The sequence below is a fragment of the Psychrobacillus sp. OK032 genome (genome assembly GCF_900111345.1).
Taxonomy (GTDB): domain Bacteria; phylum Bacillota; class Bacilli; order Bacillales_A; family Planococcaceae; genus Psychrobacillus.
Genome location: NZ_FOGY01000001.1, coordinates 634384 through 692054, shown reverse-complemented (window position 1 = coordinate 692054; position 57671 = coordinate 634384). Strand labels below are relative to the sequence as shown.

Sequence of the window (57671 nt, the reverse complement as noted above, 5' to 3'; positions counted from 1 at the left end):
CAATCCAGCATCACTTAACAGCAATGGCAGGAGAAACAGCTGCAGCATATGCGACTCTAGCTGCAACGAGTGCGGCTTATAAGACGGAAGCGGCAAAAGAACAAATCGCTATGGCTAAGATTGAAGTTTCGACGAATGTGAATGTTGTTGCGAAGGCAGCACACCAGTTACATGCTGGAATCGGTATGACTTATGAACATGAGTTACATCATTTCACAAGACGGCTATGGGCGTGGCGTGAAGAAGGTGGAAATGAGACGTATTGGTCTGATCAGTTAGCGAAAATATATGTAACAAGGAAAGAGAGCATTTGGGAATGGATTACTAATGTAAAAGGAGCGCAAGCACATGCCGGATCTACTATTTGAAGTAAATAATAGAATTGCAACGATTACATTGAATCGTCCAGAAGCATTGAATGCATTTAGTGGAGAGATGTTAGATTTATGGATTGATTCACTTGTAACCGTACGAGATTCAGAGGAGATTTCTGTATTGATAGTCCAAGGGGCAGGGAAAGGCTTTTGTTCTGGTGGAGATATTAAAGAAATGATTTCCGGAAAGGGATTTTATAAATCGGAAGAAGACCATGTATCTAAGGGAATTAATCGAAAAAACTCGCTTTGGAAGAAAGTACAGCGAATCCCACTTTTATTAGAAGAAATTGATAAACCAGTCATTGCAAAATTACACGGCGTCGCTTTTGGAGCAGGACTTGATATGGCACTTATGTGTGATATACGTTTTGTGGCTGAGTCAGCAAGACTTTCTGAAAGTTATATTAAAGTCGGATTAGTGCCGGGAGATGGAGGAGCTTACTTCTTACCACGCCTCGTTGGTCGAGATATGGCGTTGCATATGTTATGGACAGGGGAAGTGCTGTCAGCAGAGGCAGCTAAAGCACGGGGACTAGTTACATTTGTTGTTCCAGATGAAGAACTAGATAAAGCAGTTGTTAATTATGCTGTTCGATTGGCAAGTGGTCCACAGCTTGCAACACAACTTATTAAGCGTGCTGTATATCAAAACAGTGAAATGTCCCTTCGCTCATCGCTCGATTATATTTCATCGAAAATGGCTCTCGTTATGGAAGAAGACGACCATAAAGAAGGGGTAAGGGCTGTTATGGAGAAGAGAAAACCAATATACGGGATAACAGACAGTCAAAGAACTGATAAGAGGTGAGGTAGAATGATTCAGCCATTACATGACATTCGAGTTTTAGATTTATCTCGCGTCTATGCAGCCCCTGCTGGTGCAATGAAATTGGGTGACCTGGGAGCGGATGTGATTCGAGTCGAACCACCTGGAGGTTCGGATAGCATGAGAGATTGGGGTCCATTTATAAGTGGAGAGAGTACGTACTATCTAAGCGCAAATAGAAATAAAAGATCCATCACTCTCAACTTAAAGTCAGCAGAAGGGAAGAAGCTCTTCCTAGATTTAGTTGAAAAATCAGATGTGGTGATTGAGAATTTTAAAGCGGGGACAATGAAAAAGTTAGGACTGGACTATGATGTGTTGAAGGTGAAAAATCCAGGAATCATTGTTTGTTCAGTTACTGGTTTTGGGCAAACTGGCCCCCTTGGTTTATTACCAGGATTTGACCCTGTCATTCAAGCGATGAGCGGGTTAATGGACGTAACAGGTGACCCTAATGGTGAAGCAACGAAAGTCGGAATACCAATAGCAGACATAATCACATCGGTTTATGTTGCACTTAGCGTGGTTGCTGCTATTCGTCAGAGAGACATATCAGGAGAAGGTCAGTATATTGACCTCTCCCTGCTAGATGTTCAAGTTGCAAGTATGGCAAATGTCGCTAGTGCGTATTTAAATACAGGAATGATCTCAGTACGAAAAGGAAACCAACATAATAATGTTACACCTTATCAAGTTTTCCAGACCGGTGATTATCCGATTATGATTTGTGCAGGGAACGACAATTTATTTGGAAAGTTTGTTACCTCGCTCGGGCAACCCGAATGGAAAAATGATGAGCGTTTTGTGTCCAATAACGACCGAAAGCAATATGAAGATGAGTTGGTTCGAATGATTGAAGATGTTTTAAAAACGAAAACTTCAACTGAATGGATAAGAATTCTTTCAGAAGCTAAAGTTCCAGTTGGGCAAGTGAACACTATTCAACAAGCATTAGAACAAGAGCAAATTACAGCCCGTGGTGGTATTGAAAGATTAATACATCCGGTAGGTGAAGTGAAAATGCTTGCCAGTCCTTTAAAGCATAGTGGTTTAAATGTGAAGTCAAGACTAAGTCCGCCTACATTAGGTCAGCATACAGAGGAAGTATTTCAAGAACTACTTGGTATGAATAAAGAGGACATTACAATATTGGCTGAAAATAGGGTACTATAAAGAGAAAAGACATATTTCTTGGCTGCTTGTTGTGTGTATAAGCGTTGCTTTATTTATAGCACAATTTATGATAATTTGCGTCCATACATGCTTAATGCTTAGAATGGTCATAATTATTGGCTACCATGATTCGGAACGTCTAGATATTGAAGTGTTTAATTAAGTTCTACCCTATTTTTGAAATTATGTGAGGCATATAAATCATTCGTCACAGTTGTAACAAACTCTATATCTCAAAATACATCGGAGCTTTTTGGGCGATTTTGCTGTATTTCTGCAGCTAATACTTTTTCACCGGCAATAGGGGTGAAAAAAAGGAGTAAACTTTATAAGAAGCTGGAGATAAAAGCCTAATGGAAAAGGTAAAAACAAATAAAATGAACATAAAAAGGCAGCCCAAATTGCATTTACGGCTGCTTTTTTATGTTCATTTTAAACAAAGAATCCCATGACCTAGCACGATATAGCATTCTATGAACCTAATATTACGTTTAAAATAATCTGTATTTTCTGACACCAGCTGATAGTCTCAAACAGTTTTATCAACATTCCATGTCGTTGATAGCGCTTACATTAAATCGTATAGTTTAAACAAATGTATGGCCTACATTATCATAAAACGAAATGGAGTGGTTTTCATGCTTACTGGTCAATCTTATCTTGAAAGCTTAAATGATGGCCGAGTTGTATATCTCAATGGAGAGAAAATTGACGATGTCACAAAGCATCCGGCTTACCGTAATTCCGCCCAATCTTATGCACGTATGTACGATGCTTTGCATGATCCGGATAAACAGGATGTGCTTACAACGATAAATGAGTATGGAGATCGCACACATAAATTTTTTAAAACTCCTCGTTCGGTTGATGATTTAGTAGGTGCACGAGATGCCATAGTAGAATGGTCCAAAATGAACTTTGGATTTATGGGAAGAACTCCCGATTATAAAGCGTCGTTTCTAGGACATCTCGATGGATATTCCGATTATTATGTAGGGTTTGAAGATAATGCAAAAGCGTGGTATCGCAAGGCTTCGAAAGAGTTGCCATTTGTTAATCATACGGTTATAAATCCTCAGATGGATCGTTCAAAATCTTTGCATGAAAACAAAGATGTATTTGTACGAGCTGTTAAGGAGCGAGATGACGGAATTATTGTAAATGGAGCGAAAATGGTTGGTACAGCAGCTGCATTAACCAATTATAATTTTGTTGCTAATTACGGTCCAAAGGAATTAGGAAATGGCGATGTAAGCCATGCGTTAATATTCCTCGTTCCTATGAATGCGCCGGGAGTAAAAATGATTAGTAGACAGTCATACGAACTCCAAGCGAAGACAAATGGGTCACCGTTTGATTATCCACTATCTAGTCGCTTTGACGAGAATGATGCGGTAATCATTTTGGATAATGTATTTATTCCTTGGGAAAACGTTCTTGCATACAAAAACGTAGATATTTCAAATGGTTTCGTTGCAGAAACGCATTTTGTTAATCGCTTTAGCTTTCATGGATGTGCTCGCTTAGGCGTTAAGCTAGATTTTATGACTGGGCTATTGATGAAAGCTACAGAATCATCAGGAACTCATCAGTTCCGAGGTGTTCAAGCGAATATTGGTGAAGTTGTAGCGCTGCGCAATATGATTTGGAGTTTGTCTACAGCCATGGCAACAAACCCGGATATTGGTCGAAATGGTGTGCTTGTACCTGGTGGAGAAGCAGCCAATGCATATCGAGTACTAGCACCAAATGTTTGGGTACGCATAAAAAATATTTTTGAACAAGTAGTTGCAGGAGGCTTAATCCAACTGCCATCTAGTGCCAAAGATTTCTTAAATCCTGAAATTAGACCATATTTGGATCAATATTATAAGGGAACTGGCGTTACAGCGGAAGAGCGCGTGAAACTTCTGAAAATGGTATGGGATTCTATCGGTTCTGAATTTGGCGGACGCCATGAGTTATACGAAGTTAACTATGCAGGGAATCATGAGAACATTCGATTAGAAGCGATGTACCATTCGATAGGCAGTGGTAATGCAGATATATTTAAAGGTTTCGTAGATCAAGCTTTAGCGGATTATGATTTGAACGGTTGGACCAATGAAACATGGAAAGAAAAAGTTGCACTTACTTAAGGAGTGATAAAAATGGATAGTCGTGAATTTCGTAATGCTATGGGCAAATTTGCCACTGGGGTAACGGTGATTTCAACAGAAGTCGATGGAATTTATCATGGAATGACTGCAAACGGTTTTATGTCTATTTCCTTAGAGCCGACTTTAGTTGCTATTTCTATCGGTGAACGTGCACAAACACTTAAGTTGATACAAGAAAGTAAACGATTCGGAGTTAGTATTTTAGAAAAAGATCAACTGGATATTTCCAAGAGATTTGCAGGGCAAATACCAAGTGATGAAGCGTTCCAGTTTGATACTTCGAATGGCTTTCCTTTAGTGAAAGATGCTTTAGTACAAATTGTCTGTCGCGTAGAACAAGAAATAGTAGCTGGTGACCACACTATTTTTCTAGGAAGACCAGAACAATTACATGTAAAAGATGGAGAACCTTTATTATTTGCGAATGGTCAGTATGCTACTTTGAATCAGCAATATGCCACATTATAAAACGAAACTGGGGGAATTATCAATGACAAAATTACACAAAGAACCAATTTTTGACGTAGCGCAAATTGCACACGTAGAAATGTTATCGAATACGCCTAAAGAGACCATTGCTTTTTTTACAGATATGTTAGGAATGGAAGTAGTGGAAACTATTAATAACCAAACTTATTTAAGAGCTTACGAGGATAATTATAAATACTCGCTTATTATTACAGAGTCTGAAGAACCAGGATTAGGACATGTAGCATGGCGAACAACTTCTCCTCAAGCGCTTGAACGCCGAGTAAAAGCTGTAGAAGCAAGTGGTTACGGTATCGGTTGGTCAAATGATCAGCATGGGCATGGCCCTGCGTATCAATTCACAACGCCGGACGGTCATAAAATGGAAATTCTTTGGGAAGTGGACTATTTTGACTGTCCAGTTGAAGCTCAATCAAAGCTACTTTCGAGAAGCCAAAAACGACCACTTAAAGGGGTTCCTGTTCGACGCTTAGATCATATTAATTTGATGTCTTCTAATCCTGCTGCCGATTCGGGCTTTTTGATCGATGTATTAGGATTCAAGCTGCGTGAGCAAATCGTTGACAATGATCATGTAATTGGTACATGGATTAGCGTTTCTAATCTAGTACATGAAATAGCATTTATGCAGGAGCCTACGGGTGCTAAAGGAAAACTTCATCATGTTTGCTATTGGTATGGGGTTCCTCAAAATTTATATGATGCAGCTGATGTATTAAAGGATCATGGTCATTTTATTGAAATACCGCCAAACAAACACGGGGTAAGCCAAGCATTTTGTATGTACGCATATGAGCCAAGTGGAAACCGTGTAGAACTTTTCGGAGATGCAGGATATCTCATTTTTGATCCAGATTGGAAACCGATTACTTGGCAGATGAAAGATGTACCTGGTAATGGAGATACATGGATTGGTGCCGTATTCCCAGAGTCGTTTTGGACGTATGGAACACCAGTTACAGCTCCAGTACCTTTAGAAGCTGTCGCAGAATAAGAGGAGGTTTCCAAATGGAGAAGATCAAAGTTGCCATTCTAGGTTCCGGAAATATTGGAACGGATTTAATGTATAAATTATTAAAAACGCAAACGTCGATGGAACTTGCTTTAATGGCTGGAATCGACCCTGATTCCGAAGGTTTAAAGCGTGCAAAGGATCTTCAAATCCCGATTACCGCAGAAGGTATAGACGGTATTTTGAAGGAAAAAGACATACGCATTGTATTTGATGCGACAAGCGCTAAAGCACATATTGCGCATGCACCTCGTTTAAAAGAAGCGAATATCATTGCTATTGATTTGACACCTGCTGCAATTGGTCCATACGTCGTGCCAGCTATTAATCTAGTGGAGCATTTAGAGGAAATGAATGTGAATATGATTTCTTGTAGTGGTCAAGCAACGACTCCGCTTGTGTATGCGGTTAACTGCGTCGCTGCTGTCAAATATAGTGAAATTATCGCAACTATTTCGAGTGTTTCTGTAGGACCAGGAACGAGACAAAATCTAGATGAGTTTACAATTACGACTGCAAATGCTTGTCAGAACATTGGTGGTGCTAAAAATGCGCGTGCTATACCTGTTATAAACTCGGCAGAGCCTCCAATTATGATGAATAACACGGTATATGCCGTATTAGAAGAAACAGCGGATGAAGAAGCAGTCATTCAATCAATTGAACAGATTGTGAAAGAAGTGCAAAAATATGTACCAGGCTACCGTTTAAAGCGGAAACCTTATATCGATATTCGCCATACGCCTTGGGGTGATTTGCCAACAGTTATTATCCTAAATGAAGTAGAAGGAGCGGGAGATTTCTTCCCTACTTATGCTGGTAATTTAGATATTATGACGGCTGCAGCTAAGCGAGTTGGAGAGCAATTTGCTGCGCATTTATTGCAAAAGAAGGGGGTCAGTGTATGAAAAAGCCAATAGTGACAGATACAACACTTCGAGATGGGTCTCATGCAGTTAGTCACTCTTTTTCACCCTCTTTTGTAGGGGAAGTAGTGAGCAAATTAGCTTCAGCAAGTGTACCTGTAATAGAAGTAAGTCATGGATCTGGGCTCGGTGGTTCAACGATTCAACAAGGTTTCTCTAAGTTTGACGAATGGAAATTAATCGAGAGCGCTGTTGCAAATAAAAAACAATCTAAAATTGCATCCCTTTTTGTACCAGGAATTGGAACTATCCCAGAACTAAACACTGCTGCAGATATTGGAATTGATGTACTACGTATCGCTGTCCATTGTACAGAGGCGGATGTAACGCAACAATATTTTGAACAGGCTAAAAAAAGAGGCTTGGAAACAGTAGGATTTTTGATGATGAGCCATACACAGCCAGCATCGGTGTTAGCTGAACAGGCAAAACTCATGGAGAATTACGGGGCTGACTGCGTCTATGTTGTCGATTCGGCTGGGGCACTTGTTCCGGATGGTGTAAGAGATCGTGTAGCAAAACTCAAAGAATCATTATCAATTAATGTAGGGTTTCACGCGCATAACAATTTAGGACTCGCTATTGGTAATACAGTGGCTGCTTTAGAAGCGGGTGCTGACCAAATTGATGGAACGCTACGCGGATTAGGTGCTGGAGCTGGAAATGCTCCGACGGAAGTGTTGGTTGCAGTGCTAAACAAAATGGAAATCGTCACTGGAATTGATTTGACGATATTAATGGATGCGGCTGAAGAAATCATTGCACCGGTTTTTCAATATCCATTAGTTATTGATCGTGATAATCTAGCTGCCGGTTATGCAGGTGTTTATAATAGCTTTTTGTTACATGTGCGAGAAGCAGCTGTAAAATTCGACATTAGTCCTGTTGCTATTATGGAAGAATTAGGTCGCCGCCATGCAGTAGCTGGTCAGGAAGACTGGATTCTGGATGTGGCACTGGAACTGGCACAAAAGCAATTGGTGAAATAATACAAGGAATGCCGTTAGGGAGAAGTCCATTAGCGGCTTTTACCTACATAGAAAGGAATGATCAAATGGTTTCTATTGCAAAACTAGCGAATGAACTAATCGAAGCAGAATATTCCAAGGTTCCTATTGCTCCATTAACCGAGCGCTATCCAGAAATAACATTATCAGATGCTTATCATATTCAATTGCAATATGTGGAGAAAAAAATAGAACGAGGCGCACGCATCGTAGGAAAAAAAATCGGTGCGACAAGCAAAGCCATTCAAACGATGTTCGGAGTCGAGCAACCGGATTATGGGCATTTATTTGACACTATGGTGTACATGGACGGCGACAAAGTACCACTTCAAGATCTATTGCAGCCAAAAGTAGAATGTGAGATTGCATTCGTCTTAAAGAAAGATTTGATCGGACCAAATGTAACACCCCTTGATGTAATAGAAGCTACCGATTACATCGTCCCAGCAATCGAAATTATTGATAGTCGAATTGAAGACTGGAAGATTAAGTTTGAAGATACTGTATCCGACAATGGTTCTTCTGCACTAGTTGTGATTGGAAGTAAACCAACTAAATTAGAAGGTTTAGATTTAACTAGTTTAGGAATGAATGTGTTGAAAAACGGAGAATATGTGGAGTCTGCTACTGGAGCAGCAGTGTTAGGTAATCCAATTCATGCAATTGCATGGCTGGCGAATGCACTATCTACGTATGATGTAAAACTTTTAGCAGGAGAAATTGTCTTATCTGGTGCATTTACAGCTGCTCTAGAAGTGCAAACTGGTGATACATTTACCGCTGAATTTGCGCATCTGGGTACTGTTACAGCTACCTTTGATTGAAAATGGGAGGGAAAGTTAATGGAAACGATCACAATGGAGAGCGTTGTACAGGATTTATTTGAAGCAGAAAAAGATGTAAAGACACTGCCGCAATTCGCAAATGAGTATCCAGGGATGGATGAGAATACAGCTTATGATATCCAAGAAAAGCTGGTTCAGAAAAAGTGTGAAGAAGAAAACACGACCGTTTCAGGATGGAAATTAGGATTGACTAGTAAAGCGAAGCAACAAATGATGGGCGTGCATGAACCTTCTTATGGTGTGTTACTAAAAAACATGAGTTTAAATGAAGGTGAGTCACACTCTCTAACTCCTTTTATTCATGCTAAATTAGAGCCCGAACTTGCCTTTGTTTTTAAGAAAGATGTACAAGGAAGCTTTATTACTCCGGCGCAAATAATGGATGCTACAGATTACGTCGTACCAGCTTTCGAAGTAATTGATAGCCGTTTTGAAGCATTTAAGTTTACGTTGCATGATGCGATAGCAGACAATTCATCTTCATCTCGTTACATTTTAGGCAATCAGTTTATATCACCAGAGAAAATAGATTTACAGTTGACAGGAATTGTTTTTAGAAAAAACGGAGAGGTTGTTGCCACGAGTACATTGGCGGCAGTCATGGGGAATCCAGCTGTAGCTATTGCGTGGATGGCAAATAAAATCGCCAAAAGAAATCAATTCATTCGAAAAGGGCAAGTTGTTTTAAGTGGAGCTATTACGCAAGCAGTGCATATTTCGCCAGGGGATCACTTCACTGCTACATTTGATGGACTTGGAATGATAAATACTAGTTTTAGATTAGGAGAGTGAAGATAAATTATGCCATTCATTCAAATTACGATTGCTGAAGGAAGAGATCCTGAAAAGAAAGAAAAGTTAATTTATGAAATAACAGAAACCGTCTCTGCTGTAATAGATGCTCCTAAAGAAAGTATACGCGTATTACTTACAGAAGTTCCAACTACGCACTGGGGAATTGCTGGTCAATCCATTTCAAAAAGAAAAGAGGAATCTGTATGACATCTGTAGAAGTAAAGGTTAGAAGAGTACTTCATTTTATTAATGGGAAATATGAAAATTCTTCCGATGAACAAACATTTGAAGTGAAGAATCCAGCAACACAAGAAGTGATAGCAGTTGTTTCAGAAGCTACTGAGGAAGATGTAAATAAAGTTAGTGAAGCTGCAAGAAATGCATTTGATCATGGTCCATGGAGAACAATGACTCTTGCAGATCGTTGCGATAAAATTCGTCGTATGGCAGAAATTATTCTAGAACGTAGAGAAGAGATTGCTCGACTTGAAGCCCTAGATGTTGGAAAACCATATAGTCATGCATTTACTGGAGAAATTCCTCGTGCTGCCCATAATTTAAAGTTTTTTGCTGACTTTATGGAAAAACAAGGTGGAGAAGTTTATCCGATGGAAGAGGCTTTTCTCAATTATACTCGCTATGAACCAGTAGGTGTTGCAGGCTTAATCACTCCATGGAATGCACCATTTATGCTGACTACTTGGAAACTTGGCCCATGCTTGGCTGCAGGAAATACAGCAGTTATTAAACCTGCAGAAATGACACCGTTATCCGTTTCCCTTTTAGGAGAAATAGCAAAAGAGGCAGGAATTCCTGACGGAGTTGTCAATATCATACACGGTAAGGGAAGTGTAGTAGGGACAGCAATTACAGAAAACAAAGATATCGATGTCATTTCGTTTACAGGTTCGACTGCAACTGGCAAAGCTATTATGCGTAATGGTGCTAACACGCTTAAAAAGTTCTCTTTTGAATTAGGTGGTAAAGCTGCCAATATCGTTTTTGAAGATGCAGATTTAGATAAAGCAATCCCTGTATCCATTCAAGCGGCGTTCTTGAACTCCGGGCAAGTATGTTTAGCAGGTTCACGCATCTTGGTGCAACGAACAATCTTGGATTCATTTATCGAGAAATTTAAACATGCTGCTGAGACTCTAGTTGTTGGCGATCCACAAGACGCGACAACGAAAATGGGCCCACTTGTAAGTGAAGAGCATTTTAATAAGGTAAAACGTTACTTAGACATTGCGATAGAAGAAGGGGCAACACTTATTACTGGTGGCGGTGTTCCAGTACTTGCACCTCATCTAGAGAGCGGTTATTACTTAGAGCCGACTGTTTATTACCATGAAGATCATAAAGCAAGAATTTGCCAAGAAGAAATTTTCGGTCCGATTGTAACGATCATTCCATTTGACACGGAAGAAGAGGCTTTAGCGATTGCGAATGATACGGAATATGGATTGAATGGTGTAATTTGGACGGAGAACCTAAAACGTGCACACCGAATCGCTCATGGCGTTCGTGCAGGAACAATTTGGGTCAACTGTTGGTTTGTTCGTGATTTACGTGCCCCATTTGGAGGATTTAAAAAGAGTGGTATCGGACGAGAAGGAGGACAGCACAGCCTAGAGTTTTTCTCAGAAGCTAAAAATATTTGTATTGCCTTGAACTGACAAGTGGAGGGAATAATATGAAACAATGGTTGTCAACTAATTTAGATACTAAGTCTAACTCAGAAAACCAGGAATATATAGCTTTGAAAAATCCTCAAAAACTCCTTTTTCCAAAGGAGTCTTTTTCTACGTGGAAGCAACAATCAGATATTGGTGAACACTTTAAAACATATAAAGAGTTAGAAGAAGAACGAAACCAACTGCAAAGAGTAATTGATATTCAAAATGCCCTTACAGATGAATTAATTCGTTCGAATCTTTTAACTAATATTTTGAGTATATTAAAAGAACATATTACACTCCCAATTATTATTGAAAATCATAAAGAAAAAATTACCGATTATGAAAATATTGATTTAGAAGAAGCGAAAGAATTCCAATGCTCCTTTCATAAAAAATTAAAAAAGTGGCACCTTAAAAAGACTGAATTTTTAGAACTAGATAATCATTGTCGTCTTGTTACGCCTATTTTTTTACAAAATCAGATTTTGGGCTATTGTTCTTTTATTTATGATTCTAATAGTCCAAAATCGGATGATTTCGATCGAATGATTTTGGAAAGATTAACATCGATCAGTACATTAATCTATTTGAACAATAAAAACATTATGGAAGCTAACGCTAGAACAAAAGGAATTCTTTTTGAGAAAATATTGGCAGACGAATTTGAATCGAAGGAACAAATTTATCGTGAACTAAATTTATTAAATATCGATGTAACTGGTAAATATCATATAGCTTTTTTATCGTTAAAGTACGATAGTTTAGCTAAAGTAGATAACTTATCTATTTTCACAAGTGTTTACGAAGAAGTTATTCAATTTTTTCAAGAAAAGGATTATGAAATACTTCAAGTTCAACGTGCTAATGGAATATTATGCTTTATACCAGAAGATGGCGATCATACAACGATGCGGAATGGACCGACAAAATTTTATAATAGAATCAAGAAAAGTTACCCTAAAATCCAATGTCACGTCGGTGTCAGCTCAACAAGTAATGACTTGCAAAATGTAAATAGTCTAATGAAAGAAGCAATGACAGCTGCTAGGTTTACAGTAGCTCACCAACCTACAATGTATTTTAAAGAGTTAGGAATATTGGGCATTTTAGTTCACACTCAAGAAGAGAGTGCTATTCAAAAAATAGCCGAGATGGAACTAGGTGCAATATATGGCCAAACGGAACAGCACAAAGAATATATGCTTACACTATACGAGTATTTAATAAATGGAGGCAACCTCGAACAAACTTCAGCAAAGCTGAAATTATCCATTAGCGGATTGCGCTATCGCATCACTAAAATTCGTGAAATACTTCAAAAAGATTTGAAGGACTCACAAAAACAGTTTGATCTTTTGTTAGCGTTAAAAGCGTTGAAGGTTATTGGTGAGTTTTAGTGCTTGCCTTTTTTAGAAAAGAAAGAAGCAATGGGAAATCCATGTCTATTAAATAAGTAGCGAGTCTTTCCTCGATTTTATCGAGAAAAGGCTCGCTATTTTGTTTTTTCGGGCATTCTAAACTTAGTATTTATGTTATTTCAGTGTTAAATGCTTTTAGTTGGAAAAAAGACCAGTTTAGTTGGAAAACGGAGTTAACGGAGGAATTTTCGCTTCTGTATTGGTGGCTATTTCAAAGATCTTATCGAAACCTCAAGTTTTGACCCAATAGACACATGAATATCTATAAAAGGGGAAAGCTAGATTCAAGGTGTTAAAGGAGTGATTAATTTGAGAGGTGAAAGTACTGTTTATTATCCAGAGAACCCAGTTTCTCGATTCTTATTTAGTGATACTCGTTCCGCGGTTATTTGGTTAATTATTCGACTTTATGTTGGTTATACATGGTTGAAAGCTAGTTGGGGAAAATTTCACAATGATGCTTGGACAGGAGAAAATGCTGGAGCCGCACTCACTGGCTTTGTGAATGGTGCACTTGCAAAATCAAAAGAAGGCACAGATGTAGCTGGATGGTATGCAACTTTTCTTGAAAATACTGTGCTACCACATGCAAAGTTGTTTTCGTTCGTAGTAGCAACTGGAGAATTATTAGTAGGATTGGGCTTAGTGTTCGGCTTACTTACTGGAATCGCAGCTTTTTTCGGTGCTTTCATGAACGTCAGTTTTCTGTTTGCTGGAACGCTTGGGGCTAATCCATTGCTATTCATCTTAGCCATTTTGTTAGTACTTGCTTGGAAAGTAGCAGGATGGTACGGATTGGATCGCTGGGCTCTGCCGATATTAGGTACCCCTTGGGATAGAAGAAAGAATAGAGCGCCTAAATAAAGTAACAACATACAACGCCAGAAGAAAAATACTGTATTTTTCTTCTAGCGTTTTTAATTATTTTGCCACATCTCTGGCTTGATTTCATATTTAACTTCCGCATAATTTTTAATTAGTAGCTCTTCTTTTATATAGTTTCCTGTTCTTTTATCCACTGTTTTTCTCCAAATTTCATTTTGTCTATAGTTCTTTTCATTTTGCTTAGAAAATGAATGATTTCGTTCCTCTAGATGATAAGAATAGCGCATTTCCTCATTCGTATAAATGGCTCCCTTTAGATGTTGATCGGTTAACCAAACGCGAATCTGGAAGGACTGTTCCGTTGTATTACGAAATCGTAAATCTACATAATTGTAAAATACACTTGCACCACTGCCAAATGGAAGAACCCTTCCTTCGTCCGGGAACGGATCAAAGCTGTGATGGTGCCTTTCTAAAATGGTCAAAGGAGTGTGTAAGGCCATCCAATAAAGGAGATTAGCTAGCTGACAGATTCCACCACCAAAACCAGTTCTCACTTCTCCCCTCGAGAGCTGCATACCTTCTATATATCCTTTTGCCTTAGTTGTTTTACCTACTAATTCCCAAAATGAAAAAATTTCACCAGGTGAAATGACAATTCCATCGATTTTCCTTGCTGCAATGGAAAGATTCACTATCTTATTTTCTTGGAGCTGTGGATCGCTATCACCTAAACGTCTCCGTAGAAGGGATTGGTGCTTTTTACACGTATAAGGATATGACGTTTTTATCCGATGCTTGGCAAATTTTTTTCTGTCTCTTACGTTCTGTATAAAACGAAACATCCATTTTTGTTTTATCCTTATGTGGTAAAACAATGGATGGATTTCGGTTAATCTCACATTTTTCTCCCCCTGTTATCCAAACGATGTAAACATTATATGCATTACATTCTTTGTTCACGCATTGGGCCGCGTCCCTATAACTAGCAGTCGAATGACATATTCGGCTGCTAGTTTAATGGTCTGATAGTGCCGTTTTTTCATTTTTACAAGGGTTATCAAAAGGTTTGTCGAATCATGGAAGAGGGGATAGAAAACTGTAGATTCTGAAACTAATAGGGATAAACCTGCTTTTGTGGGAATGGAGGTTGTTGGATGATTGAACTTCGTGATGTACGTAAGTATTATCGTTCGGGGAATAGGAAGGCAGAGATTTTGCGTGGTGTGAATTTGCAAGTGGAGCCTGGCGAGTATGTAGCCATTATGGGGAAGTCGGGGTCCGGTAAAAGCACGATGTTGAATTTGCTTGGTGCATTGGATAATTTGGATTCGGGTACATACGAGTTGGCTGGGAAGTCGGTACATCGCATGAGTCGGGGGCGTCGTGCAAAACTACGAAATGAAGAAATCGGTTTTGTTTTTCAGCATTTTCAATTGATACCCAACTTGTCGGTCTATCAAAATGTGTTGCTTCCATTAACATACGGTCGAAAACGTTTGAGAAGAAAGAAGTCTCGTGTTCTGGCACTTTTGGATGAAATGGGAATTTCCAATAAGAAAAATCAAAAACCGGATCGCTTGTCCGGTGGAGAAAAGCAACGAGTGGCAATTGCAAGAGCGCTCGTAAATGAGCCAAGCCTAATACTCGCAGACGAGCCAACAGGAAGTTTGGATGAGGAAACTACGGAAAGCATATTAAATTTGTTTGACCGTGTACATAAAAATGGAGCGACAATCGTTGTAATTACGCATGACATAGAAGTAGCAGAGCGGGCGGAACGCATTCTACACTTGCAGAATGGAGTACTCGTATGAAATTATTTACAGTATTTAAACTGGCTTGCTTCGGGTTGTGGTCGAATCGCCTTCGTGTATTATCCGCAATGATGGGCGTAGTGATTGGCATGTTTGCAGTCATTGTTTTGACGGCGATTGCCATAGGTGTAAAGGATACACTGATGAAGCAAATGGGTAGTCTTGGAGCCGAGCAAATCTTAGTATTGCCTGGAAGGGTATTAGATACAGCAAATGGCCAAAAGGATTTATTGAGTGGGCTGACGAATGTGCCGAGTACACTGACGTATGATGATGCGAAAGCAATTGAAGGTGTGCCGAATGTAAAATCAGTGACTCCGCATTTAGAGACGATAACTATTGCTCAATACGATGAAAAAAATGTGCAGTCTGTGTTAGTCGGAACAAGTGATCAATATAGCCGGGTCCAGCATGCAAATCTTTCCGAAGGACGTTTTTTTACGAAAGAAGAACAGGCGGAAGAAGCAAAAGTGATTGTGCTTGGTAATAATATTCACGAGGCACTACTTGGTAATCAGGAAGTGCCGGTGGAAAATGAGGAAAGTTCCAATGAAGCTGTACAAACGAAGCCAATATGGAAAAAAGTACTGGATAAGTTGCTAGGAGAAAGTGCTTCAGCTGAAGAAGAGGCGTCTTTAGTCGGAAAACAAGTGACGATTAATGACGAGTCGTTTGAAGTGATCGGTGTGCTTGCACCAAATGCAACGCTTGGTTCGAGTACGGACAATAATATTATGCTGCCAATTGAAACTGCACTAGCAACGACGGATATGAAAAATTTAACGAAAATGATTGTGGAGGCTGCAAGCATTCAATCAGTAGATGAAGTGGATGGAGCCGTGTTTAATGCTATAAAGACGCAGCATTCTGAAATAGATTTTAGTGTAGTAAAGCAAGATCAAATGCTTGGCGCATTAGGCAAGGTGACTTCTATTTTGCAGGTGATGCTGTTCGGCATAACCGTTACCGCATTATTGATCAGCGGAACTGGAATTATGAATGTAATGGTCATGTCGGTCCGAGAGCGCACGCGCGAAATTGGCATTCGTAAAGCGCTCGGTGCCACAACGTCGGAAATAATGGGACAATTTTTCTTTGAGACATTACTTCTTTGTTGCATTGGCGGAGCGGTCGGAATCGGGCTCGGCTATGCATTTATTGAAGTATGGAATAGTAATATCGAGATATTTGCTTTAGTGCTACCGATGTGGGCAGTGAAGCTTGCATTGTATACAACGTTTGGAATTGGTAGCTTGTTTGGGATTTATCCAGCTCTGAAAGCGGCGAGGATGAAACCTAGTCGGGCTTTGCGGTTTGAATGAAGTGAGTGTGTTCCGGCTAGTGCGCGTCCCTGTGTCAGCCACAATTTGAGGAACAATTGAGTCTGACACAGGGACGGTAGAAACAAAAAGATGATGCCAGTCATAAGGGCATCCTCTTTTTTGTCGTGGTCACATGTCTGTTTGTCGCTTTCAAGGGAGTTTTGTCGCGTTCACTGGCTAGTTTGTCGTGTTCGACAGGGTTTATCTCTCGCTAAGGATTATTTATCCATTTTATTCTCTTTTAATTTACAGAATAATGAATTTAAAAAGGGCGTATTGGAATTTGTCTGATATATTATATAGTAGAGTTATTTTATAGAAGAGGGACTAACATATGAATAAATTTATATCCTACACAGCAGTTATTTTATGGATGGCATTAATTTTTTATTTTTCACATCAACCGGCTAATAAGTCTAACGAGCTGAGCACAGGGATAACGGAGGTTATTGTAACGGCGGTAGAAAAAGTTGCTCCTCATTCTGATTTTATTTTTGAAAACTTAAATCATCTTGTTCGAAAAAATGCTCACTTTTTGATCTATTTGGTGTTAGGTGTGCTTCTTATACATTCTTTGCGGCTAAGAGGGGTAGGCAGGTTTAAAGGGATGGGACTGGCATTATTTATTTGCGTATTGTATGCCATTTCGGATGAAGTACATCAGCTATTTGTTCCCGGCAGAGGGGCACAGGTGAGGGATGTGCTCATTGATAGTGCAGGTGCATTTGTTGGAATTGGGGTTTATGGGGCTATCTTGTTTCGAACTCGTATGGATGGGTAGGTTATTGACAGGGATGGAAGCAAATGCGAAGAAAGGATGATTCCACATGAAATATCCTCTACTTACTATTTTGTGGAGTGCTTGGATACTAGTTGCGACAACTACTTCAGATGCATATATCTTTTTGTATGACCAAATTGTCCAGTTTAGCTTTGAACCATCTCCCAATTACTTGGATTTACTCATCACGAGTGATATTGAGTTATCAAGCCAATTTTATATCTTACAAAAAACTGGTCATATGCTGACGTTTGCTCTGTTGTATACATTATATTTTCGGTGGTGGAAGCGGGTGGGTTTTGCTCTCTTCGTAACTAGTGGATTCGCAGTTTTTACGGAGATTCTTCAGTTGTACTTCAATCGAAACGGCAGGTTTGTTGATGTTGGAATAGATTTTTTGGGGATTATGATTGCTTATTTTGTTAGTGTCATGGTTGTGAAGCGTAGTGGACTAAGAAGGAGTATGTTTTTGGGAAGGTAATAGTGTTTTGTGTTCTTTTACTTTTTAAACGAGCGGCTGACCGATCCGTAGCTCCTTTTTGGCAAAAAAGCACTATTTTCCTTTCGAAACATTTATACTTAAAGAGTTATGTGTTAAAGAAAGAAGGGGATAAATTGAATTCGATTAATGAACAACTTTATGAATACCTAATTGACAATTCAAGAAATATTACGGAACGATGGTTCGCTGAGAAAGATAATTTTACTGGCGCTTTTTATTCCAATAATTCGAACCCACAAATAGATGATATTCTATTAGAACAACATGCTTTAACAATAAAGACCGTTGCCTCTGCATTTATAGAGGACAAGGGTTCCTTCGAGGAACAACAAGTGTTATGGGCGGAGACAGTGGCTAAAAGTAAGATTGAAAATAATACTCCGATCCATGAGGTAATAGAGGATTTGAATAAAACACGTGAAACAATATGGGGGTATGTTGGTCTTTTTACAAAAGAACACGATGAGCTAGTGACTAAAACAAATATTATAAAATGGAGTGTAATATTTAATACGGCTTATGATCAACTTGTGTATCTGTTTTCAGAAAGATATTACGAGTTGTCCAACAATCGGATGACTGCCCAACAATTTTTGATAAATGAATTAAGTACACCAGTTATTCCAATTTTAGAAAGTGTAGGCGTGCTACCAATTGTAGGTGACATCGATACGAACCGCGCACAATCGTTGCTACAAGAAGTACCGCAAAAATGTTCGGTTCTTGGAATAGAGCAGCTTTTTATTGATATTTCCGCTGTCTCTATTATGGACACGATGGTAGCCAATGAAATGTTTCAATTGATAGAAATCCTTAATTTACTCGGCATCAAAACCTATATGTCAGGTATTCGTCCAGAAATAGCCCAAACTTCCATTCAGTTAGGACTTGATTTTAGTAGTATTAGTACATTCAGTTCGTTAAAACAGGCGCTGTTCATGACTGGTGTTTATAAAAATATTTAGTAAAATTATAAACTGCTCTCATTTGTTAGTTTGTCTAATAGAGTGGCAGTTTTTTCATGCCTGTGTAAGAAACTCTTCAGTCTTGATTCTCACACAGGGATGTTTTTAGTAATTCCGCAAATTTATGTGCGGGTAGTGGTTTAGAGAACAAGTACCCTTGAATTGTGTTGCAGTTGTATTTTTGTAACACTTGGAGTTGTTCCGTAGTTTCAACTCCCTCCGCAATCACATTCATCTTCAACTGGTGTGACAATTGGATAATCATATTTACAATAAAATTGGAGTCTTCTTCATGTGAACTACTTAAATCACGAATAAAAGAACGGTCAATTTTCAGGATATCTATTTTTCCTTTAAATCTGTTTAGATAAGAAAGGGAGGAGTAACCTGTACCAAAATCGTCTAAAGCAATTTTAATCCCTAAATCTCTTAGTTCATCTAATACGGAAAAAACTATTTCCTCATTTTCTAAAAGAGACGTCTCTGTTATTTCGATTTCCAAGTATTGAGGCTCGAGTTTCGTATCTTTCAACGTCCGGATAATATTGCAGATTAAATCTCTTTCTAAAAAGCGAGAAGCAGACAAATTAATAGAAATGGGGATCATTGGAAGTTCCGCTTCTTGCCAAGTTTTATTTTGTGCACAAGCTGTGTATTTCACCCATTTTCCTATTTCATTTATTAACCCCGTTTTCTCTGCTAAAGGAATAAATTCATTTGGTGAAATAATTCCCCATTTAGGGTGATTCCATCTTATAAGGGCTTCGGCTCCTATAATTTGATTGGTTTTAGCATTAATTTTTGGTTGGTAATACAATTCTAATTGGTTTTGCTCAATTGCATATGGAAGACTAGACTCTAGAGAAAATGATTTATTTAGTTGGTGGGAATGAATGATATTTGAGCTATGTCGAAACAGTGAAGGATTAAATTGATGAAGATTTGCTTTAGATTCCATAGTCTTTTCTCCTCGTATGTTTAGTATGTGAGCTTTTTCCAATAGAATTTCCAGTTGAGCTAAGCTCTTAGGGTAGATCAACTGGATGATTTCTATAAGTGGGAAATATTTTTTTCTTGAACTATTAGAAAAATCTAATAGAATTAATGAATGAAAGGTAGATCTAAAGTAGTGATTGGACCCTTTACTTTTGGTTGAGCAGTCTCATTACCTATATTTGTGTATAATACTACCGATAAAACAAATAGAACAACTAATACTTTTTTAAATTTTTTCATCTTTTTTTACCTTCCTTTTCATAATAATATGAGGTGATTTTTTTGGAAATGAAATACTTAGGCTTAGAAATTAGTAAGCTTAGAGCTGAACTAGGCATGTCCCAAAATGAACTTGCCAAAAATATTTGTACACAGTCGACGATCAGTCGAATTGAAGCAGGAGAAGTTTATCCAGCAATAGATACATTATTAAAAATCGCTTTAAAGTTACAAGTACCTATCGAATATTTTATCGAAATGTTATTTCATAAAAATGTTTTAGAGAGTGAAACACTAATAAAAAATATAGAGTCCCACATCAAAGAGCATAATTATAAAAAGGTTATTTCAATCATTAATAAAAATGAAATAGCTAAAGAAAATATTTGGTTGAATTTTTATTTGGAATACATGTTACATATCGCTCAATACTCTTTAAAAATCATATCTCCAGATGCTTGTATATCAAACTTAAAGAAAATATTAAACTATTCCAATCAAACTACCATTCAGTTCCGTTTTTTACATATTAAAATTAACAATAGCATAGCAAATGTTTACGGAGAAAACGGAGAGAGTGAAAAATGTTTATACCACTATAATAAAATCTTAAAAGAACATATGCATAAAAATTATAACGACCATAAAATATTTGAAACCCTGATTACCGTATTATTCAACAAATGTAAAATACTTTATGAATTACAGGATTATGAAGCAGCTCTAGAAACTGCAAATCAAGGTATACAAAAATCAAAAGAGTCATCTTTTTTCTTTTTGGTTGGCCAATTTTTATACTATAAAGGCCAATGCTTAGAAAAAACCAATGCTGCCTTTGTAGAAATCAAAGAAGTATATAAGCAAGCTCTTTTTTTCTTCGAATTCCTAGAACTTCCATTTTATATTCGTGCTATTAAACAAAACAAAAAACAATACTTAGACTAAATAGGATGACTTGTGTTGCGATCCCTACTATGCTTTCTACTGATAGGATAGATAGTTTCTCCAAACTAATATTAAGAAGTTGTATTCCCTGAAATAAAAGCAATATGAATAAATGAGTGTTTGCAAGGAGGTACAAAATACTTAATAATTCCCGTATAAAATATCTTTTACATTTCAAATATACTAGATTTGATTAAAAAAATCTGTAGGTTATGCATAAATGGATATTTTCCTTATTGAACTTGCACTTTGTGTCGAACTTTGTCCCTGTGTATGATTTTGTTTGTTTTTTAGGCTATGTTAAAGGTAAAGGTTGATTTAAAATACAGATAAAAAATGAGCCTGAAAATGTATCTCCAGGCTCGTTGCATTTTGATGATTGCTTTTTTGCTAAAGCACCCGTTAGTAAAAAAAGAACGTTTCTTCAAATTAAAGAAACGAATTTATTTTTTCCTTTTCCATTTTCCGAATAAACCTATTGCAACAGCCGTGCCAATACCGACGGCAAACCAAGTAGCTAAACTCAATACACTCACCTCCATTTAGACTAAAATGGTTTCATATTGTATTTTATGAATTAAGAATCCTAAAAGTTTCACTAACCGTTAGGAATACGCCTTAATTTTGTCGGTCATATGGATTAAATCATCAACTTCTTTTTGGAGAAAACGTAAATTATTGATTTGTCGCTTCCACCAAGATGTTTAGGTATATAATGGTGGCAGTATACGTTTTGTTCTTGTAGGAATACGCCAGTTATTTCACATTTTCCTTTTTTCATACTGTATCTACTAATCCGACTATCCATATATTCGACACTTCGTTTCGGTATTTTTGATTCCATTAGCAATACTTACAAAATAATATTTGGAAACCCATTCTGCGCATTCATTAATGATTAATCAACCTTGTCCTTTAACAGAGCCATTTTAAAAAAGATGTTTAAATGATTTTGAGCGGGGTATATAAATAGTACAAGGCGGAACTACCGTAGGAAGGGACTGGTAAACATGTGTTTACAAGAGACTCCAAAGGATGATTTGCACAGCCTTGGCGGAAAATTTGCTTTACTGGCGAAGGGCACTCTCGTCGGGAACCGATATATTTAGGTTTCGATTGAAAAGAGTATTACATGCAAGTGAAAGAAAAGTTTTTTGTGGAAGTGCACCTTGATGTCTGATGCTACATTGTCAGACAAAGTGAACTGCACTGACGAGATGAATGTTAAAATTGTCAGTAACGGTTTAACTAAGTAACATTAACAAATTTTCCGAGTGCATCCCCTTTAAGGGGAAAGAAGAAAGCGTCGTTCTAATAGGATGGCGCTTTTTTCTTTTCTTGTGTAAAAATTGAACTGCATTGGGTAATCTATAGTTACGGATTGATTAGTTTGGAGGATTGGTGATGAATGTTTTAATCGAATGGAGTTATAGGACTCCAAAAGGTGTGGAAACTACCTTTCGTTCGGAAGAGATGCCGGCAACTCAAGCTTTACTAGTGGCGGAGGACTTGGAGAAAACCGGTCGCGCGAAGAGTGTGATATTCATTGATCGTTTTGATAGTTCGTGGACGATTAAAGAATTGAAAGGCTATTTGAAAGGAATTGAAACAGAACCGCATAATGTCACCGTTTATTTTGACGGTGGTTTTGACAGAGCTACTAGCAGCTCTGGTTTGGGTTGCGTTATTTATTATGAACAAAGCGGAAAGTCGTACAGATTAAGGAAAAACTCATTTGCTACTGAACTTATATCAAATAATGAGGCAGAATATGCAGCGTTCCATCTAAGTTTGCAAGAGCTTGAAATTCTAGGGGTTCATCATCTACCAGTCCGGTTCATTGGAGATTCACAGGTCGTGATTAACCATTTAAGTGAAGAATGGCCAGTAATTGAGAAGGATCTATCTAGTTGGGCAGACCGTATTGAAGCGAAGATGAAAGACTTAGGCATTCAGCCAGAGTACGAATTGGTGCCAAGAAAAGCGAATGCCGAAGCCGATAGACTGGCTACACAGGCATTGAATGGAATTGAGATTACCGGGACTAGTGAAATGGATAATGATAAGTGAATGGAAAACCTTTGAAAATTATAAAATAAAGTAACGTTTAAGTCTTCCAAACGGAGTATACAACGTACGCGTGAGCTCTGGTGATGGCTTATCGCACACCCCGCGGAAAGCGTCCGCCCGAAACGGAAATCAGCAGTATTATGGAATTGAAGATCCTTTCTCAGTTGAAGAAATACTGTGAAAGGATTTTTTACTCTATTTACTCCTTGTAATACTTAGGTTGAAAATGACCTAATACATACTAGTGAATACTAAACTCTAGCCAATTCTATACTACAAAAAAGTTGTATCTCTTAAAAGGAAAAGTTACTATTAGAATAAATTGTATTTTATTCTGATAATTGATATGGATACTCTTGCATAATATAGAATGGATGAAGGGGGTATTAAATAGTGAAGAAAGTTTTAACTTTTGTATTAGTCGCAACACTTGCTATTTCTAGCGTGTGGACTCCTGCGGCGCAGGCAGAGAGCAAGAAGATCGATTATGTGGCCTTGGGAGATTCATTAGCAGCCGGTCATACACCTTATGGGGTAAAGGTTGGTAGAGGTTTCACGGATATTATTAGTGAAGAGCTTGCTAAGAAAGATATGTTAGCATCATTTAATAAAGAATTTGCGATGACGGGCGAAACTAGTGTCGGTTTGTTGGAAACTTTAAAGCGTACAGAGGTGCAGCAAGCTTTAAAAGAAGCAGAGCTTGTTACGATCATTAGTGGTGCCAACGATTTTATAGATGAAATGTATAACCCAGCCGATGAAAGTATTAATGCAGATCTTGCGAAAGCGACGGCATTGTATAATAAAGTAGCTAGTAATTTGACTTCTGCCATTCAGCAGGTGAAAGCACTCAACTCGGAAGCGGATATTTATTTGTTTGGTTATTATTTTCCGTTACCCCATGTAGCAGATGAGAAGGTCAAACAACAGCTAAAACTGGCTTTTAATTTTGTGAATGGTAGAATGGCTGAAATTGCGAAAAGAGAAGATGTTCATTTTGTTGAGATAGCAACTGCTTTCGATCTACATGGTACTTCATTTTTGGAAAACCCAAAGGATATTCATCCGAATGAAGCGGGTTATCAAGTATTAGCGGATCAATTTTTACAGAATTATTTGATGCCTGTACAGGTTCCAACTCACGTTCCGAAAGTAATGTGGGGGAAAACAGAGCTTAAACTTGGTCAAATCGGTAAAATAACGGTTCTTCGAGATACTTATCTTATGAAAATTGAAAAAGATGGCTCTCTATCTACTATTCGGACTTTGAAAAAGGGGGAAGAGTATCGAGTTTACAGCTATAAAGGACAACAGAATGGTCTTTACGGTTTAGGGGGAAGTAGCTTCGTTCAGAAAAACGAAGCAATTCGGTATGAAACTCCATCTAAAGCGAAGCTAGCATTGTTACAAAAGGAGAATTGAATAAGAAAAGCGACTGAAGTATGTTCTCACTTCAGTCGCTTTTTCTAATTTTACACACTATGATTCGTATTTTCTTGTTTTGCCGGCGAATGGTTATTCGCATCGGATAATGATTCTTCCGATTTAGGAAGCTTTTTTTGTTGAGATTTTGGAAAGGCATTTTTTGCTGCCGACTTGGAATCTGGTTCTTGGACTTTTTCATTATAATATTGAACGCTTGTCATGGACCCTTCTTCTACCATGCGATTGTCATCTGGATCATCAGGATCTGAGAAACCGGCTTTTGTCATTTGCGTTGGTTTATGCTTTTTTGCGTCCGCATAAGAATTGATTTTCGTTTTTGTATTTTTTAACGTTGTCATTGCCTGTTCTCTATCTAATTTAGTGTAGTACGCATATGCTAATGCGGCAATTCCTCCAATTAATAAGGCACTTCTAGTTTTATTCATCTTAATCCCTCCCTAAATGTATTGTTGTTATATGATACCCAGTTTAAATATCCGTCAAACATTCATAAACGGCTATTTCGTATGAGGAGTTTTTTATCAAATGGATACTACTAGACTATTTAGTCACTTGGAAAAATAGTGTAAAATAGATACTTGACTTATGTATAGAAGGAGAATAAAAAGCATGACAGGAAAGACACACATCATTGGCGGTATTACAGCAAGTCTTGCTTTTGCACAAGTTTCAAATTATGATACTGTCCTTTTAGTTGGCGCTGGGGTCGTCGGTGCTTTGATACCAGATATTTGTCACGGAGGTAGTAAAATCGGGAGAACATTGCCTTTACTATCTAAAATTATTAGTTCCATCTTTGGGCACCGTTCATTTACGCATAGTTTATTGTTTTTGTTTCTCATGGGGATTCTTTTGAATTCATTCGTGACAAATGAATCAATTGTTGTGGGAATATTAGTAGGAATGGCGAGCCACTACATTTTAGATATGGCAACGAAAAATGGGATCAAATTGTTGTACCCGATAAAAGTAACAGTGCGTTTTCCGATTACAACGAAAACTGGAGGAGCGGTGGAAGATGTAGTGTTCGCCGCTTTGTCACTGTTAACGGTGTATTTTGGGTATGGAGTTTTTGTAGAATATTTTTGAAAGATGTAATAAGAGAAGTGTTACGGGTGCCTGACGCCAGTAACACTTCTTTTTATTGTAAATGCATGTAAACGATAATTTACACGTATTTAACAATATTCACATTGTACTTAATATTTGAATTCTCTATTCTTAAGTAGTTATCGTTATATTCAATTACATTAAACTTTTTTTAGTAGATTAGTAGTTCATAAATATCAGTAGGAGGAAAATCATGAAAAAAAATACAGTAAAAAAGTCAGTAATGGCTACAGTACTTGCGACCTCTTTATTTTCATCAACGGGCGTTGGCTTTGCAAATAGCTCATTACAAGATATGGTGGATCAAGCGCGCAAAGATATGAAAGAGGCATCTTATGCGTATGTAGTTCCAGCACAAAAAGGGAAAATTACGACGAGTAAAGAACTTTATCCTGCGCTAAATACAGCAAAGGAAAGCTATCAAAAAGCTAAAGCAGCAATTGAAAAATCGAAGGCAAAAAACAAAAAAGCATTATTAGCTGATTTAGAAGACTTATATAATGAAAGAATTACAAAAGGCGTAGTTCCATATATCGATGCATATAACTATGCGACTGAATACATAAACCCAATTATGGGGGCAATTGAAAAAGCGGAGGCAGCAAAAGACTCGGCAGAAGTAGAAAAACAACTTCAAAAGTTGTCCGATCAATTGAAAGCAAGATCTGCAATTATGTACCGTTTTACAGGTAAAGCACCACGAGACCTACTATTAGCTAAATTCAAAACACCAGCAGACAAAAAACATGCACAATTGGTGGCAGCAAAACCTAATGAAGGTGGAACTATTAAAGCGCCAGCCCTTTACAATTCTAACCCTGATCAACTAACGGTTACTCAAGTTGCTCGCTATGATAGTGGTCAAGGAGAAACTGGAACGGAAATTTTAGCTTATGATGAAAAATTGAAAAAAGCATTCGTTACAAATGGTGCAGTTGGTGGATTTGATATTTTATCATTTGCAGATGTGAAGTCTGGTGAATTTACACAAGTAGATTCAGCAAAACGCGTTGTTATTGAAGATTACGGAATTGAAGGCGTGAAGAACATTACTAGTATTGCTTCACACCCAACAGAAGATTTAATCACAATTGCTGCATACGCTGAAAAAACAGACCCGGGTTATATTATCTTCGCTACAAAAGACGGGAAGTTTGTGAAGTCTGTTCAAGTTGGTGCTTTACCAGATATGGTGACATTCTCACCAGACGGGAAAAAAGCAGTTGTAGCAAATGAAGGGGAACCTAATAAGGATACAACAGTTGATCCTGAAGGTACTATTTCTGTCATTGATGTAGCTTCATTTGAAGAAACAACTCTAACATTCACGGAAGATATGTTGGATGATAAAGTGCGCATGTCTTACCAAGGAAAAGGCTCTTCTTACCTAGCGCAACTAGAACCAGAATACGTAACGGTATCACCAGATAGCAAAACGGCGTATGTAACATTACAAGAAAATAATGCTGTGGCGACTGTAGATCTTGTAAACAACAAAATTGTGTCCGTAAAAGGATTAGGCGTGCTTGATCATTCGGTTGCAGGAAATGAAATGGATGCAAATAAAGATGACAAAGCAATTGGTATCCATAAAGCGCCAATTCTTACATGGCATATGCCTGATGCAATGGATACTTTCGTAGTTGATGGCAAAACGTACATCATTACACCAAACGAAGGTGACTCTCGTGACTATGTAGATGATGGTGGTTATACAGAAGTAGCGGAGCTTGCAGATATTGAATTGCCGATTAAATTAGATGCTTCTAAATACGAAGGTTATACGCAAGCGGAACTAGACAAATTTGATTTATCGACTTTAAAAGGTTATAAAGTAACAACTGAAAATGGACTAAATGCAGAAGGCACTGCATATGAAGCGATTTATGGTTATGGTGGACGTAGCTTCTCAATTTTCGATGCGGAAACGTTAGAGCAAGTGTATGATAGCGGAAGTGAGTTTGAGCGTATTATTGCTGAAAAAACACCGAAATATTTCAACACAAATAGCGATGAGATTAAAGTAGACAGCCGTAGTGATGATAAAGGTCCAGAGCCAGAAACGGCAGTAGTTGGCGAAATCGATGGAACTACTTATGGATTTATTGCATTAGAACGTTATAGCGGTATTATGGTTTATGATTTAACGGATGTAAAAGAACCTAAATTTGTCACACTTATTTCAAGCCGTGACTTCTCGGAAGATGTTGCTGGAGATGTTTCACCAGAAGGATTACAATTTATCCCTGCTGACAAGAGTCCAACAGGTAAAGCTTTACTTGCTGCAACTCATGAAGTTTCGGGAACAGTTGCTGTATATGAATTTGGAGGAAAAGCAAAAGAAGAAGCTGACTTCGAACTTTCAATCATTCATACAAATGATACACATGCAGCAATTGAAAATGCTCCAAAACGTGCAACAATTATTAATGATGTTCGTAAAGAAAAACCAAATGCATTACTACTTGATGCAGGGGATGTATTCCAAGGGACATTATATTTTACCGAATATCAAGGTGAGGCTGATTTAGCGTTAATGAATTACATGGGATACGATGCAATGACATTAGGAAACCATGAGTTTGACTTAGGGAAACAGGCTGAAGGACATCAAGCTTTAGCAGATTTTGTGAAGAACGCAAAATTCCCAATCGTTACAGCGAACGTAGATTTTTCTAAAGATGAGAAACTTGCTGGGTTGCATAAGGAAACGATTGCTCCAAATGCTGCACCAGGAAATATTTATGATGGAACAATCGTAGAAGTAGATGGAGAAAAAGTTGGTATTTTCGGCTTAACAACGGAAACGACTGCTGGTAGCTCAAGCCCTGACAAAGTAACTTTTGAAGATTATATAAAAGAGGCAGAAAAAGCAGTTGCTTCATTAGAAGCGCAAGGTGTCGATAAAATTGTTGCCATAAGCCACTTAGGATATGATAATCCTGTCGAAAAAAACGATCTTTTATTAGCAGCTAATGTAGATGGCATCGACGTAATTGTTGGAGGTCATTCACACACAACATTAAAAGAAGCAGCTATTGTTGATAAAGATGAAAATGGTGCTAAAAAGGACCCAACGGTTATCGTACAAACAGGTTCTAGTAGTGCAAACGTAGGGACATTGGATGTTCAATTCGATGAGAACGGCGTAATTATTAGTCATGCAAATAAACTAATCGCAATTGGTGAACAGAAAGCAGATCCAGAAGCAGAAGCAATCCTTGCACCATTTAAAATCGGAATTTCAGCAGTACAAAACCAAGAAACTGGTGGAGTTGCAGTTAATGCTTTAGTAAATCCTCGTACTGGCGATCCGGGCAATCAAGGGGAAAGTGTACGAAACAGTGAAACTGCACTTGGAAACCTGGTTGCAGATAGTATGTTGGCACAGGGGAAACTAGTATCTCCAAATGCAACGATTGCCCTACAAAATGGTGGGGGAGTCCGCGGTCCAGTTGACCAAGGACCAATCACAATGGGAGATGTACTGACTGTATTATCGTTCAATAATGGTCTTTACAGCGTAGACCTAACAGGAGCAGAATTAAAACAAGTCATCGAAGGTGGCGTTTCTGTAGTACCTACAGAAAGTGGATCTTTCCTACATGTAGCTGGTCTGAAAATCGAATTTGATAGCTCTAAGCCTGCTGGTAAACGAGTAGTTTCGATACAAGCAGCAGACAAAGACGGAAAGTTTGCTCCAGTAGAAGATACAAAAACATATACAGTTATCACCAATTCTTACATTGCAGGTGGTCCTGATTTCGCTAGTGCAGCAGCTGATGGTCGTGCAACTGACATCGGAATCTCCGACTGGGAAAGCTTCGCAGCTTACTTAAAAACTGCTGGTGAAGTAGATCCTAAAATAGAAGGTAGAATTGTAAACATTGCAAAGTAAATAGTAAGTAATATAGGGGCTGCTCCAAAGTCGACATCAACCGACTTTGGAGCAGCCCTTTTTTAGCATCTAAAAGTGATGCTACATACCGCTAACGAATTTACTGATAATTGCCCAAGGTAAATAAGCAGAAATTTTCCAATCTAACAGCATATATCGTTGACGTGACTTCTTAATAGGAAGTTATGATAGTATATTTTCAAAGAGAGGAGACTGAGCATGGATAACTTTTTGAAAAAAGCGATTGAATTGGCTATTGAAAATGTGAAAGAAGGAGGTCAACCTTTTGGAGCAGTTCTTGTAAAAGACGGAGAGGTAATTGCCGAAGGGGTTAATGAGCTACATATTAAGCATGACATTAGTGGGCACGCTGAGTTACTGGCTATTCGTCGAGCGCAGGAACAATTACAAACGAATGATCTAACTGGAATGACGATGTATGCTAGTGGATTTCCTTGCCCCATGTGTTTTGCAGCGATGAATTTTGCTGGAGTAGAGAGGGTTTATTATTGTGCAAGTTTAGAAGAGGCAAAAAGTGTTGGTCTTGGAAAATCGGCGGTTATTTATGAGGACTTACAGAAGCAACCAGAAGAGAGATTATTGCCTATGGTTTGTATGGAGTTGGAAGAAGGAATGGAGAATCCTATGAGGTTATGGAAAGAGTTTAATAAAAAGAACTTGTTGTAGGTCCTTTTTATAGATTTTTACGAATGACCGAATAGAAATAATTGTGTCCAGATAAATCTTTTTATTACCGAATATATTCATTATGTCCACTAAGAAATTTAGTTGGCCAGCGTTGTTTTTACAAGAATAATAGCGTTATGATAACAGTATGATTCTTAATAAAATCGTAAAACGATCATGTTGATAATTAAAGTAATAATAGCAAAGGGGATAAACAAATGAGAAAAGCATTAGTAATAGGGGGCACAAGATTTTTTGGAGTACATTTAGTAGAAACATTGCTAGCGAAAGGTTTTGAAGTAACTATTGCGACAAGAGGCAAAACGCAAGATCCTTTTTCAACACGCGTGAATAGAATCACTGTTGATCGATTGAATGTTGGGGAACTTAAGGAACGATGCGGCAATGAAACATGGGATATAGTTTTCGACCAAATTTGTTATTCCTCTCAGGAAGCAATGGAAGCGATTGAAGTGTTTAGAGACAATGCGAAGAAATATGTATTTACTTCCTCCAAGTCCGTCTATGATAATGGAAATAGGACAGTAGGATACGTCGAAGAAGACTTTAATCCTTTTGAACACAATATTATTCAAGGACCAAAAGAGGACTTCACATATAACGAAGGAAAACGACAAGCGGAAGCTGTATTTTTTCAAAAGGCATCATTTCCTGTTGTAGCAGTGAGATTTCCAATCGTTTTGGGCTTGAACGACTATACGAAAAGACTCCATTTTCATATTGAAAAAATAGTAAATCAAGAGGAGATACACTTAGTAAATCCAGAAGCATCGATTGATTTTATTACGGAAGAAGAAGCAGGGAAATTCCTAGCTTGGATTGGTCTTTCAGACTTCACTGGACCAATTAATGCTTTATCTAATGGAAGTGTGAAATTAAGCGACATGATCACTACTATAGAAGAAAAGTCACAAACTTCCACAATCATTACTGCTACGCCAAATGAAACAAATACTTCGCCTTTCAATATTTCCGAATCATGGCTAATGAACAATGAAAAGGCTAGGAATTTAGGTTTCCAATTTAGAGACTTAAATGAATGGCTACCTGTACTCATTGGAGATATTTTGGAGTCTAATAAAGAGTGATAGAATTTACCGGAATTAGCGGTTATTATTCTAATAATTAAAAAGCTATGTCACAAAGGGAGGAAAGCAGTCCTTTTATGACATAGCTTTTTTCAAAAGATAAGAAAGATATAATAGTCCGTTCCATAAATCCGGAGTTTCAGCTATTTTGAAGGAAAAGATAGATTCAAATAAAACGGTTGATTTCCGCTGGGGCAGTAATGAGCCATCACCGCAGCCCGCGTACATTGTGATGACACATCTGTCTCACTCCCATCCCTCTAGAATTGCCGCCTTCCCCAATAATCGAGTAAATATTATTTTCTCTTTATATATTGTCACACAACTGACAATTAACAGGCTATTTCGACAAAAAACGAGTATGGTAAATTGATTTGTGAGGAACAATTTGCTATCTTTAGAATGAGAGTACTATATTTAATAGATTTAAATGGAGGTTATTTACATGGCAGAACGCATGGTTGGAAAACAAGCACCAAGATTTACAATGGAAGCGGTATTAGCGGACAAGTCTTTCGGTAAAGTAAACTTAGAAGAAATTATGGAACAAGATAAATGGACAGTATTATTCTTCTATCCAATGGATTTCACTTTTGTATGTCCTACTGAAATCACAGCAATGTCTGATCGCTATGATGAATTCGAAGATTTAGATGCAGAAGTTATCGGAGTATCTACAGATACTATTCATACACATTTAGCTTGGATCAACACAGCTCGTGAAGACAATGGCCTAGGAGAATTAAAATACCCACTTGCTGCAGATACAAACCACGTAGTTGCACGTGAATACGGTGTGTTAATCGAAGAAGAAGGTGTTGCACTTCGCGGACTATTCATCATCAACCCGGAAGGCGAACTTCAATACCAAACAGTTTTCCATAACAATATCGGGCGTGATGTAGATGAAACACTACGCGTACTTCAAGCACTTCAAACTGGTGGTCTTTGCCCAGCAAACTGGCGTCCAGGCCAAAAAACACTTTAAGCTTAAGTAAACGGAGGAGTTTCAGATGAAATTACGTACACCAATGCCAGAATTAACAGGCGCTACAACATGGTTAAATGGAGAAGTATCCACTAGCGACCTAGTTGGCGAAAAACCTACATTAATCCACTTCTGGTCTGTAAGCTGCGGACTATGTAAAGAAGCAATGCCAAATGTAAACGAATTCCGTGATCAGTATAAAGAGGAGTTAAATGTTGTTGCAGTGCATATGCCACGTTCCGAAAAAGACGTGGACTTAGAAGAAATTAAAAAAATTGCTGCAGAACACGATATCTCTCAATCTATTTACGTTGATAGTGAAATGAAGTTAACTGACGCTTTTGACAACCAATACGTACCAGCTTATTACGTATTCGACAAAGACGGCCAACTTCGCCATTTCCAAGCAGGCGGTAGTGGGATGAAAATGCTAGAAAAACGCGTAAATCGCGTACTAGACGAAATGCGTAATGCATCAGAATAAGTAACAAAATGCAAAGCCAAGAACCGAGGATCTCAGGAATCCAATGGTTCTTGGCTTTTTTTAGGAAGTAAATAATTTTCCGTTCTATGAACCCAGTGTTTCAGCTATTTTAGATAAAAGGTCGATTCCATAATACAGTTGATTTCCGTTACAGGCGGACGCTTTCCGCGGGGCGAGCGATGAACCATCACCGCCGCTTGCGCGTACGTTGTGAAGATTCATCTGTCTCACCAGAGGAACGAAAGCTAAGTGCGCCACAATAAAAGGAAGGCAATCTAAGTTCGCCGCGTCCTGCGGCAACAATTGCATGACCCACGTCCTGTGGGCCTCAACGCCTTCGTGACCAACATCCTGTTGGCCTCCGCTGGAGTCGCCACCTTTCACTGCAATCATTTTGCGCAGGAGCACGACGACGTTGCCTTCTTAGACTGGCCTCTTCTTTACAAGGTTTGAAAACATCTATTCTACTTATGTCCAAAAAGATCTTAACCTTTTCCTGCTGTAGAATGAGGGAGACGGACAGACAAACGCAATAAGAGTCCCTAAAAAAGATAGACTGATCATGACGTCAGCCACAACCAGCCTATCTTAAAATCCCTCACCTTGTAAGAAATAATGATATTTCAGGGAAAATAATAATAATCACAAGTACAATCGCGAAGATGGCGAAAAATGGTACTACACCTCTGATTACACGATCGACTTTTTCCTCTGCGATGGCACTGACGACGAACAAATTGAGTCCGACAGGCGGTGTAATCATACCGAGTTCCATATTTACTACCATGATGATTGCAAAATGGATTACGTTTATATCCAAAGCTGTAATAATTGGCAATAATATTGGAAGCGTGATTAGTATTATTGCAGTTGGCTCTAAGAACATTCCAAGAATAAAGAATACAATACTAATGATAATCAAAAACGTCCATTTATTAAATCCACTATCACTCACCCAAGAAGCGAACTCTTGTGGAATTTGTTCTGTTGTTAAGAACATTCCTAGTATAAGCGCAGAAGCAATAATTAAGAAAATCATTGATGTAGTAGTAACAGATTCTGTTAGTATTTGCTTAAATTTAGCCCAATCTAATTCTCTGTAAATAAAAATGGATACAACTATAGAGTATAGACAAGCTAGAAATGATGCTTCTGTCGGTGTAACAACTCCACTATAAATTGCCCCTAATATAAGGACAGGCATTACTAGCCCCCATACCGCTTTTAAAGTTGGTCTCCAACGCTCATTTAAAGGTACTTTTTCCATTCCGCCATAGCCTTTTCGATGTGCCACGATTACTGCATACACCATTAAGGCAAGGCCGAGCAAAATTCCTGGTAAAATACCTGCTGAAAATAATTTCCCAGTAGATTCTTCTGAAACAGAACTATAAAGAATAAGCGGGATAGAAGGCGGAATTAAAATTCCAAGTGTTCCGGCTGCTGCTACTAATCCCATTGCGTAATTCTTATCATATCCAGCTTTCACCATCATTGGGATCATAATTGCTCCAATAGCGGCCGCTGTAGCGGGGCTCGATCCAGAAATCGCAGCAAAAACCATACATGCTAGAACAGCAACGACAGATAAGCCCCCCTTTGTATGACCTACCCAAGTTTTAATACATTCGATCAGATATTTGGAGATTCCACCCTTAGCCATTATTAATCCCGCGAACACAAAACCAGGGATGGCCATTAACGTAGTACTATTCACGCCGGTAAACATTTTTTGGATAACTGTGTTAAGCGAGAAGTCTACTAAAAATAGACCAGTAATACTGGAGACTACTAGGCTTATCGCGATAGGGACTCTTAAAAAAGCTAACACAAACAATAAAACAATGACGATTATTGCTGCCATTCTAAATCACTCCCGCCGGTAACGTCTTCTTTTTTAACGAAAAATCTATATGCTTTCTCACAGAAGCGAATAAATAACAATGCCCCCGCGATCGGCATGATTAAGTAATTAATCCAAATAGGAAAACCAAGATCAATCGTTTTAATAGCTTGTGCATGTGCTACTAAAACCATTTCTAAGCCTGTCCAAAAGATAAAAATACTAAAACCAATCCCAATAATAAAAGTAATAACTTGGCAGAAACTCTTCATCTTCGGACCCGATTTGTCGTAAAGAAATTCAATGGCAATATGTCTATCATCTTTTAAAGCTGTAGAGAAGCCTATGAAAATAGCCCATACAAGTAGCATCGTATAAACTTCTGTTGCCCAGCTTTGGGAAGCCCCAACTACATACCTCATGAAGACGGAGTAGAGGCTAATGGCAATACCTACAAGGAAAAAAAGTCCGGATAAAGCGCTTTCAATAAAGTTTAATATTCTCAATAAAATTCCTCCCTTATTAATCTTGTATTTAGGATACAGGATCACAAACCAATAATAATATAGGGTAATTCAAAAAACAATACCAAATTGCTGAATATACCAAATATTTTAATTTTTCTTTACATTGTTTTTTTATTGTGATAATTTGTTACTTGAGTTGTATCCAATAAACAAGATTCATAACATGTAAGACAACTCTTATTTAATCCTCACAAAAGTTTAAGAAGAAAGCGTGGTGTGCTGAAGTAAAATGAAATTGCTTTTATTAAAGTGAAAGCCCTTTCAACTAAAGATGCAAAACTAGAATTTATTATCTTTTTATTAAAAATTTAAGGGGGATTTTTGTGAAAAAGTTATCTATATTTCTATTATTTGTTCTATCCATATTCGTTTTAGGAGCTTGTCAAAGTGATGAAAAAGTAGCTGTGTCTGGTGCAAGTGGCGATGGAGTTCAGGAACTTACTATTAAATTTGCGCACGTTGTTGCGGAAAATACACCAAAGCATCAAGGTGCACTAGCTATGAAAGAATATATTGAAAAAGAATCAGACGGCAAGATTAAAGTAGAAATCTATCCGAATAGTTCACTGTTTGGAGATCAGGATGAATATCAAAACTTAGTAGCAAATAATATTCAATTTATCGCACCTGACTTAACAAAATTCGTTGGAAACAATCCACAATTCAACGTTCCTGCACTTCCATTTGCGTTCGCAAATGATGAAGAAGCAATTGCATTCTGGGATGGGGAAAAGGGACAAGAAGTTTTAAGTAGTCTTAAAGGCGATGGTGTTCTTGGGTTATCTATGTGGCCTAATGGTGGGAAACATTTAACAAATAATAAACATGCTATTAGTACACCAGCTGATTTGAAGGGCCTAAAATTCCGTACGCAAGGTGGTCAAGTATTAGAATCTATGTATACAGCACTTGGAGCAGGTTCTGAGTCTATTCCTTTTGGAGAATTATACACTGCACTTGATCAAGGGGTAGTAGATGGACAAGAAAACACATTTAGTAATATAGAATCAAAAAAATTCGATGAAGTACAAAAGTATATGACTGTTATGAACCATACACGCGTAGATTATGCTGTGTTTACGAATACGAAATTTTGGGACAGCATGAATGAAGCAACAAAAGCACTTGTAGAAGCAGGAATAGCAGCTGGTACTGAGGTGGCACGTGCTGAAGCAAAAAGTCTAAATGAACAAGCGCTTGTAAAGATTAAAGAAAGAGGCAATGTAGAAATTGTTGAATTAACACCAGAGCAAATTGAAGAATTTAAAAAAGTTTTAGAGCCTATTTATGCGGAATATGAGGATGAAATAGGTGCGGATATTATTGAAGCTGCAAGAAACGCAGGAGAATAAGTAAATCGACCCGAAAATAGGGCCAAGTAAAAGGATGGAGCAAAATGGTAACAAAAACTTTAGTGGATCATTGTTTATCGACTTCCTATGATCAAATTCCACAAGAAGTAATACTTCATGGGAAAAGAAGCTTGTTAAATTGGATGGGTGTAGCAGTTGGGGCTTCTACCCATCCTTCTATTGATATATTACTGGAGTTAACAAAAGAGTTAAAAACTGCGGAACAAGTTTCCATCTTTGGAAGGGAAGAAAAGGTTGATTTATTAATGGCGGCATTAATAAATGGAACATCATCCCATATTTTCGACTATGACGACACGCACTTAGATACGATTCATCATCCAAGTGGTCCAGTTGCTCCAGTAGTTTTTGCTTTAGGAGAGCATTTAGGTTTAAGTGGAAAAGAAATATTGCACGCATTTATATTAGGGTGCGAAGCGGAGTTAAGAATTGCTAATGCAGTTTACCCAAGTCACTATCAATTAGGATGGCATATTACGAGTTCAACAGGCGTTTTTGGTGCAGCTATTGCAGCGGGAATTCTCCTAAAATTGGATCAAGAACAATTACTATGGGCATTAGGAATTGCAGGGACGCAATCTTCTGGTTTAAGAGAAGTTTTCGGGACAATGACTAAACCATTCCATCCAGGAAAGGCTGCACAAAATGGATTACTAGCGGCATTACTGGCGAAAAAAGGATTTACAAGCTCTGAAAAGATTTTAGAAGCTAAACGAGGCTTTGCAAGTGTACTGGCACCAGAGCATGATTTAGAAAAAGTGAATGTCAACTGGGGTGAAGACTGGGAACTATTGAAAAATAGTTTTAAGCCATATGCTTGTGGGATTGTGTTACATCCTTCGATTGATGCATGCGTTTATTTACATGAACGAGTTTCACCCGAAGAACTTCAGTCCATCGAGCTAAAAGTTCATCCTTATGTACTTGAATTGACTGGAAAAGAAACACCAAAAACAGGATTAGAAGGAAAGTTTAGTGTATATTTCACAGCTGCCATTGCATTTTTAGATGGCGATGCTAGTGAAAAGCAATACACGGATGAAAAAGTGAAAGATGAAAAAATAATCGAAATGCAAAAGAAAATAAGTATAAAGATAGACGAAGCGATAAAAGAAGAAGAGGTTGAAGTGATAGCCATCTTAAAAGATGGATCCCAAATAACGCACAAAGTACAGCATGCAAAAGGTAGTATACAAAATCCAATGGTAGAAGGGGAGCTATTAACTAAATTTAATAGTCTCGTAGAAGAGAATTTAGGGAAATCTAGCTCAGATAGTATGGCAAAAATCCTTTTACATTTAGATGAGTATCCTTCTATTGATGAGTTGATCCTTATGAATCAAAAGAACAAAGTGTCATCCAAATAAAAAGAGTTAGGAGAATGATCCATGAACAAAGAAAAATTTGATATAGGCTTAGAAATAAGACGTAGCGTACTTGGAGCGGAGTATGTAGATAGTTCAATTCAAAATGCAACTGATTTTAATATGCCCATGCAAGAATTGGTAACAGAGTATTGTTGGGGAGAGATTTGGGCAAGACCTGGCTTACCAAAGAAAACAAGAAGTATGTTAAATCTTGCAATGATTACTGCTTTAAATAGACCGCATGAGTTAAAACTACATGTAAGAGGGGCTATTAACAATGGTCTAACGAAAGATGAAATTCAAGAAGTATTTTTACAGACAGCTATTTACTGTGGAGTGCCGGCAGCAATAGATAGTTTCAGAACAGCAAAAGAGGTTTTTGATGAAATGGATAAAGAAGAAAACTAAAAAAAATTTGAAGTTTTCTTTTGGATACAAAATACAAAGATTCTTCTAAATAGAGTCGGCCTTAACTGTTTTCTATACTAAATATAGGAAAAAAATTAAATAAAAGCGGATAATAGTTGATTGTAGTGAAAGGCGGCGACTCCAGCGGGAAAAGCGTGTCCAGGTGAGACCCCGCAGGAGCTTGCGACGAGGAGGCTCACGGACCGCCCGCGGAAAGCCTCCGCCTGTAACGGAAATCAACGGGTTCAAGATCGTTCAAATACCGTCTATTGCGGACTCTTTCAGTGCCTACTATCAATTAAAGCAAGGAACTTTCAATTTCTCAAGAAAAGGAGTGTTAATGAATGGACTTAAGTAGAGAGTTAGCCAAATATAGTCAAGAATTAACCTATGAAAAATTGCCTCCTGAAGTTGTTGAATTTACAAAGCTTTGTATATTGGATTACTTTGGATCAGCTATAGCTGGATCTAATAAAGTACCTATTCAAATGATCAGTGAATTAATGGATGAGATGGGTGGTTCGGAACAAGCCACTCTTTTTAGTGGTGGGAAATCATCTGTCTTAAATGCATCATTTGTAAATGGTGCAGCGAGTCATGTAGTAGAGCTAGATGACATTCATAAAGGGTCTATTATCCATGCGGCGACGGTTGTCATTCCTGCTGCTCTTGCTGTAGCCGAGTGGAAGAAGCTGTCTGGGGAAGAGTTAATAACGGCGATCGTTATTGGTTATGAGGTTTGCTTTAGAATTGGAGAAGCCGTTTCACCATCTCATTACTATTATTGGCATAATACTGCGACGTGCGGAACTTTTGGTGCAGCTATTGCTGCTGCCAAATTACTGCACTTAACGGAAGAAGAAATGGTTTTTGCATTAGGAAATGCAGGTACACAGGCAGCTGGACTATGGGAATTTATAGTAGATGGTGCGATGACCAAACAATTACACTCTGGAAAAGCAGCAATGAACGGTGTTATGGCTGCACTCTTAGCGCAGAAAGGGTTTACTGGTCCAACGAAAATTCTGGAAGGTGATCGAGGGTTTTTTAAAGCGATGAGTGAACGATATGATGCTTCCAAAATAACGGAAGGTTTAGGAAATGAATTTAAAATTCTAGAGAATTCCTTTAAAATTCATGCATCCTGTCGCCATACACATCATGCAATTGATTTATTAATCGAGGTTTTTAAGGAACGCAAACCTATCTTCGAGGAAATTGAGTCTATAACGGTTAAATCATATAAAGCAGCGATTGATATAACAGATAACAATGATCCAGCAACCGAGTATGCAGCTAAATTTAGTCTACAGTTTTGTTCAGCACTAGCCATTTTAACTGGAAGTGCAGGCTTAGCTGATTTTAATGAATCTAATTTGTGGGATAGCCAAATTCGTCAGCTATTGAAAAAAGTAAAGGTAAGTATTGATCCACAAATTAATGCTAATTATCCAGAACAATGGGGAGCTACTGTAGATGTTCTTTTAGCGAATGGAGAAACGATTCAAAAACAATCCGATTTTCCAAAAGGTGATCCAGAAAACGCTGTTACTGCAGATGAACTAATAGAAAAGTTTACGAATATGACCAACGATATTAACCATACGAGAAAACAGCAGATTATCAAGAACATTTTAGAGCTAGAGTTAATGGAGAATACGGAAAGTTTAATGGCTGAATCAATTTCAATTTCATAATAGGGAATAAGGGAAAAATATTGAAATTCTATAAACTATCCCAGTAAATTTCATAACTTCTTATTGTATCTGAAAATCGGAATATTCATAAGTGGTGTATATGAAATCATTCCTCCATATTAAGTTCTAATTACTTTGATTGGAGCGGAAGGCGGCGACTCCTGTGGGATTAGCTTGAGCTGAAGACCCCGCAGGAGCCAAGCCCACGGAAAGCGTCCGCCTGAAGCGGAAATCAACTTTGTTCAAACAGGGTGCTAGATAAAGAGGGAGAAATCATGATGGAATCTAATAAAAACGAACAACTCAATTATATACAAAACACACTAAAAAGCTTAAGTAGTAGCGAGCTAGATCAGGTATCCTATTTGCTGTCTCTTTATCAAGCTTCCTCTACTAATGAGCAAACGACCGAAATCCCTATGCATTTTTTAGGGAGATTTTTAGGAATTCAACAAAATGAAGATGGCACAACGGAAATGAAATTAGGAATCCAAAATGAGAATACATATGGAGTTGCACAAGGAGGTTCCATTTATACACTAGCTGACGTTGCCATTGGCTTTAAAATTTTAAAATCGCTACAAGAAGGAGAAAAAGTTTTCACATTAGAATTAAAGGTAAATTTCATTAAAAAGGGTCAAGGAGCTCGTTTGCTCGCAAATCCTACTATCCTTTATCAAGGAAAGAATACAGTAGTTTCGGAGTGTGATATTACAGATGAAAAAGGAAGTTTAATAGCAAAGGCACTTGGTACCTTTTATATTGTGCGTTAGAAAAAAGGAGAAAGTAGGATGGTATATGAAAATGATCCATTACGAACATATCGTTGAACAAGTTGCAGAGATGTGTAAGAAATCGAATTACAATTTGGGGGAAGATGTTTATTCTGCTTTTAAACTAGCGCTACAAACCGAACAATCAGAAATAGGAAAAGAAGTAATTACCCAATTAATAGAAAATGCAGATATTGCTAAAACCGAACAAGTACCAATGTGTCAAGATACTGGAACTGCCGTCTTTATCGTGGAAGTAGGTCAAGACTGTCATATTGTAGGAGGAAGCTTAGTACAAGCGATTAATGAAGGAGTCAAAAAGGGATATGGAGAAGGGTATTTGCGAAATTCGATCATTTACAATCCATTGAATCGCAAAAACACAGGAGATAATACACCAGCCATCGTCCATCTAGAATTAGTGGAGGGAGACAGTATAACGATTCATATGACTGCAAAAGGGGGAGGCGCAGAAAATATGAGTGAATTGAAAATGTTAAAGCCTTCAGACGGGATAGAAGGAGTGAAAAAATATATCTTATCAATCGTAAAAGAAGCTGGGCCAAATGCATGTCCTCCGCTAGTAGTAGGCGTTGGGATTGGTGGAAACTTTGAGCGCTGTGCTTACTTAGCGAAAAAATCATTGTTTCGACCTTTAGGTATTCGCCATGAAGATCCTGTTGTTGCCGAGCTAGAAAAGGAACTCATGACAGAGATCAATCGACTAGGTATTGGTCCACAAGGGATGGGAGGAAGTACTACCGCACTAGACGTGAAAGTGGAGGTTGAATCCTGTCATATAGCCGCATTACCAGTTGCTGTAAACCTTAACTGTCACGCCAGTCGTCATCAAACTATATCTTTAAATTAAGGAGAGCTAACTGTGCAGAAAAAAATAAACCTACCATTACAAGAAGCTGACCTTATTGCGTTAAAAGCAGGCGACCGGGTCCTATTATCTGGTGTAGTTTATACGGCTAGAGATGCGGCACATAAACGAATGATTGAACAAGAAAAAGAAGGAATTCCTTTCCCAATCGATCTGTCCAATCAAGTTATTTATTATGTCGGTCCAACACCAGCAAAGCCAGGAAAAGTTATCGGCTCTGCTGGACCAACGACTAGTGGCAGAATGGATCTATATACTCCGAGATTACTGGAAGTAGGATTAAAGGGAATGATCGGGAAAGGGTATCGAAGCGAAGAAGTGAAGAAAGCGATGATAAAACATAAGGCAGTCTATTTTGGTGCAGTTGGTGGAGCCGCCGCATTAATTGCTCGTTCGATTAAAAGCTCTGAAATAGTTGCGTATGAGGATTTAGGGACAGAAGCAATTAGGAAGTTAACGATTGAGGATTTTCCGGTGTTTGTCATTAATGATGTACACGGCGGGGATATTTACAAGGAGGGCGTAGCTTTATATAAGTCATAAACGAAATATAGATCATAAAAGAAGGGATTGAAAATATGAGAGTAGGGATTATTGGTTTAGGAAATATGGGGGGCAGGATTGCTAGGAGACTAGTAAATCAAGGTGTGGAAGTGGGCGTTTTTGATGTAAATAAAAAGTTCGTCCAAGCTTTAGTCGGTTTAGGGGCAACGGAAGCAGAAAGTCCAGCTCAATTGGCGTCGAAGTTTCCATATGTTATTACTGTCCTCCCAAATGTAGCAATCGTCAAAGAAATATTAACAGGACAAGAAGGTTTGATGAAGGGACTGCGCCCGAACAGTCTATTAATAGATATGACCACTTCCATCCCTTCTGTAACGAAGGAACTAAATGCCATGTTAATAGCTAAAGGATTGAGGATGATTGATGCTCCTGTAAGTGGAGGGGTGAAGAAGGCAGAAGAAGGAACTTTGTCCATAATGGTTGGCGGAGAAGTTGCCGATTTTGAAGAAGTTAGACCGCTCCTAAGTTATATTGGACAGAATATTATTCACGTTGGTGACATTGGCGCGGGCCATACGATGAAAGCATTAAACAATATGATTTCCGCAACGACTTTAGCAGCAACAGGAGAAGCAATGGCTCTTGGGGTAAAACTAGGACTAGATCCATCCAAAATGTTGGACGTCATTAATTCGAGTACGGCAAAAAGCTTTTCCAGTGATTTTAAATTTCCGACCCAAGTATTAACTAGAAATTTCGAGATAGGATTTACGCTTGATTTAATGGTGAAAGATTTGAAAATTGCCATGAATATGGCGGAAGAAGAAAAAGTTCCTATGTTTATTTCGAGTGCTTCCTTTCAGTTATGGAAACAAGCGTGGTCTGATGGAAAAGGAAATCAAGACCATACTGCCATCGTAAAGCATATTGAAGAAATGTTCGATGTGGAAATAAGGGAAAAGAGTATATCTGCAACTAGTTAGGGAGTGTACAATGGAAAAATTCAAATTAACGGAACAGGATAGAGCCACTTTACAATCCAAGGTAACGACCAAATTAAGAGATTTAATACTAAAAGGTGAATTTAAAATGGGCGATCGGCTCACACAAGAAGAATGGGCCCAAAAACTAGGAGTCAGCAGAATGCCTCTTCGTGAAGCGTTAAGACAACTAGAAGTAGAAGGTTTAGTACGTATGGAACCACGAAAAGGTGCGATTGTTACACCTATCTCCATCGAAGACATTGAAGAAATCTACCGCCTTAGACAGATGTTAGAAGGGGAAGTAGCTGTTCAATCTCTTCCGTTTTTAGAGGAAGAAGATATAAAGGAATTAGAATACTTATACGAAAAAATGTTGAACTTAAAAGATAGTGAAAGTGACATGGAATTATATATGAAACTAAATAAAGAATTCCATCAAATTATTATAGAGGCTTCTCCAGGAAGAAGAATCAAAGGGTTTATCCATACATTATGGCAGGGAGTTCCGCAATATACACCTAGTTTACTTGCAAATCACCTTTCGGATTCTCACGAGGAACATCGGTTGATGGTGAAATATATTAAAGAAAAAAATGCGATCAAATTAAGAGAAGTAATGGAAAAGCATATTAATCGAACAAAAGAAAATCTAATAAGAATGATTAATAAAAACTGAAGTATACAAACAAAATGGAGAGGAGATTTACGATGAAAAAAATAGAGTTATCAGTCATTCCTGGAGATGGAATTGGGAAAGAAGTTGTACCAGAAGCATTACGTGTATTAGACACAGTTGCAAATATTCACGGAGGATTAAAATTCAATTATACACATTATCCATGGAGCTCTCAGTATTATGTCGAACACGGGAAAATGATGCCAGACAATGCTTTAGATTTACTAAGTCAAAGTGATGCAATCTTTTTAGGAGCGATTGGGGACCCAGCTCTAGTAAAAGATCATATTTCATTAGGAGGACTATTATTAAAAATTCGTAGAGAATTTGAACAGGTGATTAATGTAAGACCTGCAAAACTATTAAAAGGAATGGTGTCGCCTTTATCCAATCCACAAGACTTCGACATGATCATTGTCAGAGAGAATAGCGAGGGTGAATATAGTTCTAGCGGTGGAAGAGTCCATAATGGCATAGACGAGATCGTAGTGCAAAATGCTGTTTTCACAAAAAAAGGCGTTTCTCGCGTAATGGAATATGCATTTGAACTAGCTAGAAAAAGAAGTGGATACTTAACTAGCGCTACAAAATCGAATGGAATTGTCCACTCGATGCCATTCTGGGATGAAGTGTTATCCGAGATATCTCAAAAATTCTCGGATGTTCGTGTACAAAACATCCACATTGATGCATTATCTGCTTTTTTCATTACGAAGCCACAGACGATGGATGTAGTAGTAGCTAGTAATCTTTTTGGAGATATCTTAAGCGATATAGGCGGAGCGATTATGGGCAGTATTGGAATTGCTCCTGCTGCTAATATAAATCTAAATGGCAAATATCCTTCCATGTTTGAACCGGTCCACGGCTCGGCTCCTGATATTTATGGTAAAGGTATTGCCAATCCAATTGGACAAATTTGGACGGCGAAAATGATGTTGGATCATCTAGGGGAGACAGAGATGGGAGCACTTGTATTAGAAGCGATTGAAGATACATTGCATGCTGGCATTAAAACTCCAGATATTGGTGGTAATTCTAATATTACAGAAGTAACCGATGCCATTATTGCCAACATAAAAGAGAAAGCAAAAAGTGGCGTTCTTAATAGTGTAACGAATTAATGTATCCAATAACCAATCATATAAATGAGGGAAAAGTAATGAGTCTAGCACGATCCTACTTATTTGTACCTGGTACTAACAAGGACATGATTAAAAAGGCAATTGCATCTAATGCAGACAGTATCATCATCGATTTAGAAGATGCAGTCGCATTAGCTGAAAAAGAAAAGGCAAGAGAAACGGTTAAAGAATCATTAATAAGGTTTAGCAAAGAAAAAGAGATTTTTGTAAGGATTAACGATTGTGAGACACCTTTTTGGGAAGAAGATTTAATCTGTGCGGTAACAAATGGAGCAGCAGGCATAGTCGTTCCTAAATCGGAAAGTGGGCAGCATATTAGATTTGTTTGCCAGAAAATTCGAGAAGTTGCCACTAATCTCTCATCTACCTTCCAAGTAATACCTTTAATAGAAACAGCAAAAGGAGTCCAATTTGCGTACGCTATTGCAGCAGAAGATGAGATGATTTCCAAACTGGCTTTTGGTTCGATCGATTTTTCGTTAGACATAGGATGCGAGCTTTCAGCAAATGGGATGGAATTATTATTTGCTCGATCTCAAATTGTCATAGCTTCAAAAGCAGCTGGCATTGGAGCGCCAATTGATACTGTTTATGCAGACTTCAATAATGCAGCAGGCTTCGAAAATGAAGCGAAAATTGCTAAACAACTTGGTTTTAAAGGAAAGCTAATCATTCATCCGAAGCAAATACAAATAACGCATCAACTATTTTCACCGTCAGAAGAAGAGATATACAATGCAAGAGCTATTGTAAAGGCATTTGAAGAGGCAGAAGAAAGCGGAGTGGCATCAATAGCTGTAGATAATCAAATGGTAGATTACCCTGTTTACAAAAAGGCCAAGCACCTATTATTTTATTCTAACTATCCAGAAGAGTCCTCGATATTGAAATAGTACGCAGTAAATCTTAGAAATTCTAAAGGGGATGAGTAAGTTGAAAATAACAAAAGTAGAAGTTAAGACAGTTCCAATTAGTAGCCCAATAAGAAATGCATATATTGATTTTAGTAAAATGACCGCATCTGCAATAGCGATTACAACAGACGTGATGAAAGATGGGAAACCGGTTGTTGGTTATGGATTTAACTCAAATGGGCGTTATGCACCGACGGCATTACTGAACGAACGATTTATTCCTAGATTACTAGAAGCTGATCCAAAAGATATTATCACCGATGATGGGTCTAATTTTGATCCACATAAAATACATGCCATTATTATGGCCAATGAAAAACCAGGTGGTCATGGCGAACGCACGGTTGCTGTTGGTGTGATCGATATGGCTATTTGGGATGCAGTAGCCAAAATAGAAGGAAAAGCCTTATACCAATTACTTGCTGAAAGATATGGAAATGGCGAAGTAGATGAGCAAGTATACATTTACGCTGCAGGTGGCTACTATTTCCCGGATAAAGGGTTAAAGGAACTACAAGACGAGATGAAGGGTTATTTAGCATTAGGCTATAAAGATGTGAAAATGAAAGTTGGCGGCGCTTCTTTAAAGGAGGATTTAAACCGTATTGAAGCTGTGCTTGCTATTTTACCGCAAGGAAGCGGATTAATGGTAGATGCAAATGGCCGCTTCGACTTGGATTACGCAATTGAATTTGGAGAAAAGATCAAAGACTATGAACTTATTTGGTATGAAGAAGCTGGTGATCCACTTGATTATCATTTGCAAGCGGAGCTTTCTAAACGTTATCCACATGCAATTGCAACAGGGGAAAATATATTCTCCCTACAAGATGCAACGAATCTAATCCGTTATGCTGGGATGAATCCAGAAAAAGACTTTCTTCAATTTGATTGTGCGCTTAGCTATGGGTTAGTGGAATATTTACGAATTCTCGATATGTTGAAAGATCACGGTTGGTCTTCCAGACGTTGTATTCCGCATGGTGGACATCAAATGTCCTTAAACATTGCAGCTGGATTAGCACTTCATGGAAATGAATCCTATCCAGGTGTATTCGAGCCATTTGGAGGATTTGCGGATAATTATGCAGTAGAAGACGGTTATGTCAAATTACCAAATGCTCCAGGTATCGGTTTTGAAGAAAAATCAGATTTACACAATCTACTATTAAGCATTGGAAAGTAGAAGGATAGGAGGTTGGATAGATGGCTAAAAAGATGGAATTCGATAGTGAAATTGCGGCTGAATATGACAAGGGAGTAAGACGGACACTTCCCACTTATGACCCGATGCTCCGGCTTGCGCAGACATTTCTGCGCGCCAATCTAAAAGACATTGCTTCTCTCCTTATACTTGGCGGTGGTGGAGGAAATGAACTAAAAGCATTCGGACCTACGAATCCTGAATGGAAATTTACGGCTGTTGATCCATCAAAGGCTATGCTTGAAGTTGCCAAGAGGAAAGCAGAACTAATGGAAATGGACAACCGGGTAGAACTGATCAATGGAACCATAGAAGACGTTCCGATTGGAAATTCGTTTGATGCAGCGACTTGCATTCTCGTTCTTCATTTTATACCAGAAGTAGATGACAAGCTTGCACTCTTAAAAAAAGTAAGAGCCCATCTCAAACCGGGTGCTCCGTTTGTGCTCGTTAGTAAATTCGGAGATCCGGCAAGTTCAGAATTTAGAGAACTCGTAACACTCTGGAAAGACTATTGGCTCGATACGACAAAACTATCAGAGTCGCAAGTCGAGGAATTGATGAAGGATACGTTAACTGGTTTGTCTATATCCGAGGAAAAACTGAGGAAGCTACTAGTAGAAGCTGGGTTCCACAGAATTGCAAACTTTTTTAGAACGAATCATTTTGGCGGTTGGATTTGTCATGCTTTATAAAAGGTGAAATTAGGTTAGATAAAGGGAATGATATGGTGGCATGAAGATATCTACACATAAAGATTTTAAAACGTATGCATATATTTCTTTAGCTATTGCCGGATTCCTATTAATATTTTTCTTGTTACCCGATACATTTTCTTACCACGCCAAACTGATGACTAGTATTATCACGTTTGGGATCATTTTATGGTCATTGGAGCCCATTCCAATAGGACTTACTGGATTGATCATTTTATTGCTCATGCTTATTTTTAACATTGCAGATTCGTCCGTTATTTTCAGTGGATTTGCTTCACCAGCTACTTATTTAATCGTTGCTGGTATGATGCTTGCAACCGCTGTTAACGAAACTTCTCTGATTAAGCGAATGACCTACGAAATTTTGAGAAGATGGGGTAGTAGTGCGAAAGGATTATTAGGCAGTATTATTATTATCCAACAAATTCAATCTTTCTTTATTCCATCAACTGCTGTCCGTACTGCTTTAGTAGTACCGGTTTCCACTATGATTATCTCGACGGTCGAGGCGAAACCCGGAAGTAACTTCAGAAAAATGATTATGCTAGGCGTTGCATACGGTGGGGTCATAAGTGGATCGGCAGTGATGACCGCTGCAATTGGAAATATATTAACTGTGGAGATTCTTAATCGTTTTGCTGGGGTCAATATCACGTATTTCCAATGGTTTTTTTATACGTTTCCATTATGGTTAATATTAATACCTGCTATATGGATTCTCTTATTGAGAGTATTCCCATTGCCTAAAGAGCAACAATACTTTCCAAAGATTGAAGAACAGATGCAAATTAAATTAGAAGAACTAGGTCCAGTGAATAAACAAGAAATAATTTGTATGATCATTCTGTTTTTTATCGTTGTGCTTTGGTTAACTGAACCAGTTCATGGAATGCATCCAAGCATTCCAGCTTTAATCGGAGTTGTATTGATGACATTACCGAAAATAGGAATTGCAGATTGGGAATCAGTTATTAAAATCAATTACAATACCATTTTATTATTAAGTGTGACTTTGTCGATGGGATATACATTTGTAGATTCTGGCGCCGCGGATACAATAAGTGATTATTTAAGTGTACCTTGGTTTATGGAGCTTATTCAAAATCCATTATTAGCTGTATTCATTGTCATTTTGATGGCTCAACTATTTCATAAAATGATATCGAACGTATCAACTGCAGTGGTCGTATTGGTTCCAATCATCATAAGTGTTGCACAGAATGCGGGCATTGATCCTTTAGCTATAGGTTTTGCTACTGGATTAACATGTGTTTTTGGATTTATGTTTGTTGTGGAATCCATGTCCAATTTACTTGTTCATAGTACTGGCATGATTGAACAGAAAGATTTCTTAAAGCCTGGATTTTATGCAACAATTATCACAATAATTGCGACAATAGTTATTGCATCTACGTGGTGGAGATGGATTGGATTACTTTAACTTGATTCAGCAAAAAAACTGCTGAGTAGAGGAACTCTGGCTAAGATCGCCGCGTCGTGCGGCAACGCCTGAGTGACCAACATCCTGTTGGCCCAAGCCGCCGGCGGATGTCACAGATTTTGAAGGGAGTTTGAAAATGATGTTAGCCTAAAATCGTCGCATCCACGCGACAACGGCTAACTGACCTGCATCAGCAGGCCTAAGCGCAATTAAAAATATGGACGCAATTACGCCGAGGCGTAATTGATTAAGATAGGAGGAAATCGTATGTTACCTTTACAGGGGATAACAATTGTATCGTTAGAGCAGGCTGTGGCAGCACCTTTTGCTACAAGGCAGCTTGCAGATTTAGGGGCACGTGTTATTAAAGTAGAAAGACCAGAAACTGGGGACTTCGCTCGAAATTATGATAAAACAGTCAAAGGAATGGCAAGTCATTTTGTCTGGATTAATCGTTCCAAAGAGTCTATTACGCTCGATTTAAAACAAGAGGAAGCAAAAGAGGTTTTAGATAAACTTTTGTCAACTGCAGATGTGTTTATACAAAATTTAGCTCCTGGTGCTGTTGATCGACTTGGGTTCAGTGCGGCGGAGTTAAAAGAAAAGTATCCACATTTAATCATTTGTGGAATATCAGGGTATGGTACGTCTGGTCCTTATATGGATAAAAAAGCCTATGATTTACTGATCCAGTGTGAAGCTGGTTTAGTTTCTGTTACTGGCACAGAAGACACACCATCTAAATCAGGTATTTCTATTGCAGATATTGCTGCAGGTATGTATGCATACACGGGAATTTTAACTGCCATTATTGCTCGAAGTAAAACTGGTAAAGGTTCCATTTTAGAAGTTTCTATGCTAGAGGCACTAGCAGAATGGATGGGGTATCCTCTGTATTATGCTGGTTATGGTGAAATAGAACCGAAAAGAACTGGTGCTAGTCATGCTACTATTTATCCATACGGACCTTTTGTGGCCGGTGATCAAAAGCAGGTTTTCTTGGGCATTCAAAATGAACGTGAATGGGTTCGTTTTTGTGAAAATGTACTGAAAGATAGCAAGCTCGCGCTGGACGCTCGTTTTAGTAATAATTCTAATCGAGTATCCAACAAAGATATGTTGAAATCTATTATTGAAGATGCTTTTGAGAAGATGGATTCCACTCAAATTATTGAACAACTAGAGAAAGCAAAAATAGCAAATGCACGACTTAATACAGTAAGTGAATTAATGGACCACCCGCAACTCCAAGCCCGTAATCGATGGAGAGAAGTGGAGTCTCCCGTTGGTAATATAAAGGCGTTGCTTCCACCTGCAACATTTGATGAGATAGACACTGTCATGAATCCAATTCCTGCTGTTGGGGAACATACGGAAGCTATTCTAAAAGAGTTGGGCTTTGACTATGATGTAATGGGTAAATGTACTAAAACCAGTGTTTCCGTATAAAATAAGTCGTTTTTAGGAGGATTTGTTTGAATCCAGTTATTGGAGTTTCATCGGATTTAAAAGGTGAGGTTATTTCCGTTTCTACTGCTAATATTGTTTCAATCGCTCGTTTTGGTGGGATTCCTATTGTGCTGCCAAATCTGCAGGATAATGGAGTGGACACTATTGCTGAGATGCTAGACGGGCTCCTTTTAACTGGCGGAGGGGATATTGATCCGACCTTGTTTGGAGAGGAGCCACATCCACGTTTGGGAAGTATTGTCCCAGAGCGAGATGCGTTTGAAATACAGCTAGTTCAAAAAATGTTGGAAAAGAATAAGCCGATATTAGGAATTTGTAGAGGAGCACAAATTTTAAGTATTGCTGCTGGTGGAGATATGTATCAGGATATTTACGCACAATCGTCAGCGCAACTTTTGCAACACGATCAACAAGCACCAAATTGGCATGCTTCTCACTTTGTTCATGTGACGAAAGGATCCATTTTAAGTAATATCGCTGGGGTAGAGAAGTTTAAAGTGAATAGTTTTCATCATCAAGCCGTGCGCAATATTCCAAATGGATACGTGTTGAGTGGAATTGCAAGTGACGGAATTATTGAAGCCTTTGAAAGTGAAGATCATCCGTTTGTTATGGGAATTCAATGGCACCCGGAAAGTTTATTGTTAAAAGATGATTCGGTTTCTGCTGCCATTTTTAAACGATTTGTAGACGCTTGTTCAAAGTAAATTTATGTGAAAGATAAGAGAAACGACTGTTTATGAGCAGTCGTTTTTTATTATGGTCATATTTAAATTAAAGAGAATAATTCCTATGAATTATGTCGCGCCCGAGACCAGTTTTGTCGTGTTCGCGATTGATTTTGTCGCGTTCACATGTAATTCTGTCGCTTTCACAGCTAATTTAGTCTTGCTTAACCACATTCTAACTAATAAAAGAAAATAATTCCAAATCCTATTTACCAAATCCGCTATGCAGATAGCTTATTTGATTATGTCGCTCTCGAGACCAGTTTTGTCGTGTTCGCGATTGGTTTTGTCGCGTTCACATGTAATTTTGTCGCTTTCACAGCTAATTTAGTCTCGCTTAGCCATATTCTAACTGATAAAAGAAAATAATTCCAAATCCTATTTACCAAATTCGCCTTGCAGATTGCTTATGTGATTATGTCGCGCTCGAGACCAGTTTTGTCGTGTTCGCGATTGGTTTTGTCGCGTTCACATGTAATTCTGTCGCTTTCACAGCTAATTTAGTCTCGCTTAGCCACATTCTAACTAATAAAAGAAAATAATTCCAGATTCTATTTACCAAATCTGCTAGGCAGATAGCTTATGTGATTATATCGCGCTCGAGACCAGTTTTGTCGTGTTCGCGATTGGTTTTGTCGCGTTCACATTTAATTTAGTCTCGCTTAGCCAAATTCTAACTAATAAAAGAAAAAACTCCAATGCCAACTATTCCAATATCGGATGGAGAGCTCTTAATTTGCTTAATGTAACCGATTATTTGTTAGAAATACACTTATTATTTTTTCATGAAATGATGCCAAAAGGGCAAGCTACACTGTATAGAAAAAGGAGGTATTTTGTTTGATTAGCTGGATTAGACTGACGTTTTCTACATGTGTTTTGGTCTTTCTTCTTTCCACGGCTGTTTTTGCTGCTGAAGAACCATCGAGGGAGCAAATTTTAGAAAAGCGTATGGAATACTATATAAAATACTCAAGTGACGTTTTGCCTTGGTATTATTTAGCTGCTATCGATCAGTTTGAACGGAATATCCAGGAAGTTAGAAATGATATTCCGAAGAGAGATGGCGTTGTTGCTATCCAATTTTCCGATGATTTTTGGACAGGTTTACTGAATCCTTTGCTAGACGATACAAACTTAACTTCGATTGCTTTTTTTAATGGCCGTGGATTAGATGGCAGTCAAGACGGCAAGGCAGAACGGGAAAATGATGACGATGTAATGGTCACTTTAACCGAATACTTAATGCAGTTTGGAGTTGCGGAAAAAGGTTTTGAAAAAGCGCTGAAGGAATATTATCAACGCGACGAAACCGTCAAACAAATAATGACGAATGCAGAAATTTACAAGGAGTTTGAATCGTTAAATTTAGATGCGCGTGCCTTTCCGCTTGCTATCAATCATAATTACAGTTACCGCAGTACGTGGGGGGCCAAAAGAGGCTGGGGCGGCAGACGAATGCATGAAGGTACTGATTTATTTGCTTCATATAGTGTTCCAGTGAAATCCACTACTTTTGGTAAAGTGGAAGTGATGGGCTGGAATGACTATGGTGGTTGGCGCATTGGTATTCGAGATGTAAATAACACGTATCATTATTATGCCCACTTATCGGGATATACGAAAGATTTAAAAGAAGGAGACATACTCGAGCCTGGAACAATAATTGGTTACGTAGGAAGCTCCGGTTATGGAAAAGAAGGGACATCCGGAAAATTTGCTCCCCACTTACATTACGGCATGTACAAATACAATGGTCGAGTTGAATGGGCATACGATCCTTTTCCTTCATTAAAGCGATGGGAACAAGAGGAACGAAGTAAGAAAAATAAGTAAAACTAATCCAGCAGCTCTCGGGTTGCTGGATTTTAACCAATTAATAAAGACATCCAAAAAAGGTGTTGCAAAAGGACAAAAGAATAAAGCAGAAGTGCTCCCCCAATTAATATTTGCAAATATCTTCTTGGTTGAAATTTCGTTATGATATACATAAAAAGCAGTGGAAGGATAATTTTAATAGAATAAAAAGTTGCGATATTGTTTTCATATATGAAGCGCATGAATGGATTTGCCTCGGTAATATGACCGTTTCGAATGCCAAAATCAGTGAATATGGAATCAAAGATGGCGAGTATTAATAGTAAAATTGCTAACGTGAATGGGTTAACACGTGAAGGAAAGGATAGCTTCCAATTCAGATGGAGTGTCCTCCTTTTATGTAATTTTTACTATTATGTTGAAGTTTTCCATTGATTATTCATTTGAAATAAGAAAATGTGCTTTTTAGGATTATTTTATGCCAGATAGGGAAATGTAATACAAACAAACTCATTGCTAGTTGGAGGTCAAAATGACGAATATGAACCGAGGAATTGTTACTGCTTTATCTGCAATTGGACTAGCGCAAGGCTTAAAAATATTGACGCATAAAAAAATAACAGGAAATTGGGATATTAAACAAGCGTTTACAACAGGTGGAATGCCAAGCTCGCATTCGGCAGGAGTAGCAGCACTTGCTTCTTACGTAGCCGCTAATAAAGGAACTCGTCATACGGAAACAGCGCTGGCAGTTGTGTTCGGCACTATTGTTATGTATGATGCGCAAGGAATAAGAAGACACACGGGCGAAATCGCACAACTTGTGAATGATTTGGAAGATAATATAGCCACATTGTCAGGTAATTTTCCGAGTTTTGAGTATGTTCAACGAGAGGAAGAATTAAAAGAATTATTAGGACATCAGCCAGTAGAAGTAGCGGCGGGTGCGATTTTCGGTACTCTGTTTGGCATTATATGCGCTAAATTGGAAGATTGAAATGATACAGGACATATCAATAGTATAAGAAAAACCAAGTCGGGAAATTTCTGACTTGGTTTTTCTTATTTTGTCTTAGTCATGATAAAAAACCAAGCCGGCTTTGATCCCGACTTGGTTTCGATTATTCTTTGCTATCCGAGTATGTTTTTGTTTCCCCATCTTCGTATTCGATTTCAAGGTTAAAGTTTGTATAATCTGCTGCATCAAAAGCCATAGTTACTCTCCGGATTACTTCTTCTTTACTCATGTCTTGCGTTAATTGGAGATCTGTAAAAACTTGCTCTAATAATGTATATGCGGCATCTCCTTCTACATCGGCAGCAGCATGCATATTTTTGTAAACTGATTCCGTTTTTGATGAGTTTCCATAGTATTCTGCTATTATCGCATCTTCATTGTCTGGTGTACTAATGTGTAAATTTAAAAAACGGAATCCAAATTCGCTTTCCGGATTATCAGATGTTAGAGATTCATCAACCGCTTCATCTTGTTCCTCCTCAAATGCTGTTCCATTAGGTCCGTTTTCCTCTGGCTCATCATTGTTTCCACAAGCAGCAATTAGCATCGTGGATGATAAAAGTATGGTTGCAAGTGTAATCTGTTTTTTTGCTCTCATGTACATTCCCCTCTCAAGCTGAATTGAATCTATATATTTTATATAGCCTAAAAGTATGCTTAGTAAACAAAAGCATTGATAGATTGAAAGTTTGAGGTTTAGAAGGATAACATTTTTGGAAATATAAGAGGTTTGGTGAGTTAAGTTTAGTATAATGGTGAAAAGAATTAACTTGACTCAGCGAAATAATAACTGCTGAGTAGAGGAACTCTGGCTAATATCGCCGCGTCGTGCGGCAACGCCTGAGTGACCAACATCCTGTTGGCCTAAGCCTCCGGCGGATGTCACAGATTTTGAAGGGAGCTAATTGCGCTAGCGCAATTCAAAATCTGGACGCAAATACGCCGAGGCGTATTTGAATTATTTAGGGAGGATGGTTCAGATGGCAGCATATTCAGAGATCATATCAGTAGAACAGTGGAAGAATATTTTGGAGCAGTCGAAGGAGAAGGCAGTTATCGTGTTTAAACATAGTACTACTTGCCCGGTGAGCGCGCGAGCTTATGGAGAGTTTACTTCGTTTAATTCGCCTGTGGACACTTATTTAGTGAAAGTGATTGAAAATCGTTCGGTGTCTAATGAGATAGAAAATGATTTAGGGGTACGTCATGAGTCACCACAAGCATTTGTAATTGCAAATGGACAAGCTAATTGGAATGCATCACATAGGAAAATTACTAAAGAGGCGTTAACAAAAGCGATCGTATCAATATTGGGACGGTGAGATTGTATGGAAGAGATATTGAAAGTAGGTAAGTATTTAGTAGATAATGCAGAAAAAATTATTAGAGATATGACAGAAGAAGCACTAAAAAATGTTGAAATTCCATTTACGGAAGAGATGTTGGAGCAATCGATTCAACAGAATATGGAGTTTTTAGTGCTTATAGCGGAATCGTTTAAGGAAACGGAGGAAGCTGCAGAAGCAGAGTTAATCAAATGGAGTAAACAAGTCGGAGAACAACAAGCTGCACTATTCAACCAATTTTCAACGATTCTAAAGCCATTTGCTAAAAACCGCTTGATGTATTTGGAATACATTACCCAAATTTCAATAGATCATGGATTATCGATTGAAAATATAGTGAAAATAAATAATCGAATTAGTTATTTAATAGATGTAAGCTTAATCGAAACGATAGTCGCATACGAATCTTACCGTGATTCGCTAATGGAAGAAAGTCAAAAAGAGATAAACGAATTATCAGCACCTATTGTACCAATCCAGACAGGAATTGCTGTACTGCCTATAATTGGTATGATTGATTCTTCCCGTTTTCAGTATATTATAAATCATTTAGTGCCTTCGATACCGAGTCGTTCGATAGACCATTTAATCATTGATTTTAGTGGTATTTTAACAATAAATTCTGAAGTTGCAGAGCAGATGTTTATACTTCATAGTGTTCTTCAATTACTTGGAATCCATGTCCTGTTTTCTGGTATTAGACCGAATCTTTCGATGGAAATTGTCCGTGCAGGTATTGATTTAACTTCTTTTCATACATTTGGTAGTGTTAAACAGGCAGTGGATAGCTTAAGGTAGGCTAATAGAAATTTTTATATGGAAGATAAAATTCGATTTCTTGTAGAGAGAAATCGTTTTTTTTATAAACATATTTTGTGCTTTGAAACCAGTGTTCGCGATATTAAGGGTACCGCCGCTTTCCGTTGCAGGCGGACGCTTCTGCTGATATCAGGGATTAATATTTTTTAGGTACACTATGCGAATATTTATTAAACCTAATTAGAAAATGCTGTCTACAAATAAGTGGAGCATTTAGGATAAAGTACGTTTCATTCATCCATTTATTAGAACAACACCTCGTATTCAACGTCGTCTCACTCCAAGTGTACTTGCTCTTTTAAGATTTGGTTGCTTTCCGAATAGAACTGGTTGTTTTCTATAATTGATTGATTGCTCTTAGTCATTTACTGGGATGCCAATAAATAGAACTATAAGACCGTATAGGAAGAAAGCACATCAGAACATTAGATAGATTGGTTTAGTCGTGTTCGCAGTAAATTTGTCGCTTTTGAGATAGGCTTTGTCATGTTTACAGCTTATTCGACTATTTTGATATTGAATTTTCACTTTCAATAAAGTAAATATTTCATAAGATTGTCTTGAGAGCAGTGAAGCTGATTAGATAGCAATTTTGGTGGATTGTAGCGGAAGGGCGGCGACTCCTGCCGGATGAGTGAGACAGATAGGACATCGCAGGCGAACGCGTAAGCGTCGGCGATGGCCTATCGCTCACCCGGCGGAAAGCGTCCGCCCTGGAGCGGAAATCCTATGCGGGAACTTCTAACGGCGCAGTATCCCTATATTGCATTGTGGAAGGCTTAGGAAAACAAGATATATTTTGGCCATTTATGCTTTTGTTTTTGGCGTATTTGAATTAGTTTGAGCAGATGGATACGCGGGTAACAGATATTATAAAAGTTTTATAGGGAACTTAACAAAAAAGGAGGATGATGATATGTTCGATCAGTATTATTGGAGAGATTCGCTCTCTTTTTTACCAGAAATTTTAATAGGTCTAGTTGTTTTAATGATAGGATTTTTTATCGCAAAGCTATTAGAAAACATGACGTATAAATTATTACGAAAATTTCATGTGAATGAACGATTAGGAAATACAAAGTCCAAATGGACAGTCGAGAAAATTATTAGCAAAGTTAATTTTTTATTATAGTGCTGATTTT

57 protein-coding genes (1 of these 57 running past the window's edge) are annotated in these 57671 nt (G+C 38.1%); 49 read left to right on the top strand and 8 right to left on the bottom strand.

What is annotated here, in order from left to right:
* From BMZ04_RS03210 to BMZ04_RS03145, 14 genes are all read left to right on the top strand, one after another.
* Positions 1 to 368 carry the final stretch of an acyl-CoA dehydrogenase family protein gene (locus tag BMZ04_RS03210; RefSeq protein ID WP_093265199.1) on the top strand. 667 nt of this gene lie to the left of the window's left edge, so the window shows 368 of its 1035 coding nt (coding positions 668-1035); the start codon falls outside the window, past its left edge; the stop codon is at positions 366 to 368.
* Positions 349 to 1185 (top strand): enoyl-CoA hydratase/isomerase family protein, encoded by an 837-nt coding sequence (locus BMZ04_RS03205; protein ID WP_093265196.1) that lies wholly within the window; start codon positions 349 to 351, stop codon positions 1183 to 1185. The genes BMZ04_RS03210 and BMZ04_RS03205 overlap by 20 nt, the downstream gene beginning before the upstream one ends.
* Positions 1186 to 1191: 6 nt before the next feature.
* Positions 1192 to 2376 carry a CaiB/BaiF CoA transferase family protein gene (locus BMZ04_RS03200; protein WP_177184299.1) on the top strand — a complete coding sequence of 395 codons (1185 nt, stop codon included), beginning with the start codon at positions 1192 to 1194 and terminating at the stop codon, positions 2374 to 2376.
* Positions 2377 to 3014: 638 nt separating this feature from the next.
* Entirely contained in the window at positions 3015 to 4514 is a 1500-nt protein-coding gene (locus BMZ04_RS03195) for a 4-hydroxyphenylacetate 3-hydroxylase family protein (protein ID WP_093265193.1), read from the top strand.
* 12 nt (positions 4515 to 4526) lie between these two features.
* A complete protein-coding gene (locus tag BMZ04_RS03190; RefSeq protein WP_093265190.1) occupies positions 4527 to 5003 on the top strand; it encodes a flavin reductase family protein in 477 nt (158 codons plus the stop codon).
* 22 nt (positions 5004 to 5025) lie between these two features.
* Positions 5026 to 6018: a catechol 2,3-dioxygenase gene (locus BMZ04_RS03185; RefSeq protein ID WP_093265187.1), complete on the top strand. Its 993-nt coding sequence runs from the start codon at positions 5026 to 5028 to the stop codon at positions 6016 to 6018.
* Positions 6019 to 6032: 14 nt separating this feature from the next.
* Positions 6033 to 6944, top strand: a complete 912-nt coding sequence (locus BMZ04_RS03180; RefSeq protein WP_093265184.1) for an acetaldehyde dehydrogenase (acetylating) — start codon at positions 6033 to 6035, stop codon at positions 6942 to 6944.
* The gene (gene dmpG, locus BMZ04_RS03175) at positions 6941 to 7951 is read left to right on the top strand and encodes a 4-hydroxy-2-oxovalerate aldolase (protein ID WP_093265181.1); all 1011 of its coding nucleotides are present in this window, start codon (positions 6941 to 6943) and stop codon (positions 7949 to 7951) included. Before BMZ04_RS03180 ends, dmpG begins: the two co-directional genes overlap by 4 nt.
* A gap of 65 nt (positions 7952 to 8016) precedes the next feature.
* The gene (locus BMZ04_RS03170; RefSeq protein ID WP_093265178.1) at positions 8017 to 8793 is read left to right on the top strand and encodes a 2-keto-4-pentenoate hydratase; all 777 of its coding nucleotides are present in this window, start codon (positions 8017 to 8019) and stop codon (positions 8791 to 8793) included.
* An 18-nt stretch (positions 8794 to 8811) separates the two neighbouring features.
* The gene (locus BMZ04_RS03165) at positions 8812 to 9606 is read left to right on the top strand and encodes a 2-keto-4-pentenoate hydratase (RefSeq protein WP_093265175.1); all 795 of its coding nucleotides are present in this window, start codon (positions 8812 to 8814) and stop codon (positions 9604 to 9606) included.
* 9 nt (positions 9607 to 9615) lie between these two features.
* On the top strand, positions 9616 to 9816 hold the full coding sequence (locus BMZ04_RS03160; RefSeq protein ID WP_093265172.1) for a 4-oxalocrotonate tautomerase: 201 nt from the start codon (positions 9616 to 9618) through the stop codon (positions 9814 to 9816).
* On the top strand, positions 9813 to 11285 hold the full coding sequence (locus tag BMZ04_RS03155; RefSeq protein WP_093265169.1) for an aldehyde dehydrogenase: 1473 nt from the start codon (positions 9813 to 9815) through the stop codon (positions 11283 to 11285). Before BMZ04_RS03160 ends, BMZ04_RS03155 begins: the two co-directional genes overlap by 4 nt.
* 17 nt (positions 11286 to 11302) lie before the next feature.
* Positions 11303 to 12685, top strand: a complete 1383-nt coding sequence (locus BMZ04_RS03150) for a PucR family transcriptional regulator (protein ID WP_093265167.1) — start codon at positions 11303 to 11305, stop codon at positions 12683 to 12685.
* A gap of 330 nt (positions 12686 to 13015) precedes the next feature.
* On the top strand, positions 13016 to 13570 hold the full coding sequence (locus BMZ04_RS03145; RefSeq protein ID WP_093265164.1) for a DoxX family protein: 555 nt from the start codon (positions 13016 to 13018) through the stop codon (positions 13568 to 13570).
* 53 nt (positions 13571 to 13623) lie between these two features.
* Here BMZ04_RS03145 and BMZ04_RS03140 read toward each other — a convergent pair whose 3' ends face one another.
* On the bottom strand, positions 13624 to 14433 hold the full coding sequence (locus BMZ04_RS03140) for a VanW family protein (RefSeq protein ID WP_177184298.1): 810 nt from the start codon (positions 14431 to 14433) through the stop codon (positions 13624 to 13626).
* Between the two features lie 255 nt (positions 14434 to 14688).
* Here BMZ04_RS03140 and BMZ04_RS03135 point away from each other — a divergent pair, with 255 nt between their 5' ends.
* The 5 genes from BMZ04_RS03135 (at position 14689) to BMZ04_RS03115 (ending at position 18918) form a co-directional block, all read left to right on the top strand.
* Entirely contained in the window at positions 14689 to 15348 is a 660-nt protein-coding gene (locus tag BMZ04_RS03135; protein ID WP_093265162.1) for an ABC transporter ATP-binding protein, read from the top strand.
* Positions 15345 to 16670 carry an ABC transporter permease gene (locus tag BMZ04_RS03130; protein WP_093265159.1) on the top strand — a complete coding sequence of 442 codons (1326 nt, stop codon included), beginning with the start codon at positions 15345 to 15347 and terminating at the stop codon, positions 16668 to 16670. The genes BMZ04_RS03135 and BMZ04_RS03130 overlap by 4 nt, the downstream gene beginning before the upstream one ends.
* 334 nt (positions 16671 to 17004) lie before the next feature.
* Positions 17005 to 17451, top strand: a complete 447-nt coding sequence (locus tag BMZ04_RS03125; protein WP_093265156.1) for a VanZ family protein — start codon at positions 17005 to 17007, stop codon at positions 17449 to 17451.
* Positions 17452 to 17497: 46 nt separating this feature from the next.
* On the top strand, positions 17498 to 17932 hold the full coding sequence (locus BMZ04_RS03120; RefSeq protein ID WP_093265154.1) for a VanZ family protein: 435 nt from the start codon (positions 17498 to 17500) through the stop codon (positions 17930 to 17932).
* A gap of 134 nt (positions 17933 to 18066) precedes the next feature.
* On the top strand, positions 18067 to 18918 hold the full coding sequence (locus BMZ04_RS03115) for an STAS domain-containing protein (RefSeq protein WP_093265485.1): 852 nt from the start codon (positions 18067 to 18069) through the stop codon (positions 18916 to 18918).
* A gap of 76 nt (positions 18919 to 18994) precedes the next feature.
* On the opposite strand, the gene BMZ04_RS03110 is transcribed toward BMZ04_RS03115, so the two are convergent.
* Entirely contained in the window at positions 18995 to 19876 is an 882-nt protein-coding gene (locus BMZ04_RS03110; RefSeq protein WP_093265151.1) for a putative bifunctional diguanylate cyclase/phosphodiesterase, read from the bottom strand.
* A gap of 326 nt (positions 19877 to 20202) precedes the next feature.
* Here BMZ04_RS03110 and BMZ04_RS03105 point away from each other — a divergent pair, with 326 nt between their 5' ends.
* On the top strand, positions 20203 to 21078 hold the full coding sequence (locus BMZ04_RS03105; RefSeq protein WP_255367783.1) for a helix-turn-helix domain-containing protein: 876 nt from the start codon (positions 20203 to 20205) through the stop codon (positions 21076 to 21078).
* Positions 21079 to 21718: 640 nt separating this feature from the next.
* On the opposite strand, the gene BMZ04_RS03100 is transcribed toward BMZ04_RS03105, so the two are convergent.
* Entirely contained in the window at positions 21719 to 21922 is a 204-nt protein-coding gene (locus BMZ04_RS03100) for a hypothetical protein (protein WP_177184297.1), read from the bottom strand.
* A 560-nt stretch (positions 21923 to 22482) separates the two neighbouring features.
* On the opposite strand from BMZ04_RS03100, the gene BMZ04_RS03095 reads away from it, so the two are divergent.
* Both BMZ04_RS03095 and BMZ04_RS03090 read left to right on the top strand, forming a co-directional pair.
* Entirely contained in the window at positions 22483 to 23148 is a 666-nt protein-coding gene (locus BMZ04_RS03095; protein WP_093265146.1) for a ribonuclease H family protein, read from the top strand.
* Between the two features lie 393 nt (positions 23149 to 23541).
* Positions 23542 to 24570 (top strand): SGNH/GDSL hydrolase family protein, encoded by a 1029-nt coding sequence (locus BMZ04_RS03090; RefSeq protein WP_177184296.1) that lies wholly within the window; start codon positions 23542 to 23544, stop codon positions 24568 to 24570.
* 50 nt (positions 24571 to 24620) lie between these two features.
* On the opposite strand, the gene BMZ04_RS03085 is transcribed toward BMZ04_RS03090, so the two are convergent.
* Positions 24621 to 25019 (bottom strand): hypothetical protein, encoded by a 399-nt coding sequence (locus BMZ04_RS03085; RefSeq protein ID WP_093265140.1) that lies wholly within the window; start codon positions 25017 to 25019, stop codon positions 24621 to 24623.
* Between the two features lie 184 nt (positions 25020 to 25203).
* Here BMZ04_RS03085 and BMZ04_RS03080 point away from each other — a divergent pair, with 184 nt between their 5' ends.
* From BMZ04_RS03080 to BMZ04_RS03055, 6 genes are all read left to right on the top strand, one after another.
* On the top strand, positions 25204 to 25683 hold the full coding sequence (locus tag BMZ04_RS03080) for a metal-dependent hydrolase (protein WP_093265138.1): 480 nt from the start codon (positions 25204 to 25206) through the stop codon (positions 25681 to 25683).
* Positions 25684 to 25897: 214 nt separating this feature from the next.
* Positions 25898 to 29602 carry a choice-of-anchor I family protein gene (locus BMZ04_RS03075; RefSeq protein WP_093265135.1) on the top strand — a complete coding sequence of 1235 codons (3705 nt, stop codon included), beginning with the start codon at positions 25898 to 25900 and terminating at the stop codon, positions 29600 to 29602.
* Between the two features lie 219 nt (positions 29603 to 29821).
* Complete coding sequence (locus BMZ04_RS03070) at positions 29822 to 30289, top strand: nucleoside deaminase (RefSeq protein WP_093265133.1); 468 nt, start codon at positions 29822 to 29824, stop codon at positions 30287 to 30289.
* A 218-nt stretch (positions 30290 to 30507) separates the two neighbouring features.
* Complete coding sequence (locus BMZ04_RS03065; protein ID WP_093265130.1) at positions 30508 to 31398, top strand: NAD-dependent epimerase/dehydratase family protein; 891 nt, start codon at positions 30508 to 30510, stop codon at positions 31396 to 31398.
* A gap of 445 nt (positions 31399 to 31843) precedes the next feature.
* Positions 31844 to 32386 carry a peroxiredoxin gene (locus BMZ04_RS03060; RefSeq protein ID WP_093265127.1) on the top strand — a complete coding sequence of 181 codons (543 nt, stop codon included), beginning with the start codon at positions 31844 to 31846 and terminating at the stop codon, positions 32384 to 32386.
* Positions 32387 to 32411: 25 nt separating this feature from the next.
* On the top strand, positions 32412 to 32870 hold the full coding sequence (locus BMZ04_RS03055) for a TlpA family protein disulfide reductase (protein ID WP_093265125.1): 459 nt from the start codon (positions 32412 to 32414) through the stop codon (positions 32868 to 32870).
* A gap of 598 nt (positions 32871 to 33468) precedes the next feature.
* Here the strand turns inward: BMZ04_RS03055 and BMZ04_RS03045 are convergent.
* Both BMZ04_RS03045 and BMZ04_RS03040 read right to left on the bottom strand, forming a co-directional pair.
* Positions 33469 to 34734, bottom strand: coding sequence for a TRAP transporter large permease (locus BMZ04_RS03045; RefSeq protein WP_093265119.1), 1266 nt, complete (start codon positions 34732 to 34734; stop codon positions 33469 to 33471).
* Positions 34722 to 35219, bottom strand: a complete 498-nt coding sequence (locus BMZ04_RS03040; protein WP_093265116.1) for a TRAP transporter small permease — start codon at positions 35217 to 35219, stop codon at positions 34722 to 34724. The genes BMZ04_RS03045 and BMZ04_RS03040 overlap by 13 nt, the downstream gene beginning before the upstream one ends.
* Before the next feature lie 344 nt (positions 35220 to 35563).
* Between BMZ04_RS03040 and BMZ04_RS03035 the strand changes: the two genes are divergently transcribed.
* The 17 genes from BMZ04_RS03035 to BMZ04_RS02955 all read left to right on the top strand — a co-directional run bounded on the left by BMZ04_RS03035 (position 35564) and on the right by BMZ04_RS02955 (position 53364).
* Positions 35564 to 36592: a DctP family TRAP transporter solute-binding subunit gene (locus BMZ04_RS03035; RefSeq protein WP_093265114.1), complete on the top strand. Its 1029-nt coding sequence runs from the start codon at positions 35564 to 35566 to the stop codon at positions 36590 to 36592.
* 44 nt (positions 36593 to 36636) lie between these two features.
* The gene (locus BMZ04_RS03030; protein ID WP_093265111.1) at positions 36637 to 37980 is read left to right on the top strand and encodes an MmgE/PrpD family protein; all 1344 of its coding nucleotides are present in this window, start codon (positions 36637 to 36639) and stop codon (positions 37978 to 37980) included.
* Positions 37981 to 38001: 21 nt separating this feature from the next.
* Positions 38002 to 38388 (top strand): 4-carboxymuconolactone decarboxylase, encoded by a 387-nt coding sequence (gene pcaC, locus BMZ04_RS03025; RefSeq protein WP_093265108.1) that lies wholly within the window; start codon positions 38002 to 38004, stop codon positions 38386 to 38388.
* A 344-nt stretch (positions 38389 to 38732) separates the two neighbouring features.
* Positions 38733 to 40085, top strand: a complete 1353-nt coding sequence (locus BMZ04_RS03020; protein WP_093265105.1) for an MmgE/PrpD family protein — start codon at positions 38733 to 38735, stop codon at positions 40083 to 40085.
* 278 nt (positions 40086 to 40363) lie between these two features.
* Positions 40364 to 40858, top strand: a complete 495-nt coding sequence (locus BMZ04_RS03015; protein ID WP_177184295.1) for a PaaI family thioesterase — start codon at positions 40364 to 40366, stop codon at positions 40856 to 40858.
* Positions 40859 to 40883: 25 nt separating this feature from the next.
* Positions 40884 to 41729, top strand: a complete 846-nt coding sequence (locus BMZ04_RS03010; protein ID WP_093265099.1) for a fumarate hydratase — start codon at positions 40884 to 40886, stop codon at positions 41727 to 41729.
* 12 nt (positions 41730 to 41741) lie between these two features.
* Positions 41742 to 42290: a Fe-S-containing hydro-lyase gene (locus tag BMZ04_RS03005; RefSeq protein WP_093265096.1), complete on the top strand. Its 549-nt coding sequence runs from the start codon at positions 41742 to 41744 to the stop codon at positions 42288 to 42290.
* Positions 42291 to 42325: 35 nt separating this feature from the next.
* Positions 42326 to 43234 (top strand): NAD(P)-dependent oxidoreductase, encoded by a 909-nt coding sequence (locus tag BMZ04_RS03000; RefSeq protein WP_093265093.1) that lies wholly within the window; start codon positions 42326 to 42328, stop codon positions 43232 to 43234.
* A 10-nt stretch (positions 43235 to 43244) separates the two neighbouring features.
* A complete protein-coding gene (locus BMZ04_RS02995) occupies positions 43245 to 43910 on the top strand; it encodes a GntR family transcriptional regulator (RefSeq protein WP_093265090.1) in 666 nt (221 codons plus the stop codon).
* A gap of 32 nt (positions 43911 to 43942) precedes the next feature.
* The gene (locus tag BMZ04_RS02990; protein ID WP_093265087.1) at positions 43943 to 45034 is read left to right on the top strand and encodes a tartrate dehydrogenase; all 1092 of its coding nucleotides are present in this window, start codon (positions 43943 to 43945) and stop codon (positions 45032 to 45034) included.
* A 38-nt stretch (positions 45035 to 45072) separates the two neighbouring features.
* A complete protein-coding gene (locus BMZ04_RS02985; protein ID WP_093265085.1) occupies positions 45073 to 45948 on the top strand; it encodes an HpcH/HpaI aldolase/citrate lyase family protein in 876 nt (291 codons plus the stop codon).
* A gap of 40 nt (positions 45949 to 45988) precedes the next feature.
* The gene (locus tag BMZ04_RS02980; protein ID WP_093265082.1) at positions 45989 to 47155 is read left to right on the top strand and encodes a mandelate racemase/muconate lactonizing enzyme family protein; all 1167 of its coding nucleotides are present in this window, start codon (positions 45989 to 45991) and stop codon (positions 47153 to 47155) included.
* A 20-nt stretch (positions 47156 to 47175) separates the two neighbouring features.
* On the top strand, positions 47176 to 47868 hold the full coding sequence (locus BMZ04_RS02975) for a class I SAM-dependent methyltransferase (RefSeq protein WP_255367768.1): 693 nt from the start codon (positions 47176 to 47178) through the stop codon (positions 47866 to 47868).
* 40 nt (positions 47869 to 47908) lie between these two features.
* The gene (locus BMZ04_RS02970) at positions 47909 to 49330 is read left to right on the top strand and encodes an SLC13 family permease (RefSeq protein WP_093265079.1); all 1422 of its coding nucleotides are present in this window, start codon (positions 47909 to 47911) and stop codon (positions 49328 to 49330) included.
* Between the two features lie 267 nt (positions 49331 to 49597).
* On the top strand, positions 49598 to 50779 hold the full coding sequence (locus BMZ04_RS02965; protein ID WP_093265076.1) for a CaiB/BaiF CoA transferase family protein: 1182 nt from the start codon (positions 49598 to 49600) through the stop codon (positions 50777 to 50779).
* Positions 50780 to 50805: 26 nt separating this feature from the next.
* Positions 50806 to 51507 (top strand): gamma-glutamyl-gamma-aminobutyrate hydrolase family protein, encoded by a 702-nt coding sequence (locus BMZ04_RS02960; RefSeq protein WP_093265074.1) that lies wholly within the window; start codon positions 50806 to 50808, stop codon positions 51505 to 51507.
* Positions 51508 to 52368: 861 nt separating this feature from the next.
* Complete coding sequence (locus tag BMZ04_RS02955; RefSeq protein ID WP_255367767.1) at positions 52369 to 53364, top strand: M23 family metallopeptidase; 996 nt, start codon at positions 52369 to 52371, stop codon at positions 53362 to 53364.
* Positions 53365 to 53396: 32 nt separating this feature from the next.
* Here BMZ04_RS02955 and BMZ04_RS23100 read toward each other — a convergent pair whose 3' ends face one another.
* A complete protein-coding gene (locus tag BMZ04_RS23100) occupies positions 53397 to 53654 on the bottom strand; it encodes a DUF5658 family protein (protein ID WP_369802620.1) in 258 nt (85 codons plus the stop codon).
* A gap of 224 nt (positions 53655 to 53878) precedes the next feature.
* Between BMZ04_RS23100 and BMZ04_RS02950 the strand changes: the two genes are divergently transcribed.
* Positions 53879 to 54343: a divergent PAP2 family protein gene (locus tag BMZ04_RS02950; protein WP_093265072.1), complete on the top strand. Its 465-nt coding sequence runs from the start codon at positions 53879 to 53881 to the stop codon at positions 54341 to 54343.
* Positions 54344 to 54467: 124 nt separating this feature from the next.
* Here the strand turns inward: BMZ04_RS02950 and BMZ04_RS02945 are convergent, their stop codons facing one another.
* Entirely contained in the window at positions 54468 to 54962 is a 495-nt protein-coding gene (locus BMZ04_RS02945) for a YusW family protein (RefSeq protein WP_177184294.1), read from the bottom strand.
* A gap of 382 nt (positions 54963 to 55344) precedes the next feature.
* Between BMZ04_RS02945 and ytxJ the strand changes: the two genes are divergently transcribed.
* The 3 genes from ytxJ (at position 55345) to BMZ04_RS22675 (ending at position 57661) form a co-directional block, all read left to right on the top strand.
* Complete coding sequence (gene ytxJ, locus BMZ04_RS02940) at positions 55345 to 55686, top strand: bacillithiol system redox-active protein YtxJ (protein ID WP_093265066.1); 342 nt, start codon at positions 55345 to 55347, stop codon at positions 55684 to 55686.
* Between the two features lie 6 nt (positions 55687 to 55692).
* A complete protein-coding gene (locus tag BMZ04_RS02935) occupies positions 55693 to 56508 on the top strand; it encodes an STAS domain-containing protein (RefSeq protein ID WP_093265063.1) in 816 nt (271 codons plus the stop codon).
* Positions 56509 to 57445: 937 nt separating this feature from the next.
* Complete coding sequence (locus BMZ04_RS22675; protein ID WP_255367766.1) at positions 57446 to 57661, top strand: mechanosensitive ion channel family protein; 216 nt, start codon at positions 57446 to 57448, stop codon at positions 57659 to 57661.
* Positions 57662 to 57671 lie beyond the last annotated feature (10 nt).

Excerpts from the sequence above, each read along its gene's own strand:
- BMZ04_RS03030 (WP_093265111.1), top strand. The coding sequence starts at position 36,637 with ATGGTAACAAAAACTTTAGTGGATCATTGTTTATCGACTTCCTATGAT.
- BMZ04_RS03180 (WP_093265184.1), top strand. The coding sequence starts at position 6,033 with ATGGAGAAGATCAAAGTTGCCATTCTAGGTTCCGGAAATATTGGAACG.
- BMZ04_RS03070 (WP_093265133.1), top strand. The coding sequence starts at position 29,822 with ATGGATAACTTTTTGAAAAAAGCGATTGAATTGGCTATTGAAAATGTG.
- BMZ04_RS03125 (WP_093265156.1), top strand. The coding sequence starts at position 17,005 with ATGAATAAATTTATATCCTACACAGCAGTTATTTTATGGATGGCATTA.
- BMZ04_RS03170 (WP_093265178.1), top strand. The coding sequence starts at position 8,017 with ATGGTTTCTATTGCAAAACTAGCGAATGAACTAATCGAAGCAGAATAT.
- pcaC (WP_093265108.1), top strand. The coding sequence starts at position 38,002 with ATGAACAAAGAAAAATTTGATATAGGCTTAGAAATAAGACGTAGCGTA.
- BMZ04_RS03055 (WP_093265125.1), top strand. The coding sequence starts at position 32,412 with ATGAAATTACGTACACCAATGCCAGAATTAACAGGCGCTACAACATGG.
- BMZ04_RS03045 (WP_093265119.1), bottom strand. The coding sequence starts at position 34,734 with ATGGCAGCAATAATCGTCATTGTTTTATTGTTTGTGTTAGCTTTTTTA.
- BMZ04_RS03135 (WP_093265162.1), top strand. The coding sequence starts at position 14,689 with ATGATTGAACTTCGTGATGTACGTAAGTATTATCGTTCGGGGAATAGG.
- BMZ04_RS03075 (WP_093265135.1), top strand. The coding sequence starts at position 25,898 with ATGAAAAAAAATACAGTAAAAAAGTCAGTAATGGCTACAGTACTTGCG.
- dmpG (WP_093265181.1), top strand. The coding sequence starts at position 6,941 with ATGAAAAAGCCAATAGTGACAGATACAACACTTCGAGATGGGTCTCAT.
- BMZ04_RS03010 (WP_093265099.1), top strand. The coding sequence starts at position 40,884 with ATGAAAATGATCCATTACGAACATATCGTTGAACAAGTTGCAGAGATG.
- BMZ04_RS02965 (WP_093265076.1), top strand. The coding sequence starts at position 49,598 with ATGTTACCTTTACAGGGGATAACAATTGTATCGTTAGAGCAGGCTGTG.
- BMZ04_RS03065 (WP_093265130.1), top strand. The coding sequence starts at position 30,508 with ATGAGAAAAGCATTAGTAATAGGGGGCACAAGATTTTTTGGAGTACAT.
- BMZ04_RS02950 (WP_093265072.1), top strand. The coding sequence starts at position 53,879 with ATGACGAATATGAACCGAGGAATTGTTACTGCTTTATCTGCAATTGGA.
- BMZ04_RS03095 (WP_093265146.1), top strand. The coding sequence starts at position 22,483 with ATGAATGTTTTAATCGAATGGAGTTATAGGACTCCAAAAGGTGTGGAA.
- BMZ04_RS03130 (WP_093265159.1), top strand. The coding sequence starts at position 15,345 with ATGAAATTATTTACAGTATTTAAACTGGCTTGCTTCGGGTTGTGGTCG.
- BMZ04_RS02945 (WP_177184294.1), bottom strand. The coding sequence starts at position 54,962 with ATGAGAGCAAAAAAACAGATTACACTTGCAACCATACTTTTATCATCC.
- BMZ04_RS03120 (WP_093265154.1), top strand. The coding sequence starts at position 17,498 with ATGAAATATCCTCTACTTACTATTTTGTGGAGTGCTTGGATACTAGTT.
- ytxJ (WP_093265066.1), top strand. The coding sequence starts at position 55,345 with ATGGCAGCATATTCAGAGATCATATCAGTAGAACAGTGGAAGAATATT.
- BMZ04_RS03080 (WP_093265138.1), top strand. The coding sequence starts at position 25,204 with ATGACAGGAAAGACACACATCATTGGCGGTATTACAGCAAGTCTTGCT.
- BMZ04_RS03020 (WP_093265105.1), top strand. The coding sequence starts at position 38,733 with ATGGACTTAAGTAGAGAGTTAGCCAAATATAGTCAAGAATTAACCTAT.
- BMZ04_RS03015 (WP_177184295.1), top strand. The coding sequence starts at position 40,364 with ATGGAATCTAATAAAAACGAACAACTCAATTATATACAAAACACACTA.
- BMZ04_RS03205 (WP_093265196.1), top strand. The coding sequence starts at position 349 with ATGCCGGATCTACTATTTGAAGTAAATAATAGAATTGCAACGATTACA.
- BMZ04_RS03155 (WP_093265169.1), top strand. The coding sequence starts at position 9,813 with ATGACATCTGTAGAAGTAAAGGTTAGAAGAGTACTTCATTTTATTAAT.
- BMZ04_RS03185 (WP_093265187.1), top strand. The coding sequence starts at position 5,026 with ATGACAAAATTACACAAAGAACCAATTTTTGACGTAGCGCAAATTGCA.
- BMZ04_RS03160 (WP_093265172.1), top strand. The coding sequence starts at position 9,616 with ATGCCATTCATTCAAATTACGATTGCTGAAGGAAGAGATCCTGAAAAG.
- BMZ04_RS03100 (WP_177184297.1), bottom strand. The coding sequence starts at position 21,922 with ATGGAATCAAAAATACCGAAACGAAGTGTCGAATATATGGATAGTCGG.
- BMZ04_RS03150 (WP_093265167.1), top strand. The coding sequence starts at position 11,303 with ATGAAACAATGGTTGTCAACTAATTTAGATACTAAGTCTAACTCAGAA.
- BMZ04_RS03110 (WP_093265151.1), bottom strand. The coding sequence starts at position 19,876 with ATGGAATCTAAAGCAAATCTTCATCAATTTAATCCTTCACTGTTTCGA.
- BMZ04_RS02970 (WP_093265079.1), top strand. The coding sequence starts at position 47,909 with ATGAAGATATCTACACATAAAGATTTTAAAACGTATGCATATATTTCT.
- BMZ04_RS02985 (WP_093265085.1), top strand. The coding sequence starts at position 45,073 with ATGAGTCTAGCACGATCCTACTTATTTGTACCTGGTACTAACAAGGAC.
- BMZ04_RS02990 (WP_093265087.1), top strand. The coding sequence starts at position 43,943 with ATGAAAAAAATAGAGTTATCAGTCATTCCTGGAGATGGAATTGGGAAA.
- BMZ04_RS03000 (WP_093265093.1), top strand. The coding sequence starts at position 42,326 with ATGAGAGTAGGGATTATTGGTTTAGGAAATATGGGGGGCAGGATTGCT.
- BMZ04_RS02975 (WP_255367768.1), top strand. The coding sequence starts at position 47,176 with ATGGCTAAAAAGATGGAATTCGATAGTGAAATTGCGGCTGAATATGAC.
- BMZ04_RS03165 (WP_093265175.1), top strand. The coding sequence starts at position 8,812 with ATGGAAACGATCACAATGGAGAGCGTTGTACAGGATTTATTTGAAGCA.
- BMZ04_RS03060 (WP_093265127.1), top strand. The coding sequence starts at position 31,844 with ATGGCAGAACGCATGGTTGGAAAACAAGCACCAAGATTTACAATGGAA.
- BMZ04_RS22675 (WP_255367766.1), top strand. The coding sequence starts at position 57,446 with ATGTTCGATCAGTATTATTGGAGAGATTCGCTCTCTTTTTTACCAGAA.
- BMZ04_RS03085 (WP_093265140.1), bottom strand. The coding sequence starts at position 25,019 with ATGAATAAAACTAGAAGTGCCTTATTAATTGGAGGAATTGCCGCATTA.
- BMZ04_RS02935 (WP_093265063.1), top strand. The coding sequence starts at position 55,693 with ATGGAAGAGATATTGAAAGTAGGTAAGTATTTAGTAGATAATGCAGAA.
- BMZ04_RS03195 (WP_093265193.1), top strand. The coding sequence starts at position 3,015 with ATGCTTACTGGTCAATCTTATCTTGAAAGCTTAAATGATGGCCGAGTT.
- BMZ04_RS02995 (WP_093265090.1), top strand. The coding sequence starts at position 43,245 with ATGGAAAAATTCAAATTAACGGAACAGGATAGAGCCACTTTACAATCC.
- BMZ04_RS03105 (WP_255367783.1), top strand. The coding sequence starts at position 20,203 with ATGAAATACTTAGGCTTAGAAATTAGTAAGCTTAGAGCTGAACTAGGC.
- BMZ04_RS03190 (WP_093265190.1), top strand. The coding sequence starts at position 4,527 with ATGGATAGTCGTGAATTTCGTAATGCTATGGGCAAATTTGCCACTGGG.
- BMZ04_RS03200 (WP_177184299.1), top strand. The coding sequence starts at position 1,192 with ATGATTCAGCCATTACATGACATTCGAGTTTTAGATTTATCTCGCGTC.